57 protein-coding genes and 1 tRNA gene (2 of these 58 only partly in view) are annotated in these 56,834 nt (G+C 55.6%); 40 read left to right on the top strand and 18 right to left on the bottom strand.

Annotation, left to right across the window (positions count from 1 at the left end):
* Nucleotides 1–1,090 carry the 3' portion of an Nramp family divalent metal transporter gene (locus L379_RS07560; protein ID WP_023295104.1) on the top strand. 149 nt of this gene lie to the left of the window's left edge, so 1,090 of the gene's 1,239 nt are visible here — the last part of the coding sequence; the start codon falls outside the window, past its left edge; its stop codon occupies nt 1,088–1,090.
* Between the two features lie 33 nt (nt 1,091–1,123).
* Here the strand turns inward: L379_RS07560 and L379_RS07565 are convergent, their stop codons facing one another.
* Together L379_RS07565 and mgrA are read right to left on the bottom strand one after the other, a co-directional pair.
* Nucleotides 1,124–1,471 (bottom strand): DUF2502 domain-containing protein, encoded by a 348-nt coding sequence (locus L379_RS07565; RefSeq protein ID WP_015572233.1) that lies wholly within the window; start codon nt 1,469–1,471, stop codon nt 1,124–1,126.
* Nucleotides 1,472–1,597: 126 nt separating this feature from the next.
* Entirely contained in the window at nt 1,598–2,596 is a 999-nt protein-coding gene (mgrA, locus tag L379_RS07570) for an L-glyceraldehyde 3-phosphate reductase (protein ID WP_017692976.1), read from the bottom strand.
* Nucleotides 2,597–2,782: 186 nt separating this feature from the next.
* Between mgrA and ipdC the strand changes: the two genes are divergently transcribed.
* Nucleotides 2,783–4,441, top strand: a complete 1,659-nt coding sequence (ipdC, locus tag L379_RS07575; RefSeq protein WP_017692977.1) for an indolepyruvate decarboxylase — start codon at nt 2,783–2,785, stop codon at nt 4,439–4,441.
* Here ipdC and L379_RS07580 read toward each other — a convergent pair whose 3' ends face one another.
* Nucleotides 4,442–5,677, bottom strand: coding sequence for an ion channel protein (locus tag L379_RS07580; protein WP_032654384.1), 1,236 nt, complete (start codon nt 5,675–5,677; stop codon nt 4,442–4,444). It abuts the gene before it with no gap.
* Between the two features lie 205 nt (nt 5,678–5,882).
* On the opposite strand from L379_RS07580, the gene glk reads away from it, so the two are divergent.
* Nucleotides 5,883–6,848, top strand: coding sequence for a glucokinase (glk, locus tag L379_RS07585; protein WP_003861352.1), 966 nt, complete (start codon nt 5,883–5,885; stop codon nt 6,846–6,848).
* Nucleotides 6,849–6,883: 35 nt separating this feature from the next.
* Here the strand turns inward: glk and L379_RS07590 are convergent, their stop codons facing one another.
* Nucleotides 6,884–7,615, bottom strand: coding sequence for a LytR/AlgR family response regulator transcription factor (locus L379_RS07590; protein ID WP_015572237.1), 732 nt, complete (start codon nt 7,613–7,615; stop codon nt 6,884–6,886).
* A gap of 13 nt (nt 7,616–7,628) precedes the next feature.
* Complete coding sequence (locus tag L379_RS07595) at nt 7,629–9,326, bottom strand: sensor histidine kinase (RefSeq protein ID WP_032654382.1); 1,698 nt, start codon at nt 9,324–9,326, stop codon at nt 7,629–7,631.
* 386 nt (nt 9,327–9,712) lie between these two features.
* On the opposite strand from L379_RS07595, the gene alaC reads away from it, so the two are divergent.
* Entirely contained in the window at nt 9,713–10,948 is a 1,236-nt protein-coding gene (gene alaC, locus L379_RS07600; protein WP_032654380.1) for an alanine transaminase, read from the top strand.
* 57 nt (nt 10,949–11,005) lie between these two features.
* Here the strand turns inward: alaC and ypdK are convergent, their stop codons facing one another.
* Together ypdK and lpxP are read right to left on the bottom strand one after the other, a co-directional pair.
* Nucleotides 11,006–11,077 carry a membrane protein YpdK gene (ypdK, locus tag L379_RS25920; RefSeq protein WP_099458937.1) on the bottom strand — a complete coding sequence of 24 codons (72 nt, stop codon included), beginning with the start codon at nt 11,075–11,077 and terminating at the stop codon, nt 11,006–11,008.
* Between the two features lie 358 nt (nt 11,078–11,435).
* The gene (gene lpxP, locus L379_RS07605) at nt 11,436–12,356 is read right to left on the bottom strand and encodes a kdo(2)-lipid IV(A) palmitoleoyltransferase (RefSeq protein ID WP_026080619.1); all 921 of its coding nucleotides are present in this window, start codon (nt 12,354–12,356) and stop codon (nt 11,436–11,438) included.
* A gap of 268 nt (nt 12,357–12,624) precedes the next feature.
* Between lpxP and L379_RS07610 the strand changes: the two genes are divergently transcribed.
* Nucleotides 12,625–14,004, top strand: a complete 1,380-nt coding sequence (locus L379_RS07610) for a diguanylate cyclase (protein ID WP_023304167.1) — start codon at nt 12,625–12,627, stop codon at nt 14,002–14,004.
* A gap of 13 nt (nt 14,005–14,017) precedes the next feature.
* Here L379_RS07610 and L379_RS07615 read toward each other — a convergent pair.
* Nucleotides 14,018–14,089 (bottom strand) — tRNA-Arg (locus L379_RS07615).
* Between the two features lie 75 nt (nt 14,090–14,164).
* Nucleotides 14,165–15,094: a formate/nitrite transporter family protein gene (locus tag L379_RS07620; protein ID WP_017383457.1), complete on the bottom strand. Its 930-nt coding sequence runs from the start codon at nt 15,092–15,094 to the stop codon at nt 14,165–14,167.
* A 314-nt stretch (nt 15,095–15,408) separates the two neighbouring features.
* Here L379_RS07620 and mlaA point away from each other — a divergent pair, with 314 nt between their 5' ends.
* Nucleotides 15,409–16,161: a phospholipid-binding lipoprotein MlaA gene (gene mlaA, locus L379_RS07625; RefSeq protein ID WP_003861365.1), complete on the top strand. Its 753-nt coding sequence runs from the start codon at nt 15,409–15,411 to the stop codon at nt 16,159–16,161.
* A 44-nt stretch (nt 16,162–16,205) separates the two neighbouring features.
* Here the strand turns inward: mlaA and fadL are convergent, their stop codons facing one another.
* Nucleotides 16,206–17,489, bottom strand: coding sequence for a long-chain fatty acid transporter FadL (fadL, locus tag L379_RS07630; RefSeq protein WP_017383456.1), 1,284 nt, complete (start codon nt 17,487–17,489; stop codon nt 16,206–16,208).
* 372 nt (nt 17,490–17,861) lie between these two features.
* Here fadL and L379_RS07635 point away from each other — a divergent pair, with 372 nt between their 5' ends.
* The 5 genes from L379_RS07635 (at nt 17,862) to sixA (ending at nt 23,726) form a co-directional block, all read left to right on the top strand.
* Complete coding sequence (locus L379_RS07635) at nt 17,862–18,146, top strand: YfcZ/YiiS family protein (protein ID WP_017383455.1); 285 nt, start codon at nt 17,862–17,864, stop codon at nt 18,144–18,146.
* 68 nt (nt 18,147–18,214) lie between these two features.
* On the top strand, nt 18,215–19,195 hold the full coding sequence (locus L379_RS07640) for an IS5-like element IS5 family transposase (RefSeq protein WP_001575870.1): 981 nt from the start codon (nt 18,215–18,217) through the stop codon (nt 19,193–19,195).
* Nucleotides 19,196–19,573: 378 nt separating this feature from the next.
* A complete protein-coding gene (gene fadI, locus L379_RS07645; protein ID WP_032654368.1) occupies nt 19,574–20,884 on the top strand; it encodes an acetyl-CoA C-acyltransferase FadI in 1,311 nt (436 codons plus the stop codon).
* The gene (gene fadJ / locus L379_RS07650) at nt 20,884–23,031 is read left to right on the top strand and encodes a fatty acid oxidation complex subunit alpha FadJ (protein ID WP_032654365.1); all 2,148 of its coding nucleotides are present in this window, start codon (nt 20,884–20,886) and stop codon (nt 23,029–23,031) included. Before fadI ends, fadJ begins: the two co-directional genes overlap by 1 nt.
* A 209-nt stretch (nt 23,032–23,240) precedes the next feature.
* The gene (gene sixA / locus L379_RS07655) at nt 23,241–23,726 is read left to right on the top strand and encodes a phosphohistidine phosphatase SixA (RefSeq protein WP_032654362.1); all 486 of its coding nucleotides are present in this window, start codon (nt 23,241–23,243) and stop codon (nt 23,724–23,726) included.
* Nucleotides 23,727–23,772: 46 nt separating this feature from the next.
* On the opposite strand, the gene smrB is transcribed toward sixA, so the two are convergent.
* Nucleotides 23,773–24,324 (bottom strand): endonuclease SmrB, encoded by a 552-nt coding sequence (gene smrB, locus L379_RS07660; RefSeq protein WP_015572246.1) that lies wholly within the window; start codon nt 24,322–24,324, stop codon nt 23,773–23,775.
* 145 nt (nt 24,325–24,469) lie between these two features.
* On the opposite strand from smrB, the gene prmB reads away from it, so the two are divergent.
* The 6 genes from prmB to L379_RS07690 are packed head-to-tail and all read left to right on the top strand — an operon-like array spanning nt 24,470 to nt 29,018.
* Nucleotides 24,470–25,402 carry a 50S ribosomal protein L3 N(5)-glutamine methyltransferase gene (prmB, locus tag L379_RS07665; protein WP_003861381.1) on the top strand — a complete coding sequence of 311 codons (933 nt, stop codon included), beginning with the start codon at nt 24,470–24,472 and terminating at the stop codon, nt 25,400–25,402.
* Between the two features lie 60 nt (nt 25,403–25,462).
* Nucleotides 25,463–26,548, top strand: a complete 1,086-nt coding sequence (gene aroC, locus L379_RS07670) for a chorismate synthase (protein ID WP_015572247.1) — start codon at nt 25,463–25,465, stop codon at nt 26,546–26,548.
* 2 nt (nt 26,549–26,550) lie between these two features.
* Nucleotides 26,551–27,375 carry a penicillin-insensitive murein endopeptidase gene (gene mepA / locus L379_RS07675; RefSeq protein WP_015572248.1) on the top strand — a complete coding sequence of 275 codons (825 nt, stop codon included), beginning with the start codon at nt 26,551–26,553 and terminating at the stop codon, nt 27,373–27,375.
* The gene (locus L379_RS07680) at nt 27,375–28,184 is read left to right on the top strand and encodes a sulfite exporter TauE/SafE family protein (RefSeq protein ID WP_003861386.1); all 810 of its coding nucleotides are present in this window, start codon (nt 27,375–27,377) and stop codon (nt 28,182–28,184) included. Before mepA ends, L379_RS07680 begins: the two co-directional genes overlap by 1 nt.
* Nucleotides 28,184–28,729: an elongation factor P hydroxylase gene (locus L379_RS07685; protein ID WP_003861390.1), complete on the top strand. Its 546-nt coding sequence runs from the start codon at nt 28,184–28,186 to the stop codon at nt 28,727–28,729. Before L379_RS07680 ends, L379_RS07685 begins: the two co-directional genes overlap by 1 nt.
* Nucleotides 28,730–28,742: 13 nt before the next feature.
* Nucleotides 28,743–29,018 (top strand): YfcL family protein, encoded by a 276-nt coding sequence (locus tag L379_RS07690; RefSeq protein WP_006811417.1) that lies wholly within the window; start codon nt 28,743–28,745, stop codon nt 29,016–29,018.
* Between the two features lie 65 nt (nt 29,019–29,083).
* Here L379_RS07690 and mnmC read toward each other — a convergent pair whose 3' ends face one another.
* Complete coding sequence (mnmC, locus tag L379_RS07695; RefSeq protein ID WP_032654358.1) at nt 29,084–31,081, bottom strand: bifunctional tRNA (5-methylaminomethyl-2-thiouridine)(34)-methyltransferase MnmC2/FAD-dependent 5-carboxymethylaminomethyl-2-thiouridine(34) oxidoreductase MnmC1; 1,998 nt, start codon at nt 31,079–31,081, stop codon at nt 29,084–29,086.
* Between the two features lie 158 nt (nt 31,082–31,239).
* Between mnmC and fabB the strand changes: the two genes are divergently transcribed.
* Both fabB and L379_RS07705 read left to right on the top strand, forming a co-directional pair.
* Nucleotides 31,240–32,457, top strand: coding sequence for a beta-ketoacyl-ACP synthase I (gene fabB, locus L379_RS07700; RefSeq protein WP_017383449.1), 1,218 nt, complete (start codon nt 31,240–31,242; stop codon nt 32,455–32,457).
* Between the two features lie 68 nt (nt 32,458–32,525).
* Nucleotides 32,526–33,704, top strand: a complete 1,179-nt coding sequence (locus L379_RS07705; protein ID WP_017383448.1) for an MFS transporter — start codon at nt 32,526–32,528, stop codon at nt 33,702–33,704.
* Nucleotides 33,705–33,789: 85 nt separating this feature from the next.
* Here L379_RS07705 and flk read toward each other — a convergent pair whose 3' ends face one another.
* A complete protein-coding gene (gene flk, locus L379_RS07710; protein ID WP_017383447.1) occupies nt 33,790–34,794 on the bottom strand; it encodes a flagella biosynthesis regulator Flk in 1,005 nt (334 codons plus the stop codon).
* Nucleotides 34,795–34,905: 111 nt separating this feature from the next.
* On the opposite strand from flk, the gene pdxB reads away from it, so the two are divergent.
* The 15 genes from pdxB to hisP all read left to right on the top strand — a co-directional run bounded on the left by pdxB (nt 34,906) and on the right by hisP (nt 49,009).
* The gene (gene pdxB / locus L379_RS07715; RefSeq protein WP_017383446.1) at nt 34,906–36,042 is read left to right on the top strand and encodes a 4-phosphoerythronate dehydrogenase PdxB; all 1,137 of its coding nucleotides are present in this window, start codon (nt 34,906–34,908) and stop codon (nt 36,040–36,042) included.
* Between the two features lie 66 nt (nt 36,043–36,108).
* On the top strand, nt 36,109–37,122 hold the full coding sequence (locus tag L379_RS07720) for an aspartate-semialdehyde dehydrogenase (RefSeq protein ID WP_015572252.1): 1,014 nt from the start codon (nt 36,109–36,111) through the stop codon (nt 37,120–37,122).
* Nucleotides 37,122–37,934 (top strand): tRNA pseudouridine(38-40) synthase TruA, encoded by an 813-nt coding sequence (gene truA, locus L379_RS07725; RefSeq protein ID WP_023295093.1) that lies wholly within the window; start codon nt 37,122–37,124, stop codon nt 37,932–37,934. Before L379_RS07720 ends, truA begins: the two co-directional genes overlap by 1 nt.
* A gap of 28 nt (nt 37,935–37,962) precedes the next feature.
* Entirely contained in the window at nt 37,963–38,622 is a 660-nt protein-coding gene (locus tag L379_RS07730) for a DedA family protein (protein ID WP_003861406.1), read from the top strand.
* Between the two features lie 154 nt (nt 38,623–38,776).
* The gene (accD, locus tag L379_RS07735; protein ID WP_014884667.1) at nt 38,777–39,682 is read left to right on the top strand and encodes an acetyl-CoA carboxylase, carboxyltransferase subunit beta; all 906 of its coding nucleotides are present in this window, start codon (nt 38,777–38,779) and stop codon (nt 39,680–39,682) included.
* Nucleotides 39,683–39,752: 70 nt separating this feature from the next.
* Complete coding sequence (gene folC / locus L379_RS07740; protein ID WP_023295092.1) at nt 39,753–41,021, top strand: bifunctional tetrahydrofolate synthase/dihydrofolate synthase; 1,269 nt, start codon at nt 39,753–39,755, stop codon at nt 41,019–41,021.
* Nucleotides 41,011–41,706, top strand: coding sequence for a cell division protein DedD (dedD, locus tag L379_RS07745; protein WP_017383444.1), 696 nt, complete (start codon nt 41,011–41,013; stop codon nt 41,704–41,706). Before folC ends, dedD begins: the two co-directional genes overlap by 11 nt.
* Nucleotides 41,707–41,960: 254 nt before the next feature.
* Entirely contained in the window at nt 41,961–42,449 is a 489-nt protein-coding gene (gene cvpA / locus L379_RS07750) for a colicin V production protein (protein ID WP_000262116.1), read from the top strand.
* 33 nt (nt 42,450–42,482) lie between these two features.
* Nucleotides 42,483–44,000, top strand: coding sequence for an amidophosphoribosyltransferase (purF, locus tag L379_RS07755; RefSeq protein ID WP_032654355.1), 1,518 nt, complete (start codon nt 42,483–42,485; stop codon nt 43,998–44,000).
* A gap of 89 nt (nt 44,001–44,089) precedes the next feature.
* On the top strand, nt 44,090–44,659 hold the full coding sequence (locus tag L379_RS07760; protein WP_015572254.1) for a UbiX family flavin prenyltransferase: 570 nt from the start codon (nt 44,090–44,092) through the stop codon (nt 44,657–44,659).
* A 290-nt stretch (nt 44,660–44,949) separates the two neighbouring features.
* Complete coding sequence (gene argT / locus L379_RS07765; RefSeq protein WP_032654352.1) at nt 44,950–45,732, top strand: lysine/arginine/ornithine ABC transporter substrate-binding protein ArgT; 783 nt, start codon at nt 44,950–44,952, stop codon at nt 45,730–45,732.
* A gap of 226 nt (nt 45,733–45,958) precedes the next feature.
* Entirely contained in the window at nt 45,959–46,741 is a 783-nt protein-coding gene (gene hisJ / locus L379_RS07770; protein ID WP_023295090.1) for a histidine ABC transporter substrate-binding protein HisJ, read from the top strand.
* Nucleotides 46,742–46,829: 88 nt separating this feature from the next.
* Complete coding sequence (locus L379_RS07775) at nt 46,830–47,516, top strand: histidine ABC transporter permease HisQ (protein WP_015572256.1); 687 nt, start codon at nt 46,830–46,832, stop codon at nt 47,514–47,516.
* Nucleotides 47,513–48,226 (top strand): ABC transporter permease, encoded by a 714-nt coding sequence (locus tag L379_RS07780; RefSeq protein ID WP_003861424.1) that lies wholly within the window; start codon nt 47,513–47,515, stop codon nt 48,224–48,226. Before L379_RS07775 ends, L379_RS07780 begins: the two co-directional genes overlap by 4 nt.
* Before the next feature lie 9 nt (nt 48,227–48,235).
* Nucleotides 48,236–49,009: a histidine ABC transporter ATP-binding protein HisP gene (gene hisP / locus L379_RS07785; protein ID WP_017694749.1), complete on the top strand. Its 774-nt coding sequence runs from the start codon at nt 48,236–48,238 to the stop codon at nt 49,007–49,009.
* Nucleotides 49,010–49,149: 140 nt separating this feature from the next.
* On the opposite strand, the gene L379_RS07790 is transcribed toward hisP, so the two are convergent.
* From L379_RS07790 to yfcG, 4 genes are all read right to left on the bottom strand, one after another.
* Complete coding sequence (locus L379_RS07790) at nt 49,150–49,650, bottom strand: GNAT family N-acetyltransferase (protein ID WP_015572258.1); 501 nt, start codon at nt 49,648–49,650, stop codon at nt 49,150–49,152.
* A gap of 44 nt (nt 49,651–49,694) precedes the next feature.
* A complete protein-coding gene (locus L379_RS07795; protein ID WP_015572259.1) occupies nt 49,695–50,588 on the bottom strand; it encodes a TIGR01777 family oxidoreductase in 894 nt (297 codons plus the stop codon).
* 13 nt (nt 50,589–50,601) lie between these two features.
* A complete protein-coding gene (gene folX / locus L379_RS07800) occupies nt 50,602–50,970 on the bottom strand; it encodes a dihydroneopterin triphosphate 2'-epimerase (protein WP_003861432.1) in 369 nt (122 codons plus the stop codon).
* Nucleotides 50,971–51,045: 75 nt separating this feature from the next.
* On the bottom strand, nt 51,046–51,675 hold the full coding sequence (gene yfcG / locus L379_RS07805; protein ID WP_003861434.1) for a GSH-dependent disulfide bond oxidoreductase: 630 nt from the start codon (nt 51,673–51,675) through the stop codon (nt 51,046–51,048).
* Between the two features lie 140 nt (nt 51,676–51,815).
* On the opposite strand from yfcG, the gene yfcF reads away from it, so the two are divergent.
* Genes yfcF through yfcD form a run of 3 tightly spaced genes read left to right on the top strand, consistent with a single transcriptional unit; the run spans nt 51,816 to nt 53,690 of the window.
* The gene (gene yfcF, locus L379_RS07810; RefSeq protein ID WP_017692996.1) at nt 51,816–52,460 is read left to right on the top strand and encodes a glutathione transferase; all 645 of its coding nucleotides are present in this window, start codon (nt 51,816–51,818) and stop codon (nt 52,458–52,460) included.
* Between the two features lie 56 nt (nt 52,461–52,516).
* Nucleotides 52,517–53,068, top strand: a complete 552-nt coding sequence (yfcE, locus tag L379_RS07815; protein ID WP_017692997.1) for a phosphodiesterase — start codon at nt 52,517–52,519, stop codon at nt 53,066–53,068.
* Between the two features lie 55 nt (nt 53,069–53,123).
* A complete protein-coding gene (gene yfcD, locus L379_RS07820; RefSeq protein ID WP_006811396.1) occupies nt 53,124–53,690 on the top strand; it encodes an NUDIX hydrolase YfcD in 567 nt (188 codons plus the stop codon).
* A gap of 3 nt (nt 53,691–53,693) precedes the next feature.
* Here the strand turns inward: yfcD and L379_RS07825 are convergent, their stop codons facing one another.
* Nucleotides 53,694–54,713: a LacI family DNA-binding transcriptional regulator gene (locus tag L379_RS07825; RefSeq protein ID WP_032654349.1), complete on the bottom strand. Its 1,020-nt coding sequence runs from the start codon at nt 54,711–54,713 to the stop codon at nt 53,694–53,696.
* 236 nt (nt 54,714–54,949) lie between these two features.
* On the opposite strand from L379_RS07825, the gene L379_RS07830 reads away from it, so the two are divergent.
* The 3 genes from L379_RS07830 to L379_RS07840 form a co-directional block, all read left to right on the top strand.
* Nucleotides 54,950–55,393 (top strand): PTS sugar transporter subunit IIA, encoded by a 444-nt coding sequence (locus L379_RS07830; protein ID WP_017383438.1) that lies wholly within the window; start codon nt 54,950–54,952, stop codon nt 55,391–55,393.
* Between the two features lie 79 nt (nt 55,394–55,472).
* Nucleotides 55,473–55,745, top strand: coding sequence for a PTS sugar transporter subunit IIB (locus L379_RS07835; protein ID WP_003861447.1), 273 nt, complete (start codon nt 55,473–55,475; stop codon nt 55,743–55,745).
* 21 nt (nt 55,746–55,766) lie between these two features.
* A protein-coding gene (locus L379_RS07840) for a PTS ascorbate transporter subunit IIC (RefSeq protein ID WP_017383437.1) crosses the window boundary here: on the top strand, nt 55,767–56,834 show its 5' portion. It continues 324 nt past the right edge of the window; the window shows 1,068 of its 1,392 coding nt (coding positions 1–1,068); it begins with the start codon at nt 55,767–55,769; the stop codon falls past the right edge of the window.

The following is a 56,834-nucleotide window of genomic DNA, read 5'->3' as shown; positions in this document are numbered from 1 at the left end:
TAAACTGCTGTGGGTTGTGGTCTGGGCCAATCTGATGGCGATGCTGATTCAGATGCTCTCCGCGAAGCTGGGTATTGCTACCGGAAAAAACCTGGCGGAGCAAATCCGCGATCATTATCCACGTCCGGCAGTTTGGTTTTACTGGGTTCAGGCGGAAATTATCGCCATGGCCACCGATCTCGCCGAGTTTATCGGGGCGGCGATCGGCTTTAAGCTTATCCTGGGCGTCTCCCTGCTTCAGGGGGCCGTGCTGACCGGTATCGCCACTTTCCTGATTCTGATGCTCCAGCGGCGGGGACAAAAACCGCTGGAGAAAGTCATCGGCGGCTTGCTGCTGTTCGTCGCTGCCGCCTATATTGTTGAGCTGATTTTCTCCCAGCCGAATCTGGCGCAGCTGACGAAAGGGATGGTGATCCCGTCGTTACCCACTTCTGAAGCCGTTTTTCTGGCTGCCGGGGTGCTGGGGGCGACCATCATGCCGCACGTCATTTATCTGCACTCTTCATTAACCCAGAATCTGCATGGCGGGACGAGTAAAGAGCGCTACTCCGCCTCGAAATGGGATGTGACTATCGCGATGACCATTGCCGGATTTGTGAATCTGGCGATGATGGCGACCGCCGCCGCCGCGTTCCACTTTAACGGGCATACCGGGGTTGCCGATCTCGACCAGGCTTACCTGACGCTGGAGCCGTTGCTGAGTCATGCCGCTGCCACTATTTTTGGTTTAAGCCTGGTTGCTGCGGGTCTTTCATCTACGGTTGTGGGGACACTGGCCGGGCAGGTGGTGATGCAGGGGTTCGTACGTTTCCATATTCCGCTGTGGGTTCGCCGCTCGGTCACGATGCTGCCTTCCTTTGTTGTGATCCTGATGGGGCTGGATCCGACCCGCATTCTGGTGATGAGTCAGGTACTGCTAAGTTTCGGGATTGCGCTGGCGCTGGTGCCGCTGCTGATCTTCACCAGTAATAAATCGCTGATGGGCGAACTGGTGAATTCGACGTGGGTGAAGCGCGCCGGGTGGGCCATTGTGGTCGTGGTGGTGGCGTTAAACTTGTGGTTGCTGATAGGCACAGCCGCAGGCCTGTAAAAGAAAAAGGAGCCGGAAGGCTCCTTTTTGTTGTTAATGGTGATGGCCGTGACCGTGGCCTCTGCCTTTTCCATGACCCCAGCCGCCACGGCGGTCGTCACGATCGTTCCAGCCTTCGCGGTAGCCGCGTTCGTAAGCCTTACGCTTATCCCAGCCACGGTGATAGCCGTTATCGTGTTTCCACCAGCGGTTTTGACGCCATTCATAATGGCGGTGCCAGTAGTCACGGTCGCGCCAGTAGCCACCGTCCCAGTATCTGCCGTAGTCATCACGATCGCCAATTTGTAATTTAATCGATGGCAACAGGGTGATTTCGCCCGCACTGGCGACCAGCGGGGCCGAAGCCAGTAATACCGCTGCAAGAATCAGTGACCTGAACATACTCTTCTCCTTCACGATCGGGGCCGCTGTGCGACCTGTTAACGCAATTTTACGAGTTGGTAAACATTCGTTTCATCGCCTCAACTCCTAAATCATGAACGAGAGCACTTTTTGCTAAAAGTGTTTTTAATCTGAACTGGACAGGATCGTATCTATCGTCTTCAGCTCTTCTGCCGTGAACCGACAATTCTCAAGCACGCCTGCTGCATCTTCAATTTGTCCGGTCTTGCTTGCGCCGATGAGCACGGATGTCACCGCATCGTGGCGCAGGATCCAGGCCAGTGCCATTTGCGATAGCTTTTGCCCCCGGTTTTCCGCCAGCGCATTCAGCTTGCGTACCTTTTCCAGCTTTTTGTCGGTGATCTGCTCCGGGTTAAGGAACTTACTGCCGCTTGCTGCGCGAGAATCCGCCGGGATACCGTTCAGATAGCGATCGGTCAACTGTCCGCCCGCCAGGGGGGAGAAGGGGATACATCCCACCCCTTTATGCTGCAACACGTCCAGCAACCCCTCTTCAGGCGCACGTTCAAACATGGAGTACTTCGGCTGGTGGATCAGACATGGCGTGCCCAGATCCTCCAGTATTTCAATCGCCTGCCTTGCCACTTCTGCCGGGTAGTTGGACAGACCGATGTACAGCGCCTTGCCCTGACGCACCACATGGTCAAGCGCTTTCATGGTTTCACGTAGCGGCGTTTGTGGATCCGGGCGGTGGTGATAGAAAATATCGACATACTCCAGCCCCATACGCCTGAGGCTCTGGTCCAGGCTGGCGATCAGATATTTACGTGAGCCCCAGTCACCGTAAGGCCCGTCCCACATGGTGTAGCCCGCTTTAGTGGAGATGATCAGCTCATCGCGCCAGGGCAGGAAATCCTCCTGCAAAATGCGCCCGAAATTACGTTCGGCCGAACCAGGAGGCGGGCCGTAATTATTGGCAAGGTCAAAATGCGTAATACCCAAATCGAAAGCACGCTGTAAAAGTTGACGGCTGTTTTCGAGTAACGTCGCGTCGCCAAAATTATGCCAAAGCCCCAGCGAGATGGCGGGAAGCTTAAGGCCGCTTTGCCCACAGCGGCGATATTGCATTGTCTGATAACGATTTTTGTCAGGCTGATAACCCATTGGCGAGACCTCTGGCGCTGGAAAGAAACATCAGTGTATACGTTTACACTAACCTGAAGAAAATGAGCATAGCTCAGCTTTTTTCGTAAAGCATTCTTTCCAGACCCTGATTGTCGCCAATTCTGGACACGCTTCACGCTTATTTAATACTCAGAGTGAGGTCAACGTCAGAAGGACACTTATAATATGCGTACCCCCTATTGCGTCGCCGATTACCTGCTGGACCGACTAACAGATTGTGGTGCCGATCATCTGTTTGGCGTGCCGGGCGACTATAACCTGCAATTTCTCGATCACGTGATAGACAGCCCGGACATCTGCTGGGTGGGCTGTGCCAATGAACTGAACGCGTCTTACGCCGCAGACGGCTATGCCCGCTGTAAGGGCTTTGCCGCGCTCCTGACGACATTCGGCGTTGGGGAGTTAAGCGCCATGAACGGTGTGGCGGGCAGCTTTGCTGAACATGTTCCCGTCCTCCATATTGTGGGGGCCCCGGGTATGGCGGCGCAGCAGCGAGGAGAGTTATTGCACCATACGTTGGGTGACGGCGAGTTCCGCCATTTCTATCATATGAGCGAACCCATCACCGTTGCACAGGCGGTGCTTACCGAACAAAACGCCTGCTATGAAATTGACAGAGTCCTGACCACTATGCTGCGGGAGCGCCGTCCGGGCTACCTGATGCTGCCCGCTGATGTGGCGAAAAAAGCCGCTACGCCCCCTGTAAGCGCTCTCACTGTTAATCCCGCACCGGCTGATTCAGCCTGCTTGCAGGCGTTCCGTGAGGCTGCCGAAAAGCGCTTGTCCACGAGCAAACGCACCGCGCTGTTAGCGGACTTCCTGGTACTCCGCCATGGTCTGCGCACGGCCCTTCAGACGTGGGTGAAAGAGGTGCCGATGGCACACGCCACCATGCTGATGGGCAAGGGCATTTTTGACGAACGACAGAGCGGTTTTTACGGCACCTACAGCGGATCGGCGAGCGCCGCGCCGGTCAAAGAGGCCATCGAGGGGGCTGATACGGTGCTGTGTATTGGCACGCGCTTTACCGATACGCTCACTGCCGGGTTTACCCACCAGCTGACGCCGGACCAGACGATAGAGGTTCAGCCACACGCGTCCCGCGTCGGCGACGTCTGGTTTACGGGTATCCCGATGAGGGAGGCCATTGAAACGCTGACAGCGCTGTGTAAAACCTATGTTCGTGATACGCGAGCGCCATTGGATCACAGCGGCTTTTCGTTCCCGACTATCGAAGGGGCGCTGACTCAGGAGAGCTTCTGGCGTACCCTGCAAACGTTTATCCGCCCCGGAGACATTATTCTGGCTGACCAGGGAACGTCTGCTTTCGGCGCTATCGATCTGCGTTTACCGGCGGACGTGAACTTTATCGTCCAGCCGCTGTGGGGATCGATTGGCTACACGCTGGCGGCGGCGTTTGGCGCGCAAACGGCGTGTCCGAACCGACGCGTGATTGTCCTGACGGGTGACGGCGCCGCGCAGTTGACCATTCAGGAGCTGGGATCGATGCTGCGCGACAAGCAGCGCCCGATTATTCTGGTGCTTAACAACGAAGGATACACGGTGGAAAGGGCCATCCACGGGCCGGAGCAGCGCTATAACGACATTGCCCTCTGGAACTGGACGCAGATCCCGCAGGCGCTGAGCCTGGCGCCTCAGGCAGAGTGCTGGCGCGTCAGCGAAGCGGAAGCGCTGGCGGAGGTGCTGGATAAAGTGGCACACCATGAGCGGCTTTCGCTGATCGAGGTGATGCTGCCGAAAGCCGATATTCCGCCGCTGCTGAGCGCGCTGACCAAAGCGCTGGAGGCGCGCAATAACGCCTGATTACCTGTCGTTTCGCCATCCCATCAGCATCGGTTTGCCCGCCAGCAGGAGCCAGGCGGGCAACATCACGATACAGAGCAGCGGCAGAAGCGTGGTATCCGGCACGACAACGGCCGCCATAAACAGGCTCAGCCACGCATCGCGCGTGACCACCAGTACCAGCCCCAGAATGGAACAGGAGACGGTAATCGCCGCAGGGACAGCGTCAACGTGCTCATGCAGCATCAGCCCCAGCGCGACGCCAACAAATACCGCCGGGAAGATACGACCTCCCCGAAAACCACAGGCCGCAGCGACCACCAGCGCCGCCAGTTTTACCAGCGCGAACAGCAGATAATCGGAGACGCTAAAGACCTGGCTGAAGGCCAGCTGCTGCATCTCGTCCAGACCCTTAAACAGCGTAACCGTCCCGCCGATGGCGCCTAAAACGCCCAGAATAAACCCCCCCATGCCCAGAATCAGCACCGGATGCTTCAGCCTGTGCATCAGGCGATGCAGGCGAGGGAGACACCACACCGCGACCATCCCCAGCGCAATGGCGATCGCGACGACGACGGCACCGCTGAAAATATCGGTGAGTTGCATCTGGCCGTAGTGGGGGATGGTGAGTGAAAAATGGGGATGGAAAAACAGGCTGGTGGTGAGGGCTCCCGCAGCGGCGGCCATTAGCGGCGCGAAGAGTTTATCCCACAGCGGTACTTCATGATCACTGCTGAGGGTTTGCGAAAAAATGAGCGCAGCCGCGACCGGAGTGCCAAACAGCGCCCCGATGGTGCCTGCTGACGCCAGGATCATCCAGTCCAGCGCGCCAACGCGCGGAAAAAGACGCGCCCCCAGAAAGACCGCCAGCGCGATATTAACCGCCATAATGGGATGTTCAGGCCCGAGGCTTACGCCGCCCGCAAGACCGATAATCAGCGCGATAATAAGCCCCGGCAGAGCAGAGGGAGAGACAGGGGCGCCAATCAAGGGTTCCAGTGCCGGGTCCGGCCCGGCATGACCCGGGCTATAGCGGATCACCAGCCCTACGGCAATCCCGGTCAGGGTCAGCATCATCATGATCCAGCCCGGCGAGTCAATGCTGATGCCGAATTTTACCGGAAGCGCGGTCCATAAAATCGTTTGCAGCACCGCCGCCACTTTCATGACGACGATGAGCACCAGGCTCGACGCCACGCCAATAATCAGCGCCGGGACAGCCAATAACAGCATGGTTCTGGCTCGCGGATGGAGCATGATGATTTCCTTGTACAAAACGGCTTAACGTTACTTTGCACAATCAGCATTGTGGCAATAGTGCAAAAGGTGCTGAAACGGTAAAGTTATTATGTGACGAAGATCGATAATCCATGGGCAGTCACCTTCTGGTCGTTGTTGTTATCACGCCTTGAATTTACAGTGTCCCAAAGATTTATTCTGACTTTAGCGGAGCAGTAGAAGAATGACAAAGTATGCTTTGGTAGGTGATGTAGGCGGCACCAACGCGCGCCTTGCCCTGTGCGATGTGAACAGCGGTGAAATTTCTCAGGCGAAAACCTATTCAGGGCTGGATTACCCAAGCCTGGAAGCGGTGGTTCGCGTCTATCTGGAAGAGCATAAAGTGAGCGTTGAAGACGGTTGTATCGCCATCGCCTGTCCGATCACCGGCGACTGGGTGGCGATGACCAACCATACGTGGGCCTTCTCAATTGCCGAAATGCGGAAAAACCTCGGCTTCTCGCACCTTGAAATTATCAACGACTTCACTGCGGTTTCCATGGCTATCCCAATGCTTAAACCAGAGCATCTGATTCAGTTCGGCGGTACGGCCCCGGTTGAAGGCAAACCGATTGCCGTTTACGGCGCAGGCACCGGCCTGGGGGTGGCGCACCTGGTCCACGTCGACAAACGCTGGGTCAGCCTGCCGGGCGAGGGCGGTCATGTGGATTTTGCGCCGAACAGCGAAGAAGAGGGCATTATTCTTGAGGAGCTACGCGCTGAGATTGGGCACGTGTCGGCCGAGCGGGTGCTTTCTGGTCCGGGCCTGGTGAACCTGTATCGGGCGATTGTAAAATCAGACGGTCGTCTGCCGGAAAATCTGCAACCTAAAGATGTGACCGAACGCGCGCTGGCCGACAGCTGTATTGACTGCCGCCGTGCTTTGTCGCTGTTCTGCGTCATCATGGGGCGTTTTGGCGGCAACCTGGCGCTGAACCTTGGCACCTTTGGCGGGGTCTATATTGCGGGCGGGATCGTGCCGCGCTTCCTCGATTTCTTTACCGCCTCCGGCTTCCGTGGCGGCTTCGAAGACAAAGGCCGCTTCAGGAGCTATGTCCAGGACATTCCTGTTTACCTGATTGTCCACGACAACCCAGGCTTACTGGGCTCCGGGGCGCATCTGCGTCAGGTACTGGGTCAGATCCTCTGATGCTCATTCCCCTCTCCTGCGGGAGAGGGAACGCGCTACAGGTGCATGAGCTGGCGGAACTCTTTCACCCTGCTGCGGCTTACCGGCACCTGAAAATCCAGATCCTTCAGCCGCAAAATATAGGTGTTATTAAACCAGGGTTCGATTTCGCGGATCTTGTTCAGGTTGACGCAGAACGAGCGGTGGCAGCGGAAGAAGTGAGCGGCCGGGAGTTTATTGCAGAATTCGGTGATGTTCATCGCCATGACGTAGGATTCACGCCGCGTATAGACAAACGTCATTTTTTCATGCGCTTCGGCATAGTAAATATCGTCGACAGGCGTGACGATGATCCGTTCGTCCTTCACCAGATTAATCGTGTCGTTTTCCCGCGCTACCGGGCTGGCACTGGCGGGTAATGCCTGCTGCTGCCACGCGGCTTCCAGCTTATGTAGCATGCTGATAATACGCGACTCCTGGTACGGCTTGAGAATATAGTCAAACGCCTCAAGCTCGAAGGCCTCCACGGCATGCTCTTTCCACGCGGTGACAAACACAATAAACGGCTTGTGGGCGAACTGATTGATATTTTGCGCCAGCAGGACGCCGTCCAGCGACGGAATATTAATATCGAGGAATATCGCGTCGACCCGGTTATGCTGTAAAAATTTCAGCACGTCCAGACCATCCTCAAAACAGCCAACAATCTCCATCTGGCTGTGGGTTTTGATAAGCCAGCTCAACTCCTGTTGAGCCAGAAATTCATCTTCTACGATGATGACTTTCATCTGTTACTCCGGCCTACGGCAACAAGGATATCGGGGCATTCACGGGCGTTCGCTCATTCGGAACATAAAAGGCAATTTCGGTGCCCGGCTCAAGACGGTGAATATGCAGCCCGTCACCGTACAGCAGTTTGACCCGGTGATGCACATTCAGCAGTCCGATCTTGTTGCCCGGCATTTCGTTTGATTTGACGCGCTCGATGACTTTCGGATCGATGCCGTGCCCGGTATCGCGCACGGCGATGCGCACGCGGTTACCGCTTTCCGTCACGCTAATCGTTACTACGCCTTTGCCTTTACACGGCTGAATACCGTGAACAATGGCATTTTCCACCAGAGGCTGGATCAGCAGACTTGGGATCACGCAGTTGACCTCTTCATCAATATCGTAAATGACCGTCAGCTTATCGCCAAAGCGAGCCTGCTCGATCGCGATGTAATCCTTGATTTGATACAACTCTTTTTTGATGTCGATCTGCTCGTCGTCATTTAGCTCAATGTTGTAGCGCAGATAGCGCGACAGATTAAAGATCAGCTGCCGCGCGGTGTCCGGATTAAGTCGGATGGAAGAGGAGATAGCGTTCAGCGCGTTAAACAGGAAATGGGGATTGATCTTGCTTTGCAGGGCGCGCAGCTCTGCCTTATTTGCCATCTCGCGCAGCTGCTCTGCACGCGAAACCTCAAGTTGGGTGGATATGATCTGCGACAGGCCAATCGCCATCTCCTGGAGCGAGGAGGTGATTTGGTGCGCATGGCAGTAGTAAATTTTCAGCGTCCCCGTGACCACGCCTTTTTCCCACAGCGGGATCACCAGCATTGAGTGGATCTCTGGCGTCCGGTGGGCTTCATCATTGTTTTTAATAATGATTTTTCCGTAGTTAATCGCCTGTCTGGTGGTCGGACTGATGGTATCGTCGCTGTCGCGATAATTGTGCTCCCCGACGCCAACGTAAGCCAGCACGTGGTCAATATTGGTGATGGCGACCGCATCGGCGTGAATATCACGGCGGATGATATCGCAAACCTGACGTAAAGATTCGGCGTTAACGTGTCGGAAAAGCGGCAGCGTCTTGTTGGCGATATCCAGCGCCAGCTTGGCCTGACGCGCGGCGCTGGCCTCTTTTTCGCCCTCCACGCTTTGCACCAGCAGCACGATAAAACCGATACAGACGCTCCCGAGGATCATAGGAATACCGATCTTCGAGACGATATCCAGCCCCAGCGCAACGGTTGGCGCCCAGACGATGACCAGGATCATGGTCAGCGTTTCGCAGACCATCCCCGCGATAATCCCTGCACGCCAGTGCTGCTTTTTCGGGATTTTGCGGTTAATCCAGCCCGAGAGCAGCCCGGCAATAATGCTGGTGATAAAGCAGGGGACTGCCGTCACGCCGCCAATATCAATCAGGTATCGATGGGTGCCGGCGATAATGCCTGTGATAATCCCTACCCAGGGACCAAAGAGGATCCCGCCCGACATGACGGCGATGATGCGCACGTTCACCAGCGAGCCTTCTACCGGCACCCCGGACCAGGTGCTGAACAGGGCAAACATCGAAAAGATAAACGTGACGGCCAGCAGCTCTTTTGGCGAATGGGCAGATTTATGCAACAGTTCGCGGAACAAGCGGATGCGGATAAGGAAAAAGAGACAGATCAGCATTAATGCCGCGCGGTCGAACACCGCCAGGAGCATATTGAAGATTTCGTGCACGGTCAGGCCTGGGAAAACGGGAAAAATCTATGATAGAAAACATAGGGCCTGATGACCAGCTATCCATCAGATTTATCAAATGGGGAAAAACCATAATTCTCAAAGGGGATTGCTGGCTTTTGACTGAAAGTCGGTGCTTTTCCGTTTGGGGAGAAACGTCAGGTAACGATACTGAAAATATTGTGTTAAATCGTAGCGCTTAAAACTGCCTGTTCGCGATAAGAGTTCCGCTTTTCACTGCAATCACATTCCCGTTTTAGCGCAAAATATTGTTTTGCCGTTATCCTCTCGACAGCGTCTTTTTCTTCAGGTTATTTTCTAAGCACGCCACACGGGTGGCAGCGTCGCTCGGACGGTCCGGGCGCTAACGTGACTCTGAGGAATCTATGGCTGAATTCAGTCCTGAACGCCGTTTTACGCGTATCGATCGTCTCCCCCCTTATGTTTTCAATATCACTGCTGAACTGAAAATGGCTGCGCGTCGGCGCGGCGAAGACATTATCGATTTCAGTATGGGTAACCCTGACGGCCCAACGCCGCCGCATATCGTTGAGAAACTCTGCACGGTTGCGCAGCGTCCTGATACCCATGGGTATTCCACCTCACGCGGCATTCCACGCTTACGTCGGGCGATCTCCCGCTGGTATCAGGATCGTTATCAGGTCGATATCGATCCTGAAAGTGAAGCGATTGTGACCATTGGCTCCAAAGAGGGGCTGGCCCACCTGATGCTGGCGACGCTGGATCACGGCGATACCGTACTGGTGCCGAATCCGAGCTACCCCATTCACATCTATGGGGCGGTGATTGCCGGCGCGCAGGTGCGTTCTGTCCCGCTGGTGGAAGGCGTCGACTTCTTTAACGAGCTGGAACGGGCGATTCGTGAAAGCTATCCGAAGCCGAAAATGATGATCCTCGGTTTCCCGTCAAACCCAACAGCACAATGCGTTGAACTTGAATTCTTCGAGAAAGTGGTCGCGCTGGCTAAGCGTTACGACGTGCTGGTGGTACACGATCTCGCCTACGCCGATATCGTTTATGATGGCTGGAAAGCGCCGTCAATTATGCAGGTACCGGGTGCCCGTGATGTGGCGGTTGAGTTTTTCACCCTGTCGAAAAGCTACAACATGGCGGGCTGGCGAATTGGTTTTATGGTGGGAAACAAAACGCTGGTGAGCGCCCTGGCGCGTATTAAAAGCTACCATGACTATGGCACCTTTACGCCGTTACAGGTCGCGGCCATCGCGGCGCTGGAAAGGGATCAGCAATGCGTGCTCGATATTGCCGCTCAGTATAAACGCCGCCGTGATGTGCTGGTAAAAGGGCTTCATGAAGCAGGCTGGATGGTGGAAATGCCTAAAGCCTCTATGTACGTCTGGGCGAAAATTCCTGAGCCGTATGCGGCGATGGGTTCTCTGGAATTTGCCAAAAAACTGCTTCAGGACGCGAAGGTTTGCGTCTCTCCAGGCATTGGCTTTGGTGACTACGGTGACACGCACGTGCGTTTCGCGCTGATTGAAAACAGCGACCGTATCCGTCAGGCAGTGCGGGGCATTAAAAGCATGTTCCGCGCGGATGGCCTGCTTGCAGCGAAGAGCGTTGCGGAACAACCCGAGTCGTAACGGACAACAAAAAAACAGGCGCCAACGGCGCCTGTTTTTTTGACTGCATTTTCTTAACTAGATCATCAGAGCAAACGTTCCGGCCCAAACTAAAACAATAACCGAAATGCCCATAAAGAAATATTTCACGTTTCATCGCTCCGCGTATCTTCCGGTACGCATTAAAAAAACAGAGTCCAACTGAGTATAGAGAGTTGAAATCATGCGAAAGGGGAAATCGGAATTATCCCGTGACGTCGCTAACTTCAGCTCTGAATTCTGTGCTTTCCTGTCGCCAGACGGCGCTAATGTACGCCTAAATTTCAGGAGTGACAAGAGGCATTTTTTTAAATAATTTCCTACACTTACGAGTGTCGTGGAGCGGCGACAGTTTGATTTCGGTACGCAATAAATGCCTGTTGAGCGACGGTCGAAAAAGCCGTTACGCACTGCGATTACAGGTGTTTGAAAAGGTTAGTTTCTTAGCGAAACTAACCTTCGAAAGGGGTCAGATATAGAGCGAGGCTTCGCCCAGGGGGCGGGTTTTAAAGCGGCGGTGCATCCACAGATACTGCTCAGGCGCACGCATAATTTCAAACTCAATCACCTTATTGATAAAGGTCGCGGCTTCACTCTCATCTTCAGGATAGTTCGCCATCTCTGGGGAGATATGCAGACGATAGCCTGACTTATCCGCTTTTCTGACCATGGTCACCGTCAACATCGCGGCGCCTGAGAGACGTGAAATCACAAAGGTACCGTTCGTCGTAGCGACATCTTTAACCGCAAAGAAAGGGGCAAAACTGCTGCCTTTAGGACCGTAGTCCTGGTCCGGGGCAAACCAGACGGCTTCCCCTTTTTTCAGGGCGCCAACCATACCGCGGAGATTGTTACGGCTGATCATCGCCTTATTTGAACGCATGCGGCCCCGCGTTTGTACCCATTCCATCAGCGCGCTGTTATGCGGGCGATAGGTTGCCATCATTGGCTGACAAAGACCCATAACGCGGCCGCCCAGCTCAAGCGACATAAAATGCACACCCACAACCATCACGCCGCGGTTTTGCATCTGGGCACGTTTCAGGTTATCCAGGCCTTCCACGTCAAACCATTTACGGACACGCTCGTCTGGCCAGAACCAGGCCATACCGGTTTCAAGCAGCGCCATACCGATAGATTTAAAGTTTTCCGCAATCAGCGTTTCGCGCTGCTGGGCATTGTAATGCGGAAAGCAAAGTTCGAGATTTTTTCGGGCAATGGATTCACGACGCTTAAGAAAGTAACGCGATGCGCTGCCGAGCTTAGAACCCAGGAAACGGATCACGGGATATGGAAGTTGAACCAGCAGCCAAAGCACGCCAAGGCCGAACCATGTAAACCAGTAGCGCGGGTGCAGAAACGCCCGCTGAAATTTGGATTGAGACAAAATAGTGGAACCTATGTGAAGCCTGTGAAGGTAGCGCAGACTTCGCGATACCACGTGCCATTGAGACCGTAGGACGAGGTCATGGTTGCAGGCTTTACCGTTCTTTACGACGTTGCCTGGCCATTGCTGACTTGGGTGGGCGGCATAATGTAGCACCGTTATACATTATGAGCTATCACTCGTTTTTGTTTAAAAAAGCGGCAATTGCGGAGTGGTTTGATTTTGCTATTGTTAAATCTGCGTTCCCGCATGTCTCCTGAAGGTGCAGACCATGGAAACCTACCTGCAAACGGTGAAAGAAGAGTGGGTGAAGCTGATTAATGAAACCGATCCCGATGTGCATCGGCTTGCGACTGAGCTTGCCAGGGATAATGCAATGCCACTGGTCGCTGAATTCTATCGTGTTGTGCTGGCAGATCCATCGGCAGCTGAATTCCTGACCACCGAACAGGTGGAGAGGCAGCTTCAGGAGGCGCTTCGTCGCTGGCTTATTGATGTGCTCTCATGCCGTGTGGAGCAGGTTGAAGAGCAGATGCGGGCGCAGCAGCGCGCTGCGGATGTTCATGCCCGTATTGGTATTTCGGTTGATTTAGTTGAAATGGGCTTCCGTGTTCTGAAAAAGCTGCTGTTACCTGTCATTACTACCAGCGCCCATTCGCCTGAGGTGAAGCTGCATATTTATCACTACGCGATAAACAGTATCGATCTGGCCATGGAAGTGATGTCGCGGGCCTATGTATTTAGCGAGAACAATGCGGCGAAAGAGGACGAAAATTATCGCATCTTTTCCTTAATGGAGAACGCAGAAGAGGAGAAGGAGAGACAGACCGCGGCGCTGCTGTCATGGGAAATGGTGCTTCTGTATAAGATCACGCTTAATTCCAGTATCGGCAACAGTCTGCCGCTGGGGCAGTCTGAATTTGGACTGTGGTTTAGCCATAAAGGTCGGCACTATTTCAGCGGCATCGCTGAGGCCGGTCATATCTCTCGTCTGATTCAGGAATTCGATGACCTTTTTAACGAGGTCCGTCTTGCAGGGCAGGGTCTGAGTGATAAAGCGCAGCGGGATAAATTCTTGCAGCGAATGCGTAATACCCTCTCGCAAATCATCACGCTTTTGCGCGAACTGTTTGACGAAGTGTCGCGACACGAGGTGGGGGTTGATGTCCTGACCCGCCTGTTGAATCGCCGTTTCCTGCCAACCATCTTCAAACGCGAAATCCTGCACGCCACCCGGGCGGGAACAAAGCTCTCGACGCTGCTGATTGACGTCGACAAATTTAAACAAATCAACGATACCTGGGGGCACAATACCGGGGACGAGATCCTGCGAAAAGTCTCCGGCGCGTTCTACGACAACGTGCGAACCTGTGATTACGTTTTTCGCTACGGCGGCGATGAATTTCTGATTGTGCTAACGGAAATCTCAGAGGTGGACGCGCTGCGAATTGCCGAGCGTATCCGCAGGCGGGTGGAAAAAATCAAGGTTAACTCCCCAACCGGCGATATTATCCCGCTCTCCCTCTCGATAGGCGTTGCGATGTTCAACGGGCATCCCGATTACGAGCGATTGATTCAGGCGGCGGATGAAGCCTTATACGGCGCGAAACGGCGTGGCCGAAACTGCGTGGAGCTTTGGAAGGGGGCGTAAGGAAAGACAGAAGTGTCCCCTGCAGGAATCGAACCTGCAACTAGCCCTTAGGAGGGGCTCGTTATATCCATTTAACTAAGGGGACGAAGCGGCAAGAGTATAGCGTTATTTACACTTTTCGTTAAGCGCATTGCCGCCTGACTGGTCAAAGAGTCACCGTTCACGCCGATTTTTCGGCAGTTTTATCCTTTTTTTCCTGAGCCTTAAGCTCGGCCTTACGCTTGTTGGACATGTCGTTACGGATTTGCGCATGGCTCAGCAGCGCAAAGATAAAGGTTCCGCCACAAATGTTGCCTGCGAGGGTAGGCAGGGCGAACGGCCAGAAAAAGTCGCTCCAGTGGAGTGTGCCGTTAAATACCAGATAAAGGATTTCAACAGTTCCGACAACAATGTGCGTGGTATCGGCGAGTGCGATAAGCCAGGTCATCAGGATAATTACCACGATTTTCGCGCTACCCGCTGACGGGAACATCCAGACCATAGTGGCGATGATCCAGCCGGAAATTATGGCATTAGAGAACATTTCAACCGGCGTGTTTTTCATCACATCCATGCCAATTTTCACAAATGCGTCGCGGGTCGGTTCATCAAATATTGGCATATACTCGAACGCCCAGGCGGCTATGCCCGTACCGATCAGGTTCCCCAGCAGCACGACGCTCCACAGGCGCATCAGTAAACCGAAATTACCGAGGGTCGGATTTTGCATGACGGGCAGTACGGCAGTGACGGTATTCTCCGTAAAAAGCTGCTGTCGCGCCATAATGACGATAATAAAGCCGAACGTGTAGCCTAAATTTTCCAGCAAAAACCCGCCCGGTACGCCTTCCAGCTGAACGTGAAATATCCCTTTGGCGAGCAGAGAGGCGCCCATCGACAGACCGGCTGCAATGGCTGACCACAGCAGGGCCATCGCGTCGCGCTCCATCTCTTTTTCCCCGTCCTGGCGAATATGCTCATGAATAGCCATGGCGCGCGACGGCAGGCGATCTTCATCGACTTCTATCTCTTCTCCCCGGTCTTTCTCCTCGCTTTCAATCTCATGCTCCTCTTTGCTTTCACCAATTTTCTCTTCGCTAATGTCTTTCATAACAGCTCCTTCGGGGTAATTGTTCATTTAAGCGTAGCGGCTTTTAGCGCTTTCCCCGTGGGGATGCTCTTAAATTGCTGAAAATGGCAATAAAGGTGAGACATCTCTTTCAAAGCCAATATAAAATTGCCAGCGAAACGAATTCCGAAAGACAGGCTATGCTGAAATTAGCGTGATGACGCGAGCGGGTCGTCATTGTCCTCGTAGACATCGGTAAGCGTGCTGTTACAATCACTTGCACGTTTCAGGCGGAGCATCTCAGGCTCCGTCACAGATGGCATTCAACGATAGCCATATTGAACAGGGAGAAATTTATGAAGCTTCGGCTGTCGGCGCTTGCGCTGGGCGTAACAATGCTTGTGGGCTGCGCCAGCTCTGGCGAGCAAACGGGACGCTCCGATCCTCTCGAAGGATTTAACCGTTCAATGTACAGCTTTAACTATAATGTGCTGGATCCATATCTGGTTCGTCCGGTTGCCGTGGCATGGCGTGACTATGTTCCGCAGCCGGCGCGTAACGGGCTGAGCAACTTTACCAGTAACCTGGAGGAGCCAGCGGTTATGGTCAACTACTTCCTTCAGGGCGACCCGTATCAGGGGATGGTGCATTTCACCCGCTTCTTCCTGAACTCCCTGCTGGGTATGGGCGGCTTAATTGATGTCGCAGGCATGGCGAACCCGAAATTACAGCGTGAACAGCCGCACCGTTTCGGCAGCACGCTGGGTCATTATGGCGTAGGTTATGGTCCGTATGTGCACCTGCCATTCTACGGCAGCTTTACCGTGCGTGATGATGGCGGCGACATGGTGGATACGCTGTATCCTGTACTGTCATGGCTCACCTGGCCGCTGTCGATTGGTAAATGGACCGTGGAAGGAATTGAAACGCGTGCGCAACTGCTGGATTCTGATGGTCTGCTGCGTCAGTCTTCCGATCCGTACATCATGGTCCGCGAGGCCTACTTCCAGAACCATGACTTTATTGCCAACGGCGGTAAGCTGAAGCCGGAAGATAATCCGAACGCGAAAGCCATCGAGAACGAATTAAAAGATATCGATTCGGAATAAATAAAAAAGGTGAGCAATGCTCACCTTTTTTAATCGTGTTGGGATTAGAACGCGTAGTTGAAGTTGGTACCAAACAGCCAGGCTTTACCTTCAGAGGAAAACTCGTACGGGCCTTCCTGGAAGGTCACCTTCTGGCCATGCATGTACGACACGCCCGCGTCGATAGAGGCATTCTCGTTGAACGCGTAGGTTGCCCCCGCACTCACCCAGAAACGGTCCTGATCCGGAATGGAGATAGAACGTTTATCGGCCGGTACCGGGCTGTCATCAAATGCCACGCCGGTACGGAACGTCCAGTTATCATCCATATAATAGGTCGTACCAAGCGCGATACGGTAAGCATCGTGGAAGCTTTCGTCTTTATAGAACAGCGTCTGGCCGTTGCTGCCGGTGGCTTTAAGCTCCTCGAACTGGCTCCAGCTGGTATACGCGAGGCTGTAGTGAATTGCCCACTGCGGCGCAACGCGGTTATAACCTGACACTTCCCACATTTCTGGCAGATGCAGCGACAGTGAACCCGGTACGGTTTGATTCGAGGTACCCCATGGAATGGTGGTGCCCGCGCCTGGGACCATACCGTTGACTGGGCTCAGGATGCCGCTTTTGTAATCGCCATCGAAATCAATTTTCACTTCTGAGCGATAGGTCAGACCCCAGCGGTTGTTTTTATCCAGTTCATACAGGATACCGGCGTTCCAGCCGTAACCCCATTCATCACCTTTCAGGCTGGCAATTTTATTGCTGTTTTTCGGCAGTGCAGCAGTTTGCTCCCCGGAGTAACGCTCGATTTTTGCATCGGCGTAGACAGCATCAAAGCCCAGACCAAAGCTCCAGTTATCGTTCAGACGATATGCGCCGCTCAGGTTGAGGTTCAGGGTCGTCAGGTCGGTTTTACCGCCGTATTCACCGGCCGGATAGTTGTTATTGAACTCCGTTGCCAGGCCATAGTTAGAGGTGACAGAGGCACCCCAACCAAACTGTTCATTGATTGGCGCAACAAAGTGCAGGTTAGGCACCCACGCGGTCGGCGCAATGTTATCCGCCTTCAGATCTGCGCCGGTGAACTGAGATTTGCCAGAAATATTGACATCAGGATCGATGTAAACCGCACCGGCAGAGAAGGTAGGGCGATCAAACATCATGATCAGTGCCGGGTTACGACTCGCGTTGCCTGCGTCATCGGCAATCGCACCTTCCCCGGAATACGCACGGCCAAGGCCAGAGGAAGAAAATTCGTTTAACTGGAAGCCCGCTGACCAGGCGGACGTTGAGACGATTGCCACTGCAACTGCTAAAGCAGTTTGTTTGAACAGGGTTTTCTGGCTCATGACCATAACCTCATTGAGTTATTTTTATTCAATAATTGTTACATACCGTAACAGGAGCGCGAAGTGTAGGGTCTGAGGTATGACTTACAAATCAGACCAGTGGCGAGAGTATAGGTCTGACCAGCTGGGATGTTGCAAGTTTGTTTATTAATATTTTCAGATATGTTTCTTGAAACGAGATCTGGTTGGCAAAATTGTGACCAGTGCGATTCCTCTGAAAAGGGGAATTTTGTTTTAGATCATTTTTTAGTGTGATATTGCTCACTTATCCGATTTTGCGCCATTAACGGCTGGAGGGGGCTCGTTCGGGGGCGTAAAATAGACGCATCGTGTTTATCTCGCGCCCTGCGCGAATACAGAGGAAATTGAGCTATGAGTAAATGCAGTGCTGATGAAACCCCGGTTTGCTGCTGTATGGATGTTGGCACCATTATGGACAACACCGATTGCACCGCCTCTTACAGCCGCGTATTCCCTAACCGCGCTGAAGCGGAAGAGACGCTGGCCGCGCTGAGCCAGCGCGCGCGTGAAGTCGAATCCGATCCGTGTGAAATCAAATCCACCTTCACGGAAGTGGAAGGCGGCGTGCGACTGGATATCGACTTTGTGTTCGCCTGCGAAGCAGAAACGCTGATCTTCCAGCTGGGCCTGCGTTAAGGAAGGTGCGAACAAGTTCCTGATATGAGATCATCATATTCATCCGGAGCGCATCCCAGAGGGACATCATGAGCCATCAACTCACCTTCGCCGATAGTGAATTCAGCACTAAGCGCCGTCAGACCCGAAAAGAGATTTTCCTCTCCCGCATGGAGCAGATTCTGCCATGGCAGAATATGACCGCTGTCATCAAGCCGTTTTATCCCAAGGCGGGCAATGGCCGACGGCCCTATCCGCTGGAGACCATGCTGCGTATTCACTGCATGCAGCATTGGTACAACCTGAGCGACGGTGCCATGGAAGATGCCCTGTACGAAATCGCCTCCATGCGTCTGTTTGCCCGGTTATCCCTGGATAGCGCCTTGCCGGACCGCACCACCATCATGAATTTCCGCCACCTGCTGGAGCAGCATCAACTGGCCCGCCAATTGTTCAAGACCATCAATCGCTGGCTGGCCGAAGCAGGCGTCATGATGACTCAAGGCACCTTGGTCGATGCCACCATCATTGAGGCACCCAGCTCGACCAAGAACAAAGAGCAGCAACGCGATCCGGAGATGCATCAGACCAAGAAAGGAAATCAGTGGCACTTTGGCATGAAGGCCCACATTGGTGTCGATGCCAAGAGTGGCCTGACCCACAGCCTAGTCACCACCGCGGCCAACGAGCATGACCTCAATCAGCTGGGTAATCTGCTGCATGGAGAGGAGCAATTTGTCTCAGCCGATGCCGGCTACCAAGGGGCGCCACAGCGCGAGGAGCTGGCCGAGGTGGATGTGGACTGGCTGATCGCCGAGCGCCCCGGCAAGGTAAGAACCTTGAAACAGCATCCACGCAAGAACAAAACGGCCATCAACATCGAATACATGAAAGCCAGCATCCGGGCCAAGGTGGAGCACCCATTTCGCATCATCAAGCGACAGTTCGGCTTCGTGAAAGCCAGATACAAGGGGTTGCTGAAAAACGATAACCAACTGGCGATGTTATTCACGCTGGCCAACCTGTTTCGGGCGGACCAAATGATACGTCAGTGGGAGAGATCTCACTAAAAACTGGGGATAACGCCTTAAATGGCGAAGAAACGGTCTAAATAGGCTGATTCAAGGCATTTACGGGAGAAAAAATCGGCTCAAACATGAAGAAATGAAATGACTGAGTCAGCCGAGAAGAATTTCCCCGCTTATTCGCACCTTCCTTAATACTTTTTGCACGGGCCTACGATCGTGTAGACCGGTTAAGGCAACGCCGCAACCCGGCAACAAATCTCACAAATGCCTCTGCCATGCAGGGGCATTTTCTTTTTCTTCTCTGTGCCTTAGCTCGCAATTTTTCGCTTCCCCGATTGGCTCAATGTAAAAAAATAGTTAAGACTATTATCAGGTCAGACCACTTAATGTGTGCGCAAAATTTTTTTACAGGGGAGTGTTATGAGTCAGGCATTACCGCTTATCACCCGACACGGTGACCGCATTGCCATTGTCAGCGGGTTACGTACGCCGTTTGCGCGTCAGGCAACCGCGTTTCACGGTATACCGGCTGTCGATCTGGGAAAAATGGTGGTGGGGGAGATGCTGGCTCGCAGCGAGATCCCGCCAGAGGTTATTGAGCAACTGGTTTTCGGCCAGGTGGTGCAAATGCCGGAAGCGCCCAATATCGCACGTGAAATCGTGCTGGGCACCGGCATGAATGTTCACACCGACGCATACAGCGTCAGCCGCGCCTGCGCCACCAGTTTCCAGGCGGTGGCGAACGTGGCGGAAAGCCTGATGGCGGGGACTATTCGCGCGGGGATCGCCGGCGGCGCGGATTCCTCATCCGTGCTGCCCATCGGTGTTAGCAAACAGCTGGCCCGCATCCTCGTGGATGCCAACAAAGCCCGGACCACCGGTGCGAAGCTCAAACTCTTCTCGCGTTTACGTCTGCGCGACCTCATGCCCGTGCCACCTGCCGTTGCTGAATACTCCACCGGCCTGCGTATGGGCGACACTGCCGAGCAGATGGCAAAAAACTACGGTATTACCCGCGAACAGCAGGATGCACTGGCGCATCGCTCGCATCAGCTCGCTGCGAAGGCCTGGTCGGAAGGCAAACTTGCCGACGAGGTGATGACGGCTTACATCCCGCCTTTCCGCGAACCGCTGGTGGAAGATAACAATATCCGTGGCACCTCGACGCTGGAGGATTACGCAAAACTGCGCCCGGCGTTTGATCGTAAACATGGCACCGTTACGGCGGCCAACAGTACGCCACTGACGGACGGTGCCGCCGCCGTGATCCTGATGACGGAATCCCGGGCGAAAGAGCTTGGCATCACACCGCTGGGCTATTTGCGTAGCTACGCCTTTACCGCCATTGATGTCTGGCAGGACATGCTGCTCGGACCGGCATGGTCCACGCCGCTGGCGCTGGAGCGTGCGGGGTTGACGCTGGCTGACTTAACCCTGATCGATATGCACGAAGCCTTTGCCGCACAAACCCTGGCAAACATTCAGCTGCTAGCAAGCGAGCGCTTCGCGCGCGATGTACTGGGCCGCGCCCACGCGACCGGCGAAGTGGATCAGAGTAAGTTTAACGTGCTTGGCGGATCCATCGCCTACGGCCATCCATTTGCGGCGACCGGCGCGAGAATGATAACTCAGACTTTGCACGAGCTGCGTCGCCGCGGCGGCGGTTTTGGTCTCGTTACCGCCTGTGCGGCGGGCGGCCTGGGTGCAGCAATGGTTCTGGAGGCTGAATAATGGAAACGACATCTGCATTTAATCTGGCTGTTCGCCTTGATAACGTGGCTGTTATCACCATTGATGTACCCGACGAAAAGATGAACACCCTGAAGGCCGAGTTCGGCGTTCAGGTGCGTGCGATGCTCAGACAGATCCGCGAAAACAAAGCGATACGTGGCCTGGTATTTATCTCGGCAAAGCCGGATAACTTTATTGCCGGGGCCGATATCAACATGATTGCCCGGGCGAAAAGCGCTCAGGAAGCAGAAGACCTGGCGCGTCAGGGGCAGCAGGTAATGGCGGAGATCCATGCGCTGTCGATACCCGTTGTCGCTGCGATCCACGGGGCCTGCCTGGGCGGTGGGCTTGAGCTGGCGCTGGCCTGTCACAGCCGAATTTGTACCGATGATGCGAAAACCGTACTCGGACTGCCGGAGGTACAGCTTGGATTGCTGCCCGGTTCAGGGGGCACGCAGCGCCTGCCGCGTCTGGTGGGCGTCAGTACGGCGCTGGAGATGATTTTAACCGGTAAACAGCTGCGCGCCCGTCAGGCGTTAAAGGCGGGTCTGGTTGATGAGGTCGTTCCGCACGCCATCTTGCTTGAAGCCGCTGTTGAGCGGGCGCTGAAAGGTCGTCAGGCGAAACGCCCTCTGCCGGTGCGCGAGCGTATCCTCGCCGGGCCGCTGGGGCGCACGCTGCTGTTCAATATGGTGGGTAAAAAAACCGAGCAAAAAACCAAAGGGAACTATCCGGCAGCGACGCGCATTCTGAAGGTGATTGAAACCGGTTTATCGCAGGGCAGCAGCAGCGGTTATGCTGCGGAAGCGAAAGCCTTTGGCGAGCTGGCGATGACGCCGCAATCGCAGGCGCTGCGCGGCATTTTCTTTGCCAGCACGGAGGTTAAAAAAGATCCGGGCAGTGAAGCTGAACCGGCTCCGCTGCGCGCCGTTGGCGTTCTGGGTGGTGGGCTGATGGGCGGCGGCATCGCATTTGTCACCGCCAGCAAAGGCAAATTGCCCGTACGTATCAAAGATATCAACCCAAAGGGTATCAACCACGCGTTGCAGTACAGCTGGCAGAACCTTGATCGCAAAGTGAAGCGCCGCCATATCAAGGCCAGTGAGCGTGATAAAACCCTCGCGATGATCACTGGCACCACCGACTACAGTGGGTTTGCACACCGCGATCTGGTGATTGAAGCCGTGTTCGAAGATCTCGCCCTTAAGCAGCAGATGGTGGCGGACGTTGAACAGCATTGCGCGCCGCACACCATTTTCGCGTCAAACACCTCGTCTTTGCCGATCGGCGACATCGCGGCGAAAGCCGTGCGCCCGGAGCAGGTGATAGGGCTGCACTATTTCAGCCCTGTCGAAAAAATGCCGCTGGTGGAGGTTATTCCACATGCCACAACCAGCCCGCAAACTATTGCCACCGTGGTGAAGCTGGCGAAAAAACAGGGCAAAACCCCCATTGTGGTCGCGGACAAAGCCGGCTTCTACGTTAACCGCATTCTGGCGCCGTACATTAACGAAGCGATGCGGTTGCTGACGGAAGGGGAGAAAATTGAGCACGTCGATGACGCCCTCGTGAAGTTTGGTTTCCCCGTCGGCCCAATCCAACTTTTGGATGAGGTAGGAATTGATACGGGGACTAAAATTATCCCTGTGCTGGAAGCGGCTTATGGCGATCGTTTTTCGCCGCCTGCAAACTTTGTTTCTGCAATTTTGAAGGACGATCGCAAAGGCAGAAAAAATGAACGCGGTTTCTATCTTTACGCCGCGAAAGGGCGTAAAAGCAAGAAACAGGTCGACCCTTCAGTTTATGCGCTTATTCCTGTCACGGGTCAGGGAAAACTGTCGGCGGTTCAGTGTGCTGAGCGCTGCGTGATGATGATGCTCAATGAAGCGGCGCGCTGCTTTGGTGAGCAGGTGATCAAAAGCGCGCGCGACGGCGACATCGGCGCCGTGTTTGGTATCGGTTTTCCGCCATTCCTTGGCGGCCCGTTCCGGTATATGGATACCCTCGGGGCGGGTGAAGTGGTTGCGATCCTGCAACGTCTGGCCTCGCAATACGGTCCACGGTTTACACCTTGTGACGAATTATTGCAGATGGCGGAATGGGGTCAGACATTCTGGCCCGCAAGGGAAACTGATTGCGTAAACTGAAGTCAAAGAAGGGTAAATCCTGAGGTGATGGAACCTGTTCTGGCGAAATTGTAAACAGAGATTGACTATACTTACGCCATTGAGGTAAAAAACAGCGTTTCATTCACCGAATGGATCAGGCACAATGCCCGGCCATCGGGTTTTCTACCTCATAGCATTAATCGCGGGTAGTTAACGCCGGTGATTCTGGTTAACAAAAGCGGTGCAATATGCAAGTTTTTATCATGCGTCACGGCGACGCGGCACTCGATGCCGCCAGTGACTCAGTACGTCCTTTAACCGTCTGTGGCTGCGACGAATCCCGTCAGATGGCGACATGGCTTAAAGGTCAAGAAGTGGACATTGAACGCGTTCTGGTGAGTCCGTTCCTGCGGGCAGAACAGACGCTGGATGTGGTAGGGGAGTGTATGAACCTGCCATCCAGTGTGGATGTTCTCCCTGAACTCACGCCGTGTGGCGATGTTGGCCTTGTCAGTGCTTACCTTCAGGCGCTGTGCAATGAAGGTGTCGCTTCCGCACTGGTCATTTCCCACCTGCCGCTGGTCGGCTATCTGGTATCTGAGCTGTGCCCGGGCGAAACGCCACCGATGTTCACAACGTCCGCCATTGCCAACGTCACCCTCGACGAAACCGGCAAAGGGGTCTTTAACTGGCAAATGAGTCCGTGCAACCTGAAGATGGCAAAAGCCATCTGACGTGACGTGCGATATGGCGGGGTGCAGCGTGCCTCCCGCCATCCTGTCAGGGCAATTCTGGCGGCTGCCACTCCTCCACCTCAATCAATACCAGCAATGCGGCATCTCCGCCGTACTCTTTTGGCGCCTGATGAAAAGCCATCACGTGTGGATGCTGAGCCAGCCACAGCGGTGTCTGTTGCTTAAGAATATGTTTGCCGTGGCCGTGCATCACGCAGGCGCAAAAAACATGCTCGCGACGACATGCCGCGATCAACGCCCCCAGCTCCTGTTTCGCCTGCATCTGGGTCAACCCATGCAGATCGAGGAACAGCTCCGGCGAGTAATCTCCCCGGCGTAATTTTTTCAGTTCAAAATGGCTGACGTCTTCGCGCACGTATTTCACCGCACCCTGGGTATTTAGCAGCGGCTGAAACTCATCTGAAAAATAGTGGCTGTTATCGGCCTGCTCCTGGAGCAACCGTTTGACCGGTACCTCGCTGACTTTTTTACGCTGCGGGCGATGGACAATGGTGTCGTGCGTGATTTGACGCGTCCCGGTCATCAGCTGGCGGAATAGAGCCTGATCCTCCTCGCTGAGCGATGTTTTCTTTTTCATTCGTCATTCTCATCTCGTATTTCCGATAGTGTACCCGACTAAACGCATTTTTTAACCTCAAGCGGTACGCGTCATTGCTGATTTATCGCCGTCTTCATGGCAAACTAGCCGCCGAAAATTATGCGAGCATGCCCTGGAGGAAAGAGTGGATAAAATTTTTGTCGATGAAGCAGTAAACGAGCTGCATACCATACAGGACATGTTGCGCTGGTCGGTTAGCCGCTTCAGCGCCGCCAATATCTGGTACGGACACGGTACCGACAATCCGTGGGATGAGGCCGTGCAGCTGGTGCTGCCGTCTCTCTACCTGCCGCTGGATATTCCGGAAGACATGCGCACCGCGCGCCTGACCTCCAGTGAAAAACACCGCATCGTTGAGCGCGTGATCCGTCGCGTAAACGAGCGCATTCCGGTGGCTTACCTGACCAACAAAGCCTGGTTCTGCGGCCACGAATTCTACGTTGATGAGCGCGTGCTGGTGCCGCGTTCGCCGATTGGCGAGCTGATCAACAACCATTTTGACGGCCTGATTAACCATCAGCCGCAGCACATTCTTGATATGTGCACCGGCAGCGGCTGCATCGCCATTGCCTGCGCGTACGCCTTCCCGGAAGCGGAAGTGGACGCCGTCGATATCTCCACCGACGCGCTGGCCGTCACCGAACACAACATTGAAGAGCACGGGCTGATTCATCACGTCACGCCTATCCGCTCTGACCTGTTCCGCGACCTGCCGACGCTGCAATACGACCTGATCGTCACCAATCCGCCGTACGTGGATGCAGAAGATATGTCCGACCTGCCGAACGAGTACCGTCACGAGCCGGAGCTGGGCCTGGCGTCAGGCTCTGACGGGCTGAAGCTGACCCGCCGCATCCTGGCCTGCGCGCCGGATTATCTGACCGACGACGGCGTTCTGATTTGTGAAGTAGGCAACAGCATGGTACATCTGATAGAGCAGTACCCGGATGTGCCGTTCACCTGGCTTGAGTTCGACAACGGCGGTGACGGCGTCTTTATGCTGACCAAGGCGCAACTGCTTGATGCACGCGAATACTTCAGCATTTACAAAGATTAATCCAGTGGGCTTCGGCCCGTTTCACAACGCTCAAACACAAACAACAACATCGGAGCCGTGATGGCAGGAAACAGTATTGGACAGGTATTCCGTGTGACCACCTTTGGCGAGTCGCACGGTCTGGCACTGGGTTGTATCGTTGATGGCGTCCCGCCAGGCATCGAACTGACCGAAGCCGATTTACAGCATGACCTTGACCGTCGTCGTCCGGGTACCTCTCGCTACACCACGCAGCGTCGCGAGCCGGACCAGGTCAAAATTCTCTCCGGCGTATTTGAAGGCCGTACCACAGGAACCAGCATTGGCCTGCTGATTGAAAACACCGATCAGCGTTCTCAGGACTACGGCGCGATTAAGGACGTTTTCCGTCCTGGTCACGCCGACTATACCTACGAACAAAAATATGGCTTTCGCGACTATCGCGGCGGCGGGCGTTCTTCCGCGCGTGAAACCGCGATGCGCGTGGCGGCAGGGGCAATTGCCAAAAAATATCTCCAGCAGAAATTCGGCATCGTTATCCGCGGCTGTCTGTCCCAGATGGGCGACATTCCGCTGGCAATCAAAGACTGGGATCAGGTAGAGCTCAACCCGTTCTTCTGCGCCGATGCCGACAAGCTGGACGCGCTGGACGAGCTGATGCGTGGCCTGAAAAAAGAGGGCGACTCCATTGGTGCGAAAGTCACCGTGGTGGCCGACGGCGTGCCGGCTGGCTGGGGCGAGCCGGTATTTGACCGCCTTGACGCCGATATCGCCCACGCGCTGATGAGCATCAACGCGGTGAAAGGCGTCGAAATCGGCGACGGTTTTGACGTGGTCAAGCTTCGCGGCAGCCAGAACCGCGACGAAATCACGAAGGCGGGTTTCCAGAGCAACCATGCGGGCGGCATTCTGGGTGGCATCAGCAGCGGGCAGCAAATTATTGCCAATATTGCGCTGAAGCCAACGTCCAGCATTACCGTCCCGGGCCACACGATTAACCGCGCTGGCGATGAAGTTGAGATGATCACCAAAGGGCGTCACGATCCGTGCGTGGGGATCCGCGCGGTGCCGATCGCAGAAGCGATGCTGGCGATCGTGCTGATGGATCACTTCCTGCGCCAGCGCGCGCAGAATGCGGATGTGACGACCACCATTCCACGCTGGTAACTATGAAAAAAACTGCAATCGCTCTGCTGGCGCTGCTGGCCAGTGGAGCAAGCCTGGCCGCTACGCCGTGGCAGAAAATCACCCACCCGGTAGCGGGGAGCGCGCAGTCCATTGGCGCTTTCTCCAACGGGTGTATCGTCGGTGCGCAGGCGCTGCCGTTGCAGTCGGACACTTATCAGGTGATGCGTACCGATCAGCGCCGTTATTTCGGCCATCCTGACCTGCTGCTGTTTATTCAGCGTCTTGGCAACCAGGTGCATAACCTGGGGCTGGGGACGGTGCTGATTGGCGATATGGGGATGCCTGCCGGTGGTCGCTTCAACGGCGGTCACGCCAGTCACCAGACCGGACTGGATGTGGATATCTTCCTGCAATTGCCGAAAACGCGCTGGAGCTCAGCGCAGCTGCTGAAACCGCAGGCGCTGGATCTGGTCTCGGCCGACGGTAAACGGGTCGTCGCCTCGCGCTGGTCGCCGGAAATTTCCAGCATGATTAAGCTGGCGGCAGAGGATAACGACGTCACGCGGATCTTTGTTAATCCGGCCATCAAGCAGCAGCTTTGCCTGGATGCGGGAACGGATCGCGACTGGTTGCGTAAAGTGCGCCCGTGGTTCCAGCACCGGGCGCATATGCATGTTCGCCTGCGCTGTCCGGCGAACAGCCTGGAATGTGAAGATCAGCCGCTGCCACCGCCTGGCGATGGTTGTGGTTACGAACTGCAAAGCTGGTTTGAACCGGCCAAGCCTGGAACCTCTAAGCCTGAGAAGAAGACACCGCCTCCGTTGCCGCCTTCCTGCCAGGCGCTACTGGATGAGCATGTACTTTAATGGATAATTTCGTCGATCTGTTCATGGTGTCACCGCTGCTGCTGGCGGTGCTCTTTTTTGTTGCGATGTTAGCCGGATTTATCGATGCCCTGGCGGGCGGCGGCGGGTTGCTCACCGTTCCGGCGCTGCTGGCGGCAGGCATGAGCCCTGCCCAGGCGCTTGCCACCAACAAACTCCAGGCATGCGGCGGTTCGCTCTCCTCGTCGCTCTATTTCATCCGGCGCAAAGTGGTGAATCTCGCCGATCAGAAGCTCAATATCCTGATGACGTTTATTGGCTCAACGGCGGGTGCGCTGCTGGTCCAGCACGTACAGTCCGACATTCTGCGCCAGATCCTGCCGCTGCTGGTTATCTGTATCGGCCTCTATTTCCTGCTGATGCCAAAGCTCGGGGAAGAAGATCGACAGCGTCGTCTTCACGGCCTGCCGTTTGCGCTGATTGCCGGTGGCTGCGTCGGTTTTTACGATGGCTTCTTTGGCCCGGGGGCAGGTTCGTTTTATGCGCTGGCATTCGTGACGCTGGCCGGATTCAACCTCGCCAAATCCACCGCCCACGCCAAAGTCCTCAACGCGACCTCCAACGTTGGCGGTCTGCTGCTGTTTATCATTGGCGGCAAGGTTATCTGGGCAACCGGGTTTGTGATGATGGCAGGGCAGTTTTTGGGCGCGCGCGCAGGCTCGCGTCTGGTATTAAGCAAAGGGCAAAAGCTGATCCGCCCGATGATTGTTGTCGTCTCTGCGGTGATGAGCGCCAAACTTCTTTATGACAGCCATGGACAGGAGATCCTCACCTGGTTGGGGATGAACTAATGAACAGTACGCATAACTACGAACAGCTGATTGAGATCTTCGATAGCTGTTTCGCTGATGATTTTAATACCCGTCTGATTAAAGGCGACGACGAACCGATCTATCTTCCAGCTGATGACGAGGTTCCGTATAACCGCATCATCTTTGCCCACGGCTTTTACGCCAGCGGTTTGCACGAAATTTCGCACTGGTGTATCGCCGGGAAAGCGCGTCGCGAGCTGGTGGACTTTGGTTACTGGTACTGCCCGGACGGGCGCGACGCCGCCACCCAGGGGCAGTTCGAAGATGTGGAGGTGAAACCTCAGGCGCTGGAATGGCTGTTCTGCGTAGCGGCGGGTTTCCCGTTCAACGTGAGCTGTGACAACCTCGAAGGCGACTTCGAGCCAGACCGTATCGTCTTCCAGCGCCGCGTTCATGCGCAGGTGATGGAATATCTTGAGAAAGGCATCCCGGCACGTCCGGCACGCCTGATCGAGGCTTTACAAAATTATTACCACACGCCGGAGATCACGGCGGAATGCTTCCCGTGGCCGGAAGATCTTTAACAGAGGAAAGAAGATGATCGCAGAATTTGAATCACGCATTCTGGCGTTAATTGATGACATGGTGGAACACGCCAGTGATGATGAGCTGTTCGCCAGCGGTTATCTGCGTGGTCACCTGACGCTGGCGGTAGCCGCGCTGGAAGCCGGGGACGATCACTCTGCCGACGCCGTTCACGCGGAAGTCACTCGCAGCCTGGAAAACGCTATTCAGGCCGGGGAACTCTCTCCGCGCGACCAGTCTTTAGTGCTGGGCATGTGGGACAATTTGTTCCAGCAGGCTAAACGCTAAACCGCCGCCTTCTCTTCCCTCTCCCCTTTGGGGAGAGGGTCAGGGTGAGGGGATTCGACCGCACCCTACTTAACCATTTTCCCCTTCAGCAATTTCCGCACCCACAGTCGGTTTGGATTCAGCCCCGCGAGCGTAACTCTGTCCAGCGGAACCGGCTCGTCGCTCATTTGCGCGGCTAACGCTTCGGCCAGCAGCGGCGCGGAGCATAATCCCCGCGAGCCTAAGCCACCCAGCATAAACAGCTCGGGATGAACGGGCGCGCTTACCGCCGTTTCTTTGTTGTCAGCAAGATCCTGATAGACTTCAAGCGTGGCGTCATAGTCAGGCACGTTTCCCGCCATCGGCAGGTGATCGCGGGTCGCGCAGCGTACGCCGCAGCGCGCCTGACCCTCACTGACATCCACTTCTTTTGCCCACGACGCATCCGGGAAACAGTCGACCAGGCGCTGGCGGTTTTGCTGCTGATCCGCTTCGCTGTACTGCATATCTGTTTCACCGCGATGGTAGCTGGCGCCGATGCAGTGATGGCCGTTGGACGGATTTTGCGGCGTCAGGTAGCCGTCGTAACACAGCACCTGGCGTAGCTTGTTCAGCTCGGGCGCAGTCGGGATATGGCTCACCTGGCCGCCGACCGGATAAACCGGCAATGACGCTGTCTGGGTAAACTGGCTGATATGATGCCCGTTGGCCAGCACAACGCTGGCATGCTGCGCCTCTTTGCCGTCAGCGAAACGCAGTTTCCAGTGCGCAGTGCGGCTTAGCGATTGAACCTTATGGGCATAATGCACTGTCAACCCACGCGACTGCCCGAGGGCTACCGCCGCAGAAGTCAGTTCAGCCGGACACAGCCAGCCGCCGAGTGGATACTGAATGCCCCCGCAGCCGGTGTCGACGCCAGCGGTCTCAGCAACCTGCTGTGCCGTCACGGCATGGGCGATGGTTTCCGGCAGACCCAGCGACAGCATTTGTGTGATTTTCTGCTGGCTCTTCTCGTCCCAGCCGAGCTGCGTCACGCCGCACCAGTCGTGGTCGAACGCAACCGGCAGGCTATCGTAAAGGCGGCGTGCAAACGTAAACGCCGCCGGGAAGAACTGGAACAGTGCCGGATCGTGTGAACTTAATAAGGGATAAAGCGCGCCCTGACGGTTGCCTGATGCGCCCGTCGCCGGCGCCTCGTCAGCGCAGTAGAGCGTCACCTGCCAGCCACGGTGCAGCAGCGCCAGCGAGAGCAGGGCGCTGGCGATACCCCCGCCCACAATGGCGACCTCACGCGAGGTGCTGGCGCGACGGGCAAACCAGGGGGCCTGCGCCGGGATTGCCAGATCCTGTTCCATCACCCCGACCAGCATGTCGCGTTTGCAGCCAAAGCCTTTGGTTTTCCGCATGGTAAACCCCGCCTCCTGCAACCCACGACGGACAAAGCCCGCCGAGGTGAAGGTGGCAAGCGTTGCGCCCGGGCGCGCCAGACGTGCCATGGCGCTGAACAGGTGCGGGCTCCACATGTCCGGGTTTTTGGCGGGCGCAAAACCATCCAGGAACCAGGCGTCCACCTTCTGATCCATTGAGTCATCAAGCTTATCGGTCAGGTCGTTAATGTCGCCCAGCCACAGGTCGAGGGTGACGCGTCCGTCGTCCAGAATCAGACGATGACAGCCACCGATAGCCGGAGGCCACTGGGCCTGAAGCTGTTCCGCCCAGTGGGTAAGCTCCGGCCAGCGCTGATGGGCAAGCCGCAGATCGTGCGCCGTAAGCGGAAATTTTTCGAAACTGATGAAATGTAATCTTTGTAAGGTAGCCTCGGGGTGTGCAGTGCGAAACTGGTCGAACGCCTGCCAGAGGGTCAGAAAATTCAGCCCGGTGCCGAAACCGCTCTCCGCTACGACAAACAGGCTGCGCGGATGCTCAGGGAAGCGGGTGCTGAGATGATTTCCTTCGAGGAAGACATAGCGCGTCTCTTCCAGTCCGTTATCATTAGAAAAGTAGACGTCATCAAAATCTCGGGAAACAGGTGTACCCTCAGCGTTGAATTCGAGGTTGGCAGGTTGTATGGCGTTTTGTTTCACGTAAGTTACTCGTCCGACAGGCAGTGGCACGATCTTAGCGATGTGAGCCCATCGGTGCAAATTTCCACAGAAAATGGCTGATCGGACTTGTTCGGCGTACAAGTGTACGCTATTGTGCGACTCGAAACTTTTTATAGTGCGACTTACAGAGGTATTGAATGAAACGTGCAGTGATTACTGGCCTGGGCATCGTTTCCAGCATCGGTAATAACCAGCAGGAAGTCCTGGCATCTCTGCGTGAAGGACGCTCCGGGATCACTTTCTCTGAAGAGTTTAAAGATTCTGGAATGCGTAGCCACGTATGGGGTAACGTTAAACTGGACACCACCGGTTTAATTGACCGTAAAGTGGTTCGTTTCATGAACGATGCCTCTATCTACGCCTATCTTTCCATGCAGGAAGCGATCAAGGATTCTGGTCTGAGCGAAGACGCTTACCAGAACAACCCACGCGTGGGCCTGATTGCAGGCTCCGGCGGTTCCTCTAAAGCTCAGGTGTTCGGTGCTGACGCCATGCGCAGCCCGCGCGGCCTGAAAGCGGTCGGTCCATATGTTGTGACCAAAGCCATGGGGTCAGCGGTTTCCGCGTGCCTGGCAACGCCGTTCAAAATCCACGGTGTGAACTACTCCATCAGCTCTGCATGTGCGACCTCCGCACACTGTATCGGTAATGCGGTTGAGCAGATCCAGCTGGGCAAACAGGACATCGTATTTGCTGGCGGCGGCGAAGAGCTGGGCTGGGAAATGGCCTGTGAGTTCGACGCGATGGGCGCACTGTCCACCAAATACAACGAAACGCCAGACAAAGCGTCCCGTACTTATGACGCACACCGCGACGGTTTTGTTATCGCTGGCGGCGGCGGTATGGTTGTGGTTGAAGAGCTGGAACACGCGCTGGCGCGTGGCGCGCACATCTATGCTGAGATCGTGGGCTACGGCGCAACGTCTGACGGCGCTGACATGGTTGCTCCATCTGGTGAAGGCGCGGTGCGCTGCATGAAGATGGCGATGCACGGTGTTGATACTCCAATCGACTACCTGAACTCCCACGGCACCTCAACGCCGGTAGGCGACGTGAAAGAGCTGGGTGCGATCCGTGAAGTGTTCGGCGACAACAGCCCGGCTATCTCTGCAACCAAAGCCATGACCGGTCACTCTCTGGGTGCGGCGGGCGTGCAGGAAGCGATCTACTCTCTGCTGATGCTGGAAAACGGCTTTATCGCGCCAAGCATCAACATCGAAGAGATGGACGAGCAGGCGGCTGGCCTGAACATCGTGACCGAAACCACCGAACGTGAGCTGACGACCGTTATGTCCAACAGCTTCGGTTTCGGCGGCACCAACGCCACGCTGGTGATGCGTAAGCTGAAAGCGTAAGCGTTTGAAGGTATAGTAGAAGGGAGCCGCGCGGCTCCCTTTTTTTATGCCTGAACACGGAGTTATGCATGAAGGCTGTTACCCCTGGGAAGAGCGCTCCTTCCGGGAATCTTCCCCTTTTCCGCATCGCCTTTGCGGTGTTTCTGACCTATATGACCGTTGGCCTGCCGCTGCCGGTGATCCCCTTGTTCGTTCACCAGGAGCTGGGCTATGGCAACACCATGGTCGGCATTGCGGTGGGCATTCAGTTTTTAGCGACGGTATTAACCCGGGGCTACGCCGGTCGCCTGGCGGATCAGCACGGCGCAAAACGCTCGGCGTTGCAGGGCATGTTTGCCTGCGGGCTGGCGGGGGGAGCCTGGCTGCTGGCGGCGCTGTTGCCGATAGATGCAGCGTATAAATTCGCGCTGCTGGTGGCAGGGCGTCTGATCCTCGGCTTTGGCGAAAGCCAGCTGCTGACCGGCACCCTTACCTGGGGAATGGGGCTGGTGGGGCCTGCGCGTTCCGGAAAAGTGATGTCCTGGAACGGGATGGCGATTTACGGCGCGCTGGCGGCAGGCGCACCGCTGGGGCTGCTGATCCACAGCCAGTTTGGTTTTGCGGCGCTGGCAGGCACCACCATGGTATTGCCGCTGCTGGCGTGGGCGTTTAACGGTTCGGTGCGTAAGGTGCCCGCCCATAAAGGCGAGCGTCCTTCGCTGTGGAGCGTGGTGGGGCAAATCTGGCAGCCGGGGCTTGGGCTGGCGCTTCAGGGGGTGGGCTTCGCGGTTATTGGTACCTTTGTCTCCCTCTATTTCATGAGCCGCGGCTGGGCGATGGCGGGCTTTACGCTGACGGCCTTTGGCGGCGCGTTTGTATTGATGCGCGTGCTGTTTGGCTGGATGCCGGATCGCTTTGGCGGCGTGAAGGTGGCCGTGGCGTCACTTGTCATTGAGACCGTGGGTCTGGTACTGCTCTGGCAGGCGCCCTCTGCATCCGTTGCGCTGCTGGGTGCGGCGTTAACCGGCTGCGGCTGCTCGCTGATCTTCCCGGCGCTGGGCGTTGAAGTGGTGAAGCGCGTGGCTCCGCAGGTGCGCGGCACGGCGCTGGGCGGCTATGCGGCGTTTCAGGATATCTCATACGGGGTCACCGGGCCGCTGGCGGGGCTGCTTGCAACGTCGTTTGGCTATCCTTCCGTCTTCCTGGCCGGTGCGGTGTCAGCGGTGGTGGGAATTGTGGTGACGCTGGTGGCGTTTCGCAAGTCTTAGTTTTTTGCCCGGTGGCGCTTCGCTTACCGGGCCTACAACCGCGCGAACCGTAGGCCGGGTAAGGCGAAGCCGCCACCCGGCAGTTTTAAGCAACCAGCCAGAAAATCGCCAGCGCAATCACCAACGCGATAAACATCAATCCCGGACGGGCAGAAAGCGTTTTGAACGTATCAACTACGGGGGCAAACAGCGGGTTGTAGATCGGCTGAATGTTTCTTACCTCCGGCACGCCGCCTTCCCGCTCGGCGCGGCGAATGAAGATCTGATTGAGCACATCCTGCACCTGCGCGGTGGTCAGCACCGTTTGCGGCGTAGCCTGCCAGCTCTGCTGAGCGTAATCCCGAATCATATCGAACTCGTGCGGTTCCAGCGGTTGTTTCAGCGCCGCCTGTACGCTGTGCAGGGTCGGGGCGCTCTGGGTGCTGAGCGTCTGACGCGCCTGGAGCCAGGTGACCAGATGGGTAAACTGTTTTGCCGGGATCATCTCGCCCGCTTTCACACCGGAAAGTTCCAGCATGGATTGCCAGATAAGCTTTGTGGGTTCGCCGGTAGCGGCAGCCAGCTTAGTGACCATCTGCTTGAGCGTATTATGCTCCGCAGGCTGCAATGGCCGCTCTGTAGACGGGCGCTGTTGCGGCTGCGGGATAGAAAGCTGATTGCTTTGCAGCAGGGTCAACACGGTTTTCAGCTGTTCTTGCGAAAGCTGGCTCAGGGCGGTATGACCGTACTGTTGACGGATAAAATCACTCACCGCCTGGCGATTATTCCCCTGGCCCAACAGCTCGGTCAGCTGCGAGATAATCTGGCGGGTGGTATGTTGCTGCTGTGCGCTGGTAAGACGCTGGTTCAGGTTTTGTTCGGCGGCAGGGAAATGGCGCGACTGTAGCGGCGCATCGTTTCTGACGCCCAAATCGTGCTTAACGCCGGCCCATACCTCTGCGTTTTGCTGTGAGGTTAACGCAATAAGACGCGTGATCAGACGCTCCAGTACGGTGCGTTGCTGCGTGGAAAGCGGTTGTTCGCCTGGCGTGTTGGGCGTTACGGGGCCTTCACCCGGAGGGCGCGGAGGCGTACCTGAAATGGGCTGCATCGTCAAAAATCCTTAAAGTCAAACTCTGCGTAACCGGGCGGAGATATATGCCCGGCGGCGAGATTATGGCACACTTGGCAGGTTTACTTCCTCTCAAACAGGTACTCAGACGTGAAAATCCTCGTTGATGAAAATATGCCTTACGCCCGTGAGCTGTTCAGCCGCCTGGGTGAGGTTAAGGCTGTCCCTGGTCGCCCGATTCCGGTCAGCGAACTGGACGATGCAGACGCCCTGATGGTGCGCTCGGTGACCAAAGTAAATGAGGCACTGCTCACCGGCAAAGGGGTTAAATTTGTCGGGACGGCAACGGCCGGGACCGATCATGTGGATGACCAGTGGCTTAAGCAGGCGGGGATTGGTTTTTCCGCGGCGCCAGGCTGTAACGCCATTGCCGTCGTGGAATATGTTTTCTCCTCGCTATTGATGCTGGCCGAGCGCGATGGTTTTGCGCTGAAAGACCGCACCGTCGGGATTGTGGGGGTGGGCAACGTGGGCGGACGTCTGCAAAAGCGTCTGGAAGCCTGGGGTATCCGCACCCTGCTGTGCGATCCGCCGCGTAAGGATAACGGCGATGAAGACGACTTCCGCACGCTGGATGAGCTGGTCGACGAGTGCGACGTCATCACCTTCCATACGCCGCTCTTTAAAGAGGGGCCGTACAAGACTCTGCACCTGGCCGACGAAAAGCTGATCCGCCGTCTGAAGGCTGGCACTATTCTGATAAATGCCTGCCGGGGACCGGTGGTGGATAACGCGGCGCTGCTGGCATGTCTCGACGAAGGACAAGAGCTTAGCGTCGTGCTGGACGTCTGGGAACCAGAGCCGGATCTCAACGTCGCCTTGCTGAATAAGGTGGACGTGGGTACCGCGCATATTGCGGGTTATACCCTTGAAGGCAAAGCGCGTGGCACAACCCAGGTGTTTGAGGCTTACAGCGCCTTTATCGGCCATCCGCAGCAGGTGGCGCTGGATACGCTGCTGCCCGCCCCGGAATTCGGCCGCATTACCCTTCATGGCCCGCTGGATGAGGCAACGCTGAAAAGACTGGTGCATTTGGTGTATGATGTGCGCCGCGATGACGCGCTGCTGCGTAAAGTGGCGGGTATTCCGGGTGAGTTTGACAAGCTGCGCAAAAATTACCTTGAGCGCCGCGAGTGGTCTTCCCTGTATGTCATGTGCGATGACGCGTCAGCGGCGGGGCTGCTGCATAAACTGGGATTTAACGCCGTTCACCACCCGGCACGTTAATGTCTTCTTAATGCTCCCTGTCGGATGCTCCGGCAGGGACGCTTTTTATTTCTGGAGTAAACCACCATGTCTGAAGGCTGGAACATTGCCATTTTGGGTGCCACTGGCGCCGTGGGCGAAGCCCTGCTTGAAACCCTTGCTGAGCGTCAGTTCCCGGTGGGTGAGATTTACGCACTGGCGCGTACCGACAGCGCAGGAGAACATCTGCGTTTCGGCGGCAAATCCGTGATGGTGCAGGATGCCGCCGCGTTTGACTGGACGCAGGCTCAGCTGGCGTTTTTTGCCGCAGGGGCGGAAGCCACGGCGTCTTACATTGAAGAAGCGACAAATTCAGGCTGTCTGGTGATCGACCTGAGCGGCCTGTTCTCCCTGGAGCCGGATGTGCCGCTGGTGGTGCCGGACGTCAACCCGTTTGTGCTGGCTGACTACCGCAACCGCAACATCATTGCAGTACCGAACAGCCTCACCAGCCAGCTGCTGACCGCGCTGAAGCCGCTGATCGACGACGGTGGCCTGTCGCGTATTTCCGTGACCAGCCTGCTTTCAGCCTCCGCTAACGGTAAAAAAGCCGTAGACGCACTGGCAGGGCAGAGCGCGAAGCTGCTGAACGGTATCCCGATCGACGAAGATGATTTCTTTGGCCGCCAGCTGGCGTTCAACATGCTGCCGCTGCTGCCGGATCGTGAAGGTTCGGTGCGGGAAGAGCGTCGTATCGTCGATGAAGCACGCAAAATTTTGCAGGATGACGGGCTAATGATCTCCGCGAATGTCGTGCAGTCTCCGGTCTTTTACGGCCACGCGCAGATGGTCGGGTTTGAAGCCCTGCGTCCGCTGGCGGCTGAAGAAGCCCGCGACGCGTTTGGCCGCGGTGAGGATATTGTCCTGTCCGAAGAGAGCGAATTCCCGACGCAGGTGGGCGACGCCACCGGCAGCGCGCATCTCTCTGTGGGCTGCGTGCGTAACGATTACGGTATGCCGGAGCAGGTGCAGTTCTGGTCCGTTGCCGACAACGTGCGTTTTGGCGGCGCGCTGATGGCGGTCAAAATCGCGGAAAAACTGGTGCAGGAGTATCTGTACTGATGTCAGATGTGGAACAAAAGCCGGTCCACAGAATTGCCCTCGGCATTGAATACGATGGCAGTAAATACTATGGCTGGCAGCGGCAGAATGAGGTGCGCAGCGTCCAGGAGAAGCTGGAGAAAGCGCTCTCTCAGGTGGCGAACGAACCGATAAGCGTCTTCTGTGCGGGCCGCACCGATGCCGGCGTTCACGGCACGGGGCAGGTGGTGCATTTTGACACCACCGCCGTGCGCAAAGCCGCGGCCTGGACGCTGGGTGTAAATGCGAATTTGCCTGGTGACATTGCCGTGCGTTGGGTGAAAGCTGTGCCGGATGATTTTCACGCGCGTTTCAGCGCGACGGCGCGGCGCTACCGTTATGTCATCTATAACCAGCGCCTGCGCCCGGCGGTGTTAAGCCAGGGCGTGACGCATTTTTATGAACCGCTGGATGCAGAATGTATGCAGCGTGCGGCGCAGTGTCTGATTGGAGAGAATGATTTTACGTCGTTTCGTGCGGTGCAGTGTCAGTCCCGTACGCCGTGGCGTAACGTCATGCACATTAACGTCAGTCGTTATGGCGCGTATGTGGTGGTGGATATCAAAGCCAATGCCTTTGTACATCATATGGTGCGGAATATTGTAGGCAGCCTGATGGAAGTGGGCGCCGGACACCAGCCGGAGAGCTGGATTGCAGAACTGCTGGCAGCGAAGGACAGAACGCTTGCGGCAGCAACGGCGAAAGCGGAAGGGCTGTATCTGGTTTCGGTGGATTATCCGGACCGGTTCGACCTGCCAAAACCGCCAATGGGCCCGCTGTTTTTAGCGGACTAAACAAAGGTGCAATTAGGGCTTAGACAATATGGACGTAATACGTTTTCTGATTGATTTCATCCTGCATATTGATGTTCACCTGGCGGAGCTGGTCGCGCAGTACGGCGTCTGGGTGTACGCCATTCTGTTCCTCATTCTGTTCTGTGAAACCGGCCTTGTGGTTACGCCGTTCCTGCCGGGAGATTCACTGCTGTTCGTGGCGGGCGCGTTATCCGCACTGCCAACGAATGACCTGAATGTCCATCTGATGGTGGTCCTGATGATCATCGCCGCGATTGTTGGTGATGCGGTCAACTACACCATCGGGCGGGTGTTTGGCGAGCGGTTGTTCAGTAATCCGGACTCGAAGATTTTCCGCCGCAGTTATTTAGATAAGACCCATGCGTTCTATGAGCGCCATGGCGGTAAGACCATTATCCTTGCCCGTTTTGTGCCTATTGTGCGTACATTTGCACCGTTTGTGGCGGGAATGGGTCACATGTCCTATCGTCATTTTGCCATGTACAACGTGGTGGGCGCGCTGCTGTGGGTGCTGCTGTTCACCTATGCAGGCTACCTGTTTGGCGATCTGCCGGTGGTTCAGGAAAACCTTAAGTTACTGATTGTAGCGATTATTGTGCTTTCCGTACTGCCTGGCGTCATCGAAATTATCCGTCACAAACGCGCGGCGGCAAAGCAAGCGAAGTAAATGCACGCTGGCGGTTCGACCACTTTTTTATCCAAAGTTTCGGGCTGTTATGTTTTAATGTGCAACATTCATGGTCTGTTGGAGGCAAAAATGGCATTATTCGCCTCTTACAGCAAAACTGGCATACGACCAGGTTCAGGCAGAAAGGTTATCAATGAGCTGGATTGAACGAATTAAAAGCAACATTACCCCAACGCGTAAAGCGAGCATTCCTGAAGGGGTATGGACGAAGTGTGATAGCTGCGGCCAGGTTCTGTATCGCGCAGAGCTGGAACGCAATCTTGAGGTGTGTCCGAAGTGTGACCACCATATGCGTATGTCGGCGCGCAACCGCCTGCATAGCCTGCTGGACGAAGGTTCTCTGGTAGAACTGGGCAGCGAACTGGAGCCAAAAGATGTGCTTAAGTTCCGCGACTCCAAAAAATACAAAGATCGTCTGGCCTCTGCGCAGAAAGAGACCGGCGAGAAAGACGCGCTGATCGTTATGAAAGGCACCCTGCACGAGATGCCGGTGGTTGCCGCCGCGTTTGAGTTCTCCTTTATGGGCGGCTCAATGGGCTCTGTGGTTGGCGCGCGCTTCGTGCGTGCCGTTGAGCAGGCGCTGGAAGACAACTGCCCGCTGATCTGCTTCTCCGCCTCCGGTGGCGCACGTATGCAGGAAGCGCTGATGTCCCTGATGCAGATGGCGAAAACCTCTGCGGCGCTGGCGAAAATGCAGGAGCGCGGTCTGCCGTACATCTCGGTACTGACCGATCCAACCATGGGCGGCGTTTCTGCAAGCTTCGCGATGCTGGGCGACCTGAACATCGCTGAGCCAAAAGCGCTGATCGGCTTTGCGGGTCCTCGCGTTATCGAGCAGACCGTACGTGAGAAACTGCCGCCGGGCTTCCAGCGCAGTGAGTTCCTCATTGAGAAGGGCGCCATCGACATGATCGTCCGCCGTCCGGAAATGCGCCTGAAACTGGCAAGCGTCCTGGCGAAGCTGATGAATCTGCCGGCGCCGAACCCGGACGAGCCGCGCGAAGGCGTGGTGGTACCGGATCAGGAACCCGAGGCCTGATAACTGAAAAGGGCAGGGCCGAATGGCGCTGCCCTTTTGCTTTCTAAACCGTTAATGACAACCGGGCATCATGGAAAATAAAAGCATTCCTCAAGCCACGTCGCCCCTGGCCGCGTGGCTTTCTTATCTGGAAAACCTGCACAGTAAAACTATCGACATGGGCCTTGAGCGCGTAAGCCAGGTTGCCGCGCGTCTTGACGTGTTGAAACCCGCGCCTTTCGTATTTACCGTGGCCGGCACTAACGGTAAAGGCACCACCTGCCGCACGCTGGAATCTGTCCTGATGGCGGCGGGGTACAAGGTTGGCGTTTACAGCTCGCCGCATCTGGTGCGCTATACCGAGCGCGTGCGCGTGCAAAACACCGAGCTGGCGGAATCCGCCCATACGGCGTCGTTTGCCGCTATCGAAGCTGCGCGCGGCGAAACCTCATTAACCTATTTCGAATACGGCACCCTGTCGGCGCTGTGGCTGTTTAAGCAGGCGCAGCTGGACGTGGTGATCCTGGAAGTGGGGTTGGGCGGGCGTCTGGATGCCACCAATATGGTGGATGCGGATGTCGCCGTCGTCACCAGCATCGCGCTGGATCACACCGACTGGCTGGGCCCGGACCGCGAGAGCATTGGCCGTGAGAAGGCCGGTATTTTCCGGGCCAATAAGCCTGCCGTGGTAGGCGAACCGGACATGCCGCACACCATTGCTGAGGTAGCGAAAGAGAAGGGCGCTCGTCTGCTGCGTCGCGGCGTGGACTGGCAGTATGAGGTGCAGGACAAAGGCTGGCGCTTCAGCGATGCGCAGGGCGTGCTGGAGAATCTGCCGCTGCCTCAGGTGCCACAGCCTAACGCGGCGACTGCGCTGGCAGCCCTGCGCGCCAGCGGATTAGCGGTAAGCGAGCAGGCAATCCGCGACGGCATTCAGAACGCACTGTTACCGGGACGTTTCCAGATTGTGAGTGAGTCACCGCGTCTGATTCTGGATGTTGCACATAACCCGCATGCGGCGGCGTACCTCGCAGGACGTCTCAAATCGTTACCAAAAACCGGGCGCGTGCTGGCGGTTATCGGTATGCTTCATGATAAAGATATCGGCGGCACGCTGGCCTGCATGGAGAGTGTGGTCGATAGCTGGTATTGTGCTCCTCTGGAAGGGCCGCGCGGCGCGACTGCTGAGCAGTTGATGGAACATCTCGGCAAAGGCGAAATCTACAGCAGTGTGGTTTCGGCCTGGCGTGCCGCGATGGCGGAGGCTAAACCAGAAGATACCGTGCTGGTGTGTGGGTCATTCCACACGGTGGCACATGTCATGGAAGTGATGGACGCGGGGAGAACCGGTGGCGAGTAAGTTTCAGAACCGTTTAACAGGAACCATTGTGCTGGTCGCGCTCGGGGTGATTATTCTCCCGGGACTGCTCGACGGGCAAAAAAAGCATTACCAGGATGAATTTGCGGCCATTCCGCTGGTACCCAAACCGGGCGATCGCGACGAGCCCGATATGCTGCCAGCGGCAACGCAGGCGCTGCCTGCCCAGCCGCCAGAAGGTGCAGCGGAAGAGGTGCGCGCAGGTGATGCAGCCGCGCCGTCTCTTGATCCGTCGCGTCTGGCCGCGAATAACAACGTTGAAATCGATCCTGTACCGGTAGAGCAACCCAAACCGGTTGAAAAACCGAAGCCGGTAGAGAAAACGCAGCCTAAACCGCAGCGTGACAAAGCCGACGAGCAGCTGGCTGCGGCAACGGAAACGCCGCCACCGGCCAAACAGACCCAGCAGGAGGCCGCCCCTACGGGTAAAGCCTATGTCGTTCAGCTCGGTGCGTTGAAAAATGCAGATAAGGTCAATGAGATCGTGAGTAAACTGCGCGGCGCGGGATACCGTGTTTATACTTCACCCACCACGCCGGTACAGGGTAAAATTACCCGTATCCTCGTGGGGCCGGATGCGTCTAAAGATAAGCTCAAAGGTTCGCTTGGCGAGCTGAAGCAAATCTCCGGCCTGAGCGGTGTGGTGATGAACTACAGCGCCAACTGATAGAAATTATCCCCTCACCCTAACCCTCTCCCCAAAAGAGCGAGGGGACGGTTTGCTCCCTCTCCCTTGAGGGAGAGGGCCGGGATGAGGGGGAGGCAGACGTTCACAGAAACGTCAAAGGTGCGGGGGCGTTGAGCATTTTTTCAGCGCCTTTTTTATTTACGCGTGGGAAGGAAATCCCTACGCAAACGTTTTCTTTTTCTGTTAGAATTCGCCCCGAACTGGATGACAGGGCGTTTAATCGTGGGACACATATGGTCTGGATTGATTACGCCATCATTGCGGTGATTGGTTTTTCCTGTCTGGTTAGCCTGATCCGTGGCTTTGTTCGTGAAGCGTTATCGCTGGTAACCTGGGGTTGTGCTTTCTTTGTTGCCAGTCATTACTACACTTACCTGTCTGTCTGGTTCACGGGCTTTGAAGATGAACTGGTCCGAAACGGAATCGCCATCGCGGTGCTGTTTATCGCGACGCTGATTGTCGGCGCTATCGTCAATTACGTGATAGGTCAGCTGGTCGAGAAAACCGGTCTGTCAGGAACGGACAGGGTACTCGGCATCTGTTTCGGCGCGTTGCGAGGCGTGCTCATTGTGGCCGCGATCCTGTTCTTCCTGGATACCTTTACCGGGTTCTCCAAAAGTGAAGACTGGCAAAAATCGCAGCTCATTCCGGAGTTCAGCTTCATCATCAGATGGTTCTTTGACTATCTGCAAAGCTCGTCGAGTTTCTTGCCCAGGGCATAAACCCTGAGATGTGGCTTAACGAGGAAAAGACGAATGTGCGGTATTGTCGGTATCGCCGGTTTCATGCCGGTAAACCAGTCGATTTATGACGCGTTAACGGTGCTTCAGCACCGTGGGCAGGATGCTGCGGGTATCATCACCATTGATGCAAACAACTGCTTCCGTTTACGCAAGGCGAATGGCCTGGTAAACGATGTGTTTGAAGCCCGCCATATGCAGCGTCTGCAAGGTAATATGGGGATCGGTCACGTTCGTTATCCTACTGCTGGCAGTTCCAGCGCCTCTGAGGCTCAGCCTTTTTACGTTAACTCCCCGTATGGCATCACGCTTGCCCACAATGGCAATCTGACCAATGCCCACGAGCTGCGTAAAAAGCTGTTCGAAGAGAAACGTCGCCACATTAACACCACCTCTGATTCTGAAATCCTGCTCAATATCTTTGCCAGCGAACTGGATAACTTCCGCCATTATCCGCTGGAAGCAGACAACATTTTTGCCGCCGTTGCCGCGACTAACCGCCTGATCCGTGGCGCGTACGCTTGCGTGGCGATGATCATCGGTCACGGCATGGTGGCCTTCCGCGATCCAAACGGCATTCGCCCGCTGGTGCTCGGCAAACGTGACCTCGGCGATGGCCGTTCCGAGTACATGGTTGCCTCCGAAAGCGTGGCGCTGGACACTCTGGGCTTCGAATTCCTGCGTGATGTCGCGCCAGGCGAAGCGGTCTACATCACTGAGAAGGGCCAGCTGTTTACCCGTCAGTGCGCCGACAACCCGGTGAGCAACCCGTGCCTGTTCGAATACGTTTACTTCGCGCGTCCGGACTCGTTCATCGACAAGATTTCCGTTTACAGCGCGCGCGTCAACATGGGGACGAAGCTGGGCGAGAAGATTGCCCGCGAGTGGGACGATCTCGACATTGATGTCGTGATCCCAATCCCTGAAACCTCCTGTGATATCGCGCTGGAAATTGCCCGTATTCTGGACAAGCCGTACCGTCAGGGCTTCGTAAAAAACCGCTACGTGGGCCGCACCTTTATCATGCCGGGCCAGCAGCTGCGTCGTAAGTCCGTACGTCGTAAGCTGAACGCTAACCGTGCCGAGTTCCGCGACAAGAACGTGCTGCTGGTGGACGACTCCATTGTGCGCGGCACGACGTCTGAGCAGATCATCGAGATGGCGCGTGAGGCCGGGGCGAAGAAAGTGTATCTCGCCTCCGCAGCGCCGGAAATTCGCTTCCCGAACGTGTATGGCATTGATATGCCAACCGCTAACGAGCTGATTGCTCACGGTCGTGAAGTAGACGAAATTCGGCAGATGATCGGTGCCGACGGCCTGATTTTCCAGGATCTGAACGATCTGATCGACGCGGTGCGCGCCGAGAACCCGGATATTCAGCAGTTCGAATGCTCGGTATTCAATGGGATCTACGTAACGAAAGACGTTGACCAGCAGTATCTCGACTATCTGGATTCGCTGCGTAACGACGATGCGAAAGCCGTCCAGCTGCAAAACGATCTCGAAAGCTTAGAGATGCACAACGAAGGTTGATGCGTATGCAGGTGAGGGCGCTCGCCCTCACTTGCAACTCCCCGTAAAATCCTGCACAGTCTGCCCTGAAATCAGCAAGGGCGAAAATCATGAAACGACTCATTGTAGGGATCAGCGGTGCCAGCGGCGCGATTTATGGCGTCCGGCTGTTACAGGTGCTGCGTGACGTTGCAGGCGTAGAAACCCATCTGGTGATGAGCCAGGCGGCGCGTCAGACCCTCTCTCTTGAAACCGATCTCTCTCTGCGCGACGTTCAGGCCCTGGCTGACGTTGTCCACGATGCCCGCGATATCGCCGCCAGCATCTCTTCGGGCTCGTTTAAAACGGCCGGCATGGTTATTTTGCCCTGTTCGATTAAAACCCTTTCCGGCATTGTAAACAGCTATACCGACACGCTGGTGACGCGTGCAGCGGATGTGGTGCTGAAAGAGCGTCGTCCTCTGGTGCTCTGCGTGCGGGAAACGCCGCTGCACCTGGGACATCTGCGTTTAATGACGCAGGCAGCCGAACTGGGGGCCGTGATTATGCCGCCGGTCCCCGCGTTCTATCATCGTCCGCAAACGCTGGACGATGTCATCAACCAGACCGTTAACCGCGTACTGGATCAGTTCGATATCGACCTGCCGGAAGATCTCTTTACCCGCTGGCAGGGGGCGTGAAGCTGTGCACAAACAAGGTGCATGAAAAGACAATTTGCCCTGTTTCAGGGCAAAACTGCAACCGCGATCATATCCTCGACATTTAATCCGCTTTTTCCCTTTTTCTCTTTCCGGTTCGTTCGGCAGACCTGCTATCTTTCACCATTAAGGCAGTATCGCAACGTTTTATTAACATATTTAACGTCGTAGTTTTAACCCGACGACAATGTGGCATAAGACCTGCAAGAACAGCCTGCAACACAACACACAACATAAACCATAATAAAATCACGGTTCTTGAGGGTAAATGTATGAAGAAGACGGTTCTGGCTCTGTCTTTGCTCGTGGGCTTGAGTGCAGCAGCAAGTAGCTATGCAGCGCTTCCACAGACAGTTCGTATCGGTACAGACGCAACCTACGCGCCATTCTCCTCCAAGGATGCGAAAGGCGACTTCGTGGGGTTTGATATCGATCTGGGAAATGAGATGTGCAAACGCATGGAAGTGAAATGCACATGGGTGGGCAGTGACTTTGACGCGCTGATCCCGTCGCTGAAAGCCAAGAAAATTGATGCCATTATCTCTTCTCTTTCCATCACGGAAAAACGTCAGCAGGAGATCGCCTTCTCTGAGAAGCTCTACGCTGCCGACTCACGTCTGATTGCCGCGAAAGGCTCGCCAATCCAGCCGACCATCGACTCGCTGAAAGGCAAACATGTTGGCGTGCTTCAGGGCTCGACCCAGGAAGGTTACGCCAATGCTAACTGGCGCGAGAAGGGCGTCGATGTTGTGGCTTACCAGAACCAGGATCTGATCTACTCTGACCTGGCGGCAGGCCGTCTGGATGCCGCGTTTCAGGATGAAGTCGCCGCGAGCGAAGGCTTCCTGAAACAGCCTGCGGGTAAAGAGTACGCCTTTGCCGGCCCGTCGGTAAAAGACAAAAAATACTTTGGCGACGGTACCGGTATTGGCCTGCGTAAGGATGATACCGAGCTGAAAGCCGCCTTCGACAAAGCGTTTAATGAGCTGTGTAAAGACGGTACCTACGACAAACTGGCGAAGAAATACTTCGATTTCAACGTCTACGGTGATTAATGCCTGAATAAGATGCACTGAAGTGGTGCATCTTAACGGGGTTATGGTCCAGTATGGTGCAACACATGCACCATACTGGATCGCTGTGTGCATAGTTAAGCATTTAAAATGCAAAAATTCCCGTTCAAAGGCATTAATCTTTGCCTGAATGAGGGGATTAATGGCACATTAACAACACCCCGTCGTCGTAAAAATCTCGTATTAAGACAGTTTGTTGAGGACAGATATGAAAAAACTGGTGTTGTCACTTTCTCTGGTACTGGCTTTTTCCAGCGCCACCGCGGCATTCGCAGCAATTCCGCAGAAAATTCGTATTGGAACTGACCCAACCTATGCACCTTTCGAATCGAAGAATGCGAAGGGAGAACTGGTCGGTTTTGACATCGATCTGGCTAACGAGCTGTGCAAACGCATTAAAGTGCAATGTACCTACGTTGAAAACCCGCTGGATGCGCTGATCCCGTCCCTGAAAGCGAAGAAAATTGACGTGATCATGTCCTCCCTGTCCATCACAGAAAAACGTCAGCAGGAGATTGCCTTCACGGACAAACTCTATGCGGCGGACTCACGTCTGGTGGTGGCGAAATCCTCTGACATTCAGCCAACCCTTGAATCTCTGAAAGGCAAACGCGTGGGCGTGTTGCAGGGTACGACGCAGGAAACCTACGGCAACGAGCACTGGGCGCCAAAGGGGATTGAAATTGTCTCTTACCAGGGCCAGGAAAACATCTACGCAGACCTCACGGCAGGCCGTATTGACGCGGCATTCCAGGATGAAGTGGCGGCAAGCGAAGGCTTCCTGAAACAGCCTGTGGGTAAAGATTACAAGTTCGGCGGTCCGTCCATTAAGGACGAAAAACTCTTTGGCGTCGGTACCGGTATGGGCCTGCGTAAAGAAGACAACGAACTGCGTGAAGCCCTGAACAAAGCGTTCGCCGAGATGCGCGCGGACGGCACCTATGACAAGCTGGCTAAAAAGTACTTCGATTTTAACGTTTACGGCGGCTAATCGCCCCTTCTGATAACGTGCGGCCCCTCCCGTTGCGGGAGGGGAAAAGACACGGTTCCACCACTCACGAGACGACAGGGCACGCGGTATGCTGTACGGATTTTCTGGCGTTATTTTACAGGGCGCGCTTGTCACCCTTGAGCTGGCTATCAGCTCCGTGGTGCTGGCGGTGCTGATAGGCCTGGCGGGCGCGGGGGCAAAATTATCCGCCAACAGACCGCTGGCGCTGATATTTGAAGGCTATACCACGCTGATTCGCGGCGTGCCTGACCTGGTGCTGATGCTGCTGATCTTTTACGGCCTGCAAATCGCACTTAACGGCGTGACGGATGCCATCGGCATGGAGCAGATCGATATCGACCCGATGGTGGCCGGTATTATTACCCTTGGTTTTATCTACGGTGCCTATTTCACTGAGACTTTCCGCGGCGCTTACATGGCCGTGCCGAAAGGGCATATTGAAGCGGCGACCGCCTACGGTTTTACCTCCTCACAAACGTTTCGCCGGATCATGTTCCCGGCCATGATGCGCTACGCGCTGCCGGGTATCGGTAACAACTGGCAGGTTATTCTCAAGGCAACGGCGCTGGTCTCCCTGCTGGGCCTGGAAGATGTGGTGAAGGCCACGCAGCTGGCGGGTAAAAGCACCTGGGAACCGTTCTATTTTGCGGTGGTTTGCGGCGTAATTTATCTGGTCTTTACGACCGTCTCCAATGGTGTGCTGCTTCTGCTCGAACGTCGCTACTCCGTGGGTGTGAAGAGGGCTGACCTGTGATTGAGATTATTCAGGAGTACTGGAAATCCCTGCTGTGGACGGATGGCTACCGCTTTACTGGCGTGGCCATCACGCTGTGGCTGCTGATCTCCTCGGTGGTAATGGGCGGCATTCTGGCGGTGTTTCTTGCCATTGGCCGCGTGTCGAACAATAAATTTATCCAGTTCCCTATATGGCTATTCACCTACGTGTTTCGCGGTACGCCGCTGTACGTGCAGCTACTGGTGTTTTATTCCGGGATGTACACGCTGGAGATCGTGAAAGGCACCGAGATGCTGAACGCGTTCTTCCGCAGCGGTCTGAACTGTACGGTGCTGGCGCTGACCCTCAATACCTGCGCCTATACCACCGAGATCTTCGCCGGGGCCATCCGTTCTGTGCCGCACGGTGAGATCGAGGCGGCGCGCGCGTACGGCTTCTCGTCCGTGAAGCTCTACCGCTGTATTATTCTGCCTTCGGCGCTGCGTATTGCGCTGCCGGCCTACAGCAACGAAGTGATTTTAATGCTGCATTCGACGGCACTGGCGTTTACCGCCACGGTACCTGATCTGTTAAAGATTGCCCGCGATATTAACTCTGCCACCTACCAGCCGTTTACGGCGTTTGGCATTGCGGCAGTGCTCTATTTGATCATTTCTTACGTCCTGATCAGCCTGTTCCGTAAGGCTGAAAAACGCTGGTTGCAGCATATAAAACCGTCGACGCACTGAGAATTTATGATGGCTGAGAACAAATTAAACGTAATTGATTTGCACAAGCGCTACGGCGAACATGAAGTGCTGAAAGGGGTGTCGCTGGAGGCTAACGCGGGCGACGTGATCAGTATTATCGGCTCATCAGGTTCGGGTAAAAGTACCTTCCTGCGCTGCATCAACTTCCTCGAAAAGCCGAGCGAAGGATCGATTGTGGTGAGCGGACAGAACATCAACATGGTCCGTGATAAAGACGGCCAGCTTAAAGTGGCGGATAAAAACCAGCTGCGCCTGCTGCGTACACGCCTGACGATGGTGTTCCAGCACTTCAACCTCTGGAGCCACATGACGGTGCTGGAGAACGTGATGGAAGCGCCGGTTCAGGTGCTCGGCTTAAGCAAGCAGGAAGCCCGCGAGCGTGCGGTCAAATACCTGGCGAAAGTGGGTATCGACGAGCGGCAGCAGATCAAATATCCGGTGCACCTGTCAGGGGGGCAGCAGCAGCGTGTTTCCATCGCCCGTGCGCTGGCGATGGAGCCGGAAGTGTTGCTGTTTGACGAACCGACTTCCGCGCTGGATCCTGAACTCGTTGGCGAAGTGCTGCGCATCATGCAAAAGCTGGCGGAAGAGGGCAAAACGATGGTGGTGGTGACGCACGAGATGGGCTTCGCCCGTAACGTTTCTAACCACGTTATCTTCCTGCATCAGGGGAAAATTGAAGAGCAGGGTCATCCGAATGAGGTGCTGGCGAACCCGCAAAGCCCGCGGTTGCAGCAGTTCCTGAAAGGCTCGTTGAAGTAGGTTTGGCCTTTCTCCCTCTCCCTGTGGGAGAGGGCCGGGGTGAGGGCATCAGGCCGCAGAGCCGCCCAATTGCCCGGTGGCGCTTCGCTTACCGGGCCTACAAAACCCGTAGGCCGGGCAAACGCAGTGCCGCCCGGCATTCAACACTCCAGCCGATACACCCAGTCGTCATACCGTACGCCGTTAATCTCGTACGCCTTCTCCAGCACCTGCGTGCGCACAAAACCCGCTTTCTCAAGGACCCGCACCGACCCAACGTTATCTGCCAGCACGTACGCGTTTATCGCCTTCACGCCCGTCTGGTTAAATGCATACTCGCACACCGCGTGCAGCGCCTCGCTGGCAATGCCTTTTCCCTGCGCGGCAGTCACAACCGTGTAGCCAATATCCGCCTCTTCACGGTTCGCCGCACTGATTTGCAGGCCGATATCCCCGAGCGGCGTAACGTCGTTATGCAGACGGATCACAAAGACATGCTCCGCCATCAGGCGCGCGGCAAATACGCGGCGCGTCTCTTTTTCCGGCGTGATAGCGGCCATATAGCGCATGATGGCGGGGTCTTCACGCAGAGAGCGGAAGAACGCCCAGTCAGAAGGTTCGAAAGGGGTGAGGTGAAGCCGGGTTGTGGTAATGGTTGCCATAGTTACGCCATCTCATCCAGACATGGCGTATAACTCTAACATATTCACTGCACCACATCCCCCAGCGCCTCTTCCAGGTCATACCAGCGGAACGTGAACCCGGCCGCTTCCAGCCGTTTTGGCAGCGCGCGTTGCCCGCCCAGCACCAGCACCGAAGACTCACCCATCAACAGACGAATCGCCGTTGCAGGCACGCGCAGCACCGCCGGGCGATGCAGGGCATGCCCCAGGGCGTGAGCAAATTGTTCATTACGTACGGGGTAAGGGGATACCATGTTAAATGGCCCGCGCAGATCGTTATCCAGCAGCCAGAGAATGCCGTTGACCATATCGTCGATATGGATCCACGCCAGATACTGACGACCGTTGCCGATGGGCCCGCCAAGCCCCATTTTAAACGGCGGCAGCATTTTACCGAGAATACCACCCTTCGGCGCAAGTACCACGCCGGTGCGCAGCAGGCAGACGCGGGTACGATCGCTTTGCGCCGCGCAGGCGATGCGCTCCCACTGGGCGCAGAGTTTATGGGTAAACTCGTTGTGCGGCGGCTCCTCTTCGGTCACCACCACTTCACCGAGATCGCCATAGTAGCCTGTAGCAGAGCCGGAAATCAGCACCGAAGGCGGCGTCTCGCTGTTGCGAATCAGCTCAACCAGCCTTTCGGTCATGTTCCAGCGGCTGCTGCATAAACGCTGTTTTTGCTCTTCGGTCCAGCGTTTATCGGCGATAGGTTCGCCAGCAAGGTTGATGACGGCGTCAAAGCCGTTCAGATCCTGCCTTTCCGCCAGGCCTTTCCAGATCTCAACGCCGACTCCCAGCACCTGGCGCGCTTTCTCCGGGCTGCGCGTGACCACGGTAATGTCGTGATGCAACGCCTGCAAACGTGGAATGAGATGGCGACCAATCAGGCCCGTACCGCCGGTGAGCAGGATCTTCATACAACCTCCAGGTTTACGCCTGGCGCTGCCAGCTTAACGTCATGGAGACGGAGTCGGCGTAGCGCAAGGCGTGAAGTTTATCGATCTCCACTTCAGCATAAGTGACCCAGTGGTGTTCGCGTGCGATGTCGAGCACATCCTGAGTTAATTTTTCCAGTAGCGCAAAACGGTTGTTCTCAACGTACTGGATGATGCTTTTGGTGATCGTGCGATAGTTCAGCGCGTCATTGATGTCCTCGCTGGCACGCGCCTTGTCTGCCGGGTAGTGGATCACTACATTCACCACGATATCCTGGCGATTCGCGATCTCCTCCTCTTTGATACCAATGAACGTGCGTAAGCGTAAGTTTTTTATACGAATAATAGCGTCATGCTGGGACATTGCAGGTCTTCTCCGTGTCAGTATTTTCACCTCATCATACATGAGGAAAACACCTGCACCCAACGGGGCGCAGGCTCAAATCTGATGGATTTTTTGCATGGCGCGTTCGGTGGCCGGGCGCGTCCGGATGCGCTCAAACCAGTTGTTCACTGCCGGATAAGTGGCCAGATCGATCCGGTGGCGTTCATGGGTGTTGATCCACGGCCAGCAGGCGATATCTGCAATGCTGTAATGCTCACCTCCCAGCCACGGTGATTTTTCCAGCCGACGGTTCAGGACCCCGTACAGGCGCTGGGTTTCGACCTGATATCGCTCAATGGCGTAAGGGATCGTCTGCGGCGCATAGGCAGTAAAGTGATGATTCTGCCCCAGCATCGGCCCCAGGCCGCTCGACTGCCAGAATAACCATTGCAGCGTGTGATGACGCTCGCGCAGCTCCCCGCTCAGGAGCTTGCCGGTTTTCTCTGCCAGATAGAGCAAAATCTCTCCGGACTCAAACAGGCTTAACGGTTTGCCGCCGTCAGAGGGCAGGTTATCAATGATGGCCGGAATTTTATTGTTGGGCGATATGGCCAGAAAAACGGGGCGGAACTGGTCGCCTTTACTGATATCCACGCGAATGATCCGGTAGTCCACTTCGGCTTCTTCAAGAAAGAGGGTGATCTTATGGCCATTAGGGGTGGGGGCATAATAGAGATCTATCATTCTCAACTCCTGTCAGTGCGAATAGTGTTGCCATAAAAAATCAGTATAGGTGCTTGTTGTAAATCGTGAGTTTTCATCAAGTGACAGCGAGGCAAAGAGATTATATGTTGAGTGAAAACCGATCAGCCGATGAGGATGTTATGAGCCAGCCTGTAATAACGTTGTGGTCCGATGCGAACTTTTTTTCTCCTTATGTCATGAGCGTTTATGTGGCGCTGGCAGAAAAGGGGCTTACTTTTAGTCTGAAAACCGTCGACCTGGACAGCGGCGAACATCTGAAGCCCCAGTGGCAGGGCTACGCGCTCACCCGCCGTGTCCCTGTGCTGGAGATTGACGGTTTTGAGTTGAGTGAATCCTCGGCGATTGACGAATATCTTGAGGACCGCTTTGCCCCGCCAGAGTGGGAACGCATCTATCCTCACGATCTGCAAAAGCGCGCCCGCGCCCGCCAGATCCAGGCATGGCTGCGTAGCGACCTGGTGCCGATTCGCACAGAACGCTCTACGGATGTGGTGTTCGCTGGCGTCAAAAAGCCCGCCCTCAGCGAGGAAGGCTTATCCAGCGCCCGGAAGCTGATCGAAACTGCGTCATCGCTGCTGGCGCAGGGTAACCCCAACCTGTTTGGCGAGTGGTGTATTGCCGACACCGATCTGGCGCTGATGCTCAATCGCTTGATCCTCAACGGGGATGACGTCCCACAGCTGCTGGTGGATTACGCCACATTCCAGTGGCAACGCGCGTCGGTACAGCGCTATCTGGCACTCTCTGCTAAGCGCGCGGGCTGATAAGACGGGGCGCTTGAGGTATGATAGGGGCAGTCTGAATTCCTGAGGAGTAACTGATGAAACTGATGTTTGCGTCGGATATTCATGGATCGCTGCCCGCGACCGAACGCGTGCTTTCTCTGTTCGCCCAAAGCGGAGCGCAATGGTTGGTGATCCTGGGCGACGTGTTAAACCACGGCCCACGCAATGCGTTGCCGGAAGGCTACGCTCCCGCGCAGGTGGCGGAAAAACTTAATCATTTTGCCTCGCGCATTATCGCCGTTCGCGGCAACTGTGACAGCGAAGTTGACCAGATGCTGCTGCATTTTCCCATCACCGCTCCCTGGCAACAGGTGTTGATGGAAAACAGCCGTTTGTTCCTGACCCACGGGCACCTGTTCGGCCCGGATAACCTGCCGTCACTCGCCGCTGGCGATGTCCTGGTTTATGGTCATACTCATATTCCGGTGGCGGAAAAACGCGGGGCGTTTTATCACTTTAATCCCGGGTCTGTCAGCATTCCTAAAGGCGGCAATCCGGCAAGCTACGGCATGTATGAAGACGGGACATTAAGCGTTATCGCACTTAATGATCAGCAAGTTATTGCGCAGATAGCGATTAATCCGTAAGTTACACCACAACTGCAAACGCGCCGAAAGAGCGCTTAGAAGAGAAGGTTTCCCGATGGTGGAGCAGAATCATTTGGCAAGTACTGAGTGGGTTGACATTGTCAGCGAAGAGAATGAAGTGATCGCGCAGGCCAGCCGCGAACAAATGCGTGCGGAGCGTCTGCGTCACCGCGCGACGTACATCGTTGTTCATGACGGCATGGGCAAGATTCTGGTCCAGCGTCGCACCGACACCAAAGATTTTCTTCCTGGTATGCTGGATGCCACAGCAGGTGGCGTTGTGCAGGCCGATGAAGTATTGCTGGATTCCGCGCGTCGTGAAGCGGAAGAAGAGTTAGGTATCGCTGGCGTGCCGTTTGCCGAGCACGGGCAGTTTTATTTCGAAGATGAGCATTGTCGCGTCTGGGGCGGGCTGTTCAGCTGCGTTTCCCACGGACCTTTCGCCTTGCAGGAAGAGGAAGTGAGCGAAGTGTGCTGGATGACGCCGGAAGAGATCACTGCGCGTTGCGACGAGTTCACGCCAGATTCCCTTAAAGCACTGGCGCTGTGGATGACCCGCAACGCCAAAAACGAATCCGCTAAACCGGAAAATAAGGCGGAAAAAGAGGAAGAGGCTGAGTAAGCCTTAACAGCTTTCCCGCATACACAGGCTGGACGCGATGGGTTTATGATCGCGCCAGTCTCCGTCATTCAGACGTTCCAGTAACGCTTTCCCGGCTTCAATCCCAATCTTGCGATGCGGTACTGCCATCGTTGTCAGCGGCGGCTGGCAGACGCGGCTGACGTCGCTGTCGCCAAAGCCCACGACCGCTAAATCGTCCGGCACTTTGATGCGCCGACGCTGGCACTCATACAGCGCGCCGCAGGCCAGTTCATCTGATACGCACACCAGCGCATCCAGTTCCGGCCACGCCAGCAGGAACTCTGGCAGTTGTGCCGCACCGGTGGAGAAGTTCGGCGGCATGGCGGCATTAATCACTCTGTTCGGCGACAGGTGGTGGCGCAGCATCGCCTTGTACCAGCCCTGCAAATGCTGCTGAAAAATCCACTGCTCCTGGTTAGCGCACAGCAGGCCGATATTCTGGTAGCCACGCTGAATCACCATCTCGGTAAGTTCATGCATGGCGGCGACGTTATCAATCCCGATATTCATATCAATCGGATCGGCACGCATTGCACCCATTTCCATCACCGGGATAGAGGCGTTTTTCAGCCAGTGGCGTACGGTATCGGAGTGCTCGACGCTGAGCAGTATCGCCGCGGCGATATTCGAGGCCAACAGCGTTTCGAGCAGTTTCTCTTCCTGTTCAAGACGATGCTGAGATTCCGCCAGCATGATCTGATATCCGGCTGGCTGGAGCACCTGCTGTAGCCCGGCGAACATCTCGGAACAGCCAGCTTCGGAAAGATTGGGAACTACCATCGCGATCGTCCATGACGACGCCGATGCCAGTGCGCTGGCGGCAAGATTGGGCATATAACCCAGCTCCTGCACCGCGGCTTCAATTTTTTCACGCAGTTTATCGGAAACCTGTTCGGGCGTGCGGAGGGCACGGGAAACAGTCATCGTGCCTACGCCGGCAAGCTGTGCGACATCCGCGAGCGTTACTTTTCCGGTACTGCGCCGTTTTCGGGTTAAAGACATACATCTTCCTGCTGACAGGACGCGATTCAGTTTCATCCTTCATTTTACGTGACAGGCAGTATACGCCTTAAATCCCTTTTTTTGCTGTGATTTCGCACCATGATAGCAATTTGATAGCGCTATCACAGTTCTGCATGTTAGTCGTTGGTAGCGCTATCTTTGTGATCGCGATCGCAGTCATTGATTGATGGGTTGAATAGAGTTTGCCCATGTCTGGTCTTTAGCGGGAGTGAAAAATGCTCAAAAAGTGGATATATGATACAACCATCATCCTACAGGATAGCGTTGAAAGCTGGCCCCAGGCGCTGGAACTGTGCGCGAAACCGCTGCTGGATTTGCAGGTCATTGCGCCGGAATATGTCACGGCTATCATCGAGCAGCACCAGACGTTAGGTCCCTACTATGTGCTGGCTCCAGGGCTGGCAATGCCACATGCGCGACCGGAAGAAGGGGCGAAAGGACTTGGCCTGTCATTATTAAAACTAAAACAGGGCGTCTCTTTTGGTGCCGGTGAGTTTGACCCCGTCGATGTGATTGTGATGCTGGCGGCACCGGACAAGCATAGCCATATCGAAATGATCTCAGCCTTAGCGGAATTATTTTCCAGCGACGAAGATATGGCTGAATTACATCGGGCGAATACGCTGGAGGAGATAAAAACCGTTATCGATCGCTTCTGATTTAATTATTTAATCCGATTCATCTCAACATTACGCGTCAGCGTGATGGGGCGTACTCTACTCAAAAAAGGGGATAACAATGAAAATCATGGCTATTTGCGGCTCCGGCCTGGGCAGCAGTTTTATGGTCGAAATGAATATTAAAAAGGTGCTCAAAAAACTGGAAATTGAGGCCGAAGTTGAACACTCCGATCTCTCCTCGGCCACGCCGGGCGCGGCGGACCTGTTTGTAATGGCGAAAGATATTGCCGCCAGCGCCAGCGTGCCGGAAAGCCAGCTGGTGGTAATCAACAATATCATCGATATCAACGAACTCGAAGCGCAGCTGCGCGCCTGGTTCGAAAGACAATAATCCTGATAAGGCGAGGTGGATATGTTTATCCTTGAAACGCTGAATTTCGTTGTTGATATTTTAAAAGTCCCTTCAGTGCTGGTCGGGTTAATTGCTCTGATTGGTCTTGTGGCGCAGAAAAAAGCCTTTTCGGATGTGGTAAAAGGCACAATTAAAACCATTCTCGGCTTTATTGTACTGGGCGGCGGCGCAACTGTGCTGGTGGGCTCTTTAAATCCGCTCGGCGGTATGTTTGAGCACGCCTTTAATATTCAGGGCATTATTCCCAACAATGAAGCTATTGTATCGATTGCCCTGGAGAAATATGGCGCTTCCACCGCGCTCATTATGGCCTTCGGGATGGTGGCGAATATTATTGTTGCGCGCTTTACCCGCCTGAAATACATCTTCCTCACCGGGCATCACACCTTCTACATGGCATGCATGATCGGCGTGATCCTGACGGTTGCAGGCTTCGAGGGGGTCGGGCTGGTCTTTACCGGTTCGTTGATCCTCGGCCTGATTATGGCCTTCTTCCCGGCGATTGCGCAGCGCTATATGAAGCGTATTACCGGCAACGATGAGATCGCCTTCGGTCATTTCGGTACGCTGGGCTACGTGTTGTCCGGCTGGATTGGCAGCAAGGTCGGGAAAGGCTCGCGCTCCACCGAAGAGATGAACCTGCCGAAGAACCTTAGCTTCCTGCGTGACAGTTCAATCTCCATCTCCCTTACCATGATGATTATCTACCTGATCATGGCGGTGAGCGCCGGACGTGAGTACGTGGAGGCCACCTTCAGCGGCGGCCAGAACTACCTGGTGTACGCCATCATTATGGCCATCACCTTCGCGGCAGGCGTGTTCATCATCTTGCAGGGCGTGCGCCTGATTCTGGCGGAAATCGTCCCGGCCTTTACCGGCTTCTCGGAAAAACTGGTGCCCAATGCGCGGCCTGCGCTGGACTGCCCGGTGGTCTACCCGTATGCGCCAAACGCGGTGCTGATTGGCTTCCTGTTTAGCTTCCTCGGCGGGATTGTGGGCTTGTTCATCTGCGGTCAGTTTAGCTGGGTGCTGATCCTCCCGGGCGTCGTTCCGCACTTCTTCACCGGC

The organism is Enterobacter sp. MGH 33 (assembly GCF_000534535.1).
GTDB lineage: Bacteria > Pseudomonadota > Gammaproteobacteria > Enterobacterales > Enterobacteriaceae > Enterobacter > Enterobacter hormaechei_C.
Note: the sequence above shows the minus strand (reverse complement) of the source record. Positions and strands in the feature narration are given on the sequence as shown.

Excerpts from the sequence above, each read along its gene's own strand:
- hisP (WP_017694749.1), top strand. The coding sequence starts at position 48,236 with ATGGCTGAGAACAAATTAAACGTAATTGATTTGCACAAGCGCTACGGC.
- L379_RS07640 (WP_001575870.1), top strand. The coding sequence starts at position 18,215 with ATGAGCCATCAACTCACCTTCGCCGATAGTGAATTCAGCACTAAGCGC.
- L379_RS07835 (WP_003861447.1), top strand. The coding sequence starts at position 55,473 with ATGAAAATCATGGCTATTTGCGGCTCCGGCCTGGGCAGCAGTTTTATG.
- L379_RS07775 (WP_015572256.1), top strand. The coding sequence starts at position 46,830 with ATGCTGTACGGATTTTCTGGCGTTATTTTACAGGGCGCGCTTGTCACC.
- cvpA (WP_000262116.1), top strand. The coding sequence starts at position 41,961 with ATGGTCTGGATTGATTACGCCATCATTGCGGTGATTGGTTTTTCCTGT.
- yfcE (WP_017692997.1), top strand. The coding sequence starts at position 52,517 with ATGAAACTGATGTTTGCGTCGGATATTCATGGATCGCTGCCCGCGACC.
- mepA (WP_015572248.1), top strand. The coding sequence starts at position 26,551 with ATGAAAAAAACTGCAATCGCTCTGCTGGCGCTGCTGGCCAGTGGAGCA.
- ipdC (WP_017692977.1), top strand. The coding sequence starts at position 2,783 with ATGCGTACCCCCTATTGCGTCGCCGATTACCTGCTGGACCGACTAACA.
- hisJ (WP_023295090.1), top strand. The coding sequence starts at position 45,959 with ATGAAAAAACTGGTGTTGTCACTTTCTCTGGTACTGGCTTTTTCCAGC.
- L379_RS07795 (WP_015572259.1), bottom strand. The coding sequence starts at position 50,588 with ATGAAGATCCTGCTCACCGGCGGTACGGGCCTGATTGGTCGCCATCTC.
- flk (WP_017383447.1), bottom strand. The coding sequence starts at position 34,794 with ATGCAGCCCATTTCAGGTACGCCTCCGCGCCCTCCGGGTGAAGGCCCC.
- accD (WP_014884667.1), top strand. The coding sequence starts at position 38,777 with ATGAGCTGGATTGAACGAATTAAAAGCAACATTACCCCAACGCGTAAA.
- argT (WP_032654352.1), top strand. The coding sequence starts at position 44,950 with ATGAAGAAGACGGTTCTGGCTCTGTCTTTGCTCGTGGGCTTGAGTGCA.
- mlaA (WP_003861365.1), top strand. The coding sequence starts at position 15,409 with ATGAAGCTTCGGCTGTCGGCGCTTGCGCTGGGCGTAACAATGCTTGTG.
- fadJ (WP_032654365.1), top strand. The coding sequence starts at position 20,884 with ATGGAAACGACATCTGCATTTAATCTGGCTGTTCGCCTTGATAACGTG.
- L379_RS07680 (WP_003861386.1), top strand. The coding sequence starts at position 27,375 with ATGGATAATTTCGTCGATCTGTTCATGGTGTCACCGCTGCTGCTGGCG.
- L379_RS07705 (WP_017383448.1), top strand. The coding sequence starts at position 32,526 with ATGAAGGCTGTTACCCCTGGGAAGAGCGCTCCTTCCGGGAATCTTCCC.
- L379_RS07730 (WP_003861406.1), top strand. The coding sequence starts at position 37,963 with ATGGACGTAATACGTTTTCTGATTGATTTCATCCTGCATATTGATGTT.
- purF (WP_032654355.1), top strand. The coding sequence starts at position 42,483 with ATGTGCGGTATTGTCGGTATCGCCGGTTTCATGCCGGTAAACCAGTCG.
- L379_RS07590 (WP_015572237.1), bottom strand. The coding sequence starts at position 7,615 with ATGAAAGTCATCATCGTAGAAGATGAATTTCTGGCTCAACAGGAGTTG.
- folX (WP_003861432.1), bottom strand. The coding sequence starts at position 50,970 with ATGTCCCAGCATGACGCTATTATTCGTATAAAAAACTTACGCTTACGC.
- L379_RS07565 (WP_015572233.1), bottom strand. The coding sequence starts at position 1,471 with ATGTTCAGGTCACTGATTCTTGCAGCGGTATTACTGGCTTCGGCCCCG.
- L379_RS07620 (WP_017383457.1), bottom strand. The coding sequence starts at position 15,094 with ATGAAAGACATTAGCGAAGAGAAAATTGGTGAAAGCAAAGAGGAGCAT.
- yfcD (WP_006811396.1), top strand. The coding sequence starts at position 53,124 with ATGGTGGAGCAGAATCATTTGGCAAGTACTGAGTGGGTTGACATTGTC.
- yfcF (WP_017692996.1), top strand. The coding sequence starts at position 51,816 with ATGAGCCAGCCTGTAATAACGTTGTGGTCCGATGCGAACTTTTTTTCT.
- sixA (WP_032654362.1), top strand. The coding sequence starts at position 23,241 with ATGCAAGTTTTTATCATGCGTCACGGCGACGCGGCACTCGATGCCGCC.
- yfcG (WP_003861434.1), bottom strand. The coding sequence starts at position 51,675 with ATGATAGATCTCTATTATGCCCCCACCCCTAATGGCCATAAGATCACC.
- fadI (WP_032654368.1), top strand. The coding sequence starts at position 19,574 with ATGAGTCAGGCATTACCGCTTATCACCCGACACGGTGACCGCATTGCC.
- glk (WP_003861352.1), top strand. The coding sequence starts at position 5,883 with ATGACAAAGTATGCTTTGGTAGGTGATGTAGGCGGCACCAACGCGCGC.
- L379_RS07830 (WP_017383438.1), top strand. The coding sequence starts at position 54,950 with ATGCTCAAAAAGTGGATATATGATACAACCATCATCCTACAGGATAGC.
- aroC (WP_015572247.1), top strand. The coding sequence starts at position 25,463 with ATGGCAGGAAACAGTATTGGACAGGTATTCCGTGTGACCACCTTTGGC.
- mgrA (WP_017692976.1), bottom strand. The coding sequence starts at position 2,596 with ATGGGTTATCAGCCTGACAAAAATCGTTATCAGACAATGCAATATCGC.
- truA (WP_023295093.1), top strand. The coding sequence starts at position 37,122 with ATGTCAGATGTGGAACAAAAGCCGGTCCACAGAATTGCCCTCGGCATT.
- L379_RS07685 (WP_003861390.1), top strand. The coding sequence starts at position 28,184 with ATGAACAGTACGCATAACTACGAACAGCTGATTGAGATCTTCGATAGC.
- L379_RS07760 (WP_015572254.1), top strand. The coding sequence starts at position 44,090 with ATGAAACGACTCATTGTAGGGATCAGCGGTGCCAGCGGCGCGATTTAT.
- L379_RS07825 (WP_032654349.1), bottom strand. The coding sequence starts at position 54,713 with ATGTCTTTAACCCGAAAACGGCGCAGTACCGGAAAAGTAACGCTCGCG.
- alaC (WP_032654380.1), top strand. The coding sequence starts at position 9,713 with ATGGCTGAATTCAGTCCTGAACGCCGTTTTACGCGTATCGATCGTCTC.
- fadL (WP_017383456.1), bottom strand. The coding sequence starts at position 17,489 with ATGAGCCAGAAAACCCTGTTCAAACAAACTGCTTTAGCAGTTGCAGTG.
- smrB (WP_015572246.1), bottom strand. The coding sequence starts at position 24,324 with ATGAAAAAGAAAACATCGCTCAGCGAGGAGGATCAGGCTCTATTCCGC.
- L379_RS07580 (WP_032654384.1), bottom strand. The coding sequence starts at position 5,677 with ATGCTCCATCCGCGAGCCAGAACCATGCTGTTATTGGCTGTCCCGGCG.
- L379_RS07610 (WP_023304167.1), top strand. The coding sequence starts at position 12,625 with ATGGAAACCTACCTGCAAACGGTGAAAGAAGAGTGGGTGAAGCTGATT.
- L379_RS07635 (WP_017383455.1), top strand. The coding sequence starts at position 17,862 with ATGAGTAAATGCAGTGCTGATGAAACCCCGGTTTGCTGCTGTATGGAT.
- L379_RS07690 (WP_006811417.1), top strand. The coding sequence starts at position 28,743 with ATGATCGCAGAATTTGAATCACGCATTCTGGCGTTAATTGATGACATG.
- folC (WP_023295092.1), top strand. The coding sequence starts at position 39,753 with ATGGAAAATAAAAGCATTCCTCAAGCCACGTCGCCCCTGGCCGCGTGG.
- fabB (WP_017383449.1), top strand. The coding sequence starts at position 31,240 with ATGAAACGTGCAGTGATTACTGGCCTGGGCATCGTTTCCAGCATCGGT.
- L379_RS07790 (WP_015572258.1), bottom strand. The coding sequence starts at position 49,650 with ATGGCAACCATTACCACAACCCGGCTTCACCTCACCCCTTTCGAACCT.
- L379_RS07720 (WP_015572252.1), top strand. The coding sequence starts at position 36,109 with ATGTCTGAAGGCTGGAACATTGCCATTTTGGGTGCCACTGGCGCCGTG.